The 56614-nt window shown below is 73.0% G+C and carries 52 protein-coding genes (1 of these 52 only partly in view); 31 read left to right on the top strand and 21 right to left on the bottom strand.

What is annotated here, in order from left to right:
- The first annotated feature begins 110 nt into the window (after nucleotides 1-110).
- Nucleotides 111-1652 carry a CdaR family transcriptional regulator gene (locus HS048_RS17640; protein ID WP_196467526.1) on the top strand — a complete coding sequence of 514 codons (1542 nt, stop codon included), beginning with the start codon at nucleotides 111-113 and terminating at the stop codon, nucleotides 1650-1652.
- A gap of 130 nt (nucleotides 1653-1782) precedes the next feature.
- Here HS048_RS17640 and HS048_RS17635 read toward each other — a convergent pair whose 3' ends face one another.
- On the bottom strand, nucleotides 1783-2655 hold the full coding sequence (locus HS048_RS17635) for a trans-aconitate 2-methyltransferase (protein ID WP_196467525.1): 873 nt from the start codon (nucleotides 2653-2655) through the stop codon (nucleotides 1783-1785).
- A 108-nt stretch (nucleotides 2656-2763) separates the two neighbouring features.
- Entirely contained in the window at nucleotides 2764-3357 is a 594-nt protein-coding gene (locus HS048_RS17630) for a helix-turn-helix domain-containing protein (RefSeq protein ID WP_196467524.1), read from the bottom strand.
- A gap of 299 nt (nucleotides 3358-3656) precedes the next feature.
- Here HS048_RS17630 and HS048_RS17625 point away from each other — a divergent pair, with 299 nt between their 5' ends.
- Nucleotides 3657-4916, top strand: a complete 1260-nt coding sequence (locus HS048_RS17625) for an FAD-binding oxidoreductase (RefSeq protein WP_196467523.1) — start codon at nucleotides 3657-3659, stop codon at nucleotides 4914-4916.
- Between the two features lie 52 nt (nucleotides 4917-4968).
- Here HS048_RS17625 and HS048_RS17620 read toward each other — a convergent pair whose 3' ends face one another.
- Entirely contained in the window at nucleotides 4969-5394 is a 426-nt protein-coding gene (locus HS048_RS17620; RefSeq protein WP_068901799.1) for a YchJ family protein, read from the bottom strand.
- 135 nt (nucleotides 5395-5529) lie between these two features.
- Here HS048_RS17620 and HS048_RS17615 point away from each other — a divergent pair, with 135 nt between their 5' ends.
- Nucleotides 5530-6252, top strand: coding sequence for a TetR/AcrR family transcriptional regulator (locus HS048_RS17615; protein ID WP_196467522.1), 723 nt, complete (start codon nucleotides 5530-5532; stop codon nucleotides 6250-6252).
- Nucleotides 6249-8747 (top strand): PEP/pyruvate-binding domain-containing protein, encoded by a 2499-nt coding sequence (locus tag HS048_RS17610; RefSeq protein ID WP_196467521.1) that lies wholly within the window; start codon nucleotides 6249-6251, stop codon nucleotides 8745-8747. The genes HS048_RS17615 and HS048_RS17610 overlap by 4 nt, the downstream gene beginning before the upstream one ends.
- On the opposite strand, the gene HS048_RS17600 is transcribed toward HS048_RS17610, so the two are convergent.
- Nucleotides 8737-10074, bottom strand: coding sequence for a methyltransferase (locus HS048_RS17600; protein ID WP_230880863.1), 1338 nt, complete (start codon nucleotides 10072-10074; stop codon nucleotides 8737-8739). The genes HS048_RS17610 and HS048_RS17600 overlap by 11 nt on opposite strands.
- A 37-nt stretch (nucleotides 10075-10111) precedes the next feature.
- Nucleotides 10112-10648 (bottom strand): NUDIX hydrolase family protein, encoded by a 537-nt coding sequence (locus HS048_RS17595; RefSeq protein WP_191896850.1) that lies wholly within the window; start codon nucleotides 10646-10648, stop codon nucleotides 10112-10114.
- Nucleotides 10649-10837: 189 nt separating this feature from the next.
- Here HS048_RS17595 and HS048_RS17590 point away from each other — a divergent pair, with 189 nt between their 5' ends.
- Both HS048_RS17590 and HS048_RS17585 read left to right on the top strand, forming a co-directional pair.
- Complete coding sequence (locus HS048_RS17590; RefSeq protein ID WP_068901975.1) at nucleotides 10838-11650, top strand: NAD-dependent protein deacetylase; 813 nt, start codon at nucleotides 10838-10840, stop codon at nucleotides 11648-11650.
- Between the two features lie 285 nt (nucleotides 11651-11935).
- Entirely contained in the window at nucleotides 11936-12565 is a 630-nt protein-coding gene (locus tag HS048_RS17585) for a DUF305 domain-containing protein (protein ID WP_196467520.1), read from the top strand.
- A gap of 145 nt (nucleotides 12566-12710) precedes the next feature.
- Here HS048_RS17585 and HS048_RS17580 read toward each other — a convergent pair whose 3' ends face one another.
- Complete coding sequence (locus HS048_RS17580) at nucleotides 12711-13499, bottom strand: hypothetical protein (RefSeq protein WP_196467519.1); 789 nt, start codon at nucleotides 13497-13499, stop codon at nucleotides 12711-12713.
- 143 nt (nucleotides 13500-13642) lie between these two features.
- On the opposite strand from HS048_RS17580, the gene HS048_RS17575 reads away from it, so the two are divergent.
- Both HS048_RS17575 and HS048_RS17570 read left to right on the top strand, forming a co-directional pair.
- Nucleotides 13643-14227: an RNA polymerase sigma factor gene (locus HS048_RS17575; RefSeq protein WP_196467518.1), complete on the top strand. Its 585-nt coding sequence runs from the start codon at nucleotides 13643-13645 to the stop codon at nucleotides 14225-14227.
- 74 nt (nucleotides 14228-14301) lie between these two features.
- Nucleotides 14302-15921 (top strand): MASE4 domain-containing protein, encoded by a 1620-nt coding sequence (locus tag HS048_RS17570; protein WP_153054537.1) that lies wholly within the window; start codon nucleotides 14302-14304, stop codon nucleotides 15919-15921.
- Here the strand turns inward: HS048_RS17570 and HS048_RS17565 are convergent.
- Nucleotides 15911-16657 carry a class I SAM-dependent methyltransferase gene (locus tag HS048_RS17565; RefSeq protein WP_196467517.1) on the bottom strand — a complete coding sequence of 249 codons (747 nt, stop codon included), beginning with the start codon at nucleotides 16655-16657 and terminating at the stop codon, nucleotides 15911-15913. The genes HS048_RS17570 and HS048_RS17565 overlap by 11 nt on opposite strands.
- A 70-nt stretch (nucleotides 16658-16727) precedes the next feature.
- Nucleotides 16728-17597 carry an ATP-grasp domain-containing protein gene (locus tag HS048_RS17560; protein WP_196467516.1) on the bottom strand — a complete coding sequence of 290 codons (870 nt, stop codon included), beginning with the start codon at nucleotides 17595-17597 and terminating at the stop codon, nucleotides 16728-16730.
- Between the two features lie 428 nt (nucleotides 17598-18025).
- Here HS048_RS17560 and HS048_RS17555 point away from each other — a divergent pair, with 428 nt between their 5' ends.
- Entirely contained in the window at nucleotides 18026-19339 is a 1314-nt protein-coding gene (locus tag HS048_RS17555) for a pectate lyase (protein ID WP_196467515.1), read from the top strand.
- 104 nt (nucleotides 19340-19443) lie between these two features.
- On the opposite strand, the gene HS048_RS17550 is transcribed toward HS048_RS17555, so the two are convergent.
- Nucleotides 19444-20472, bottom strand: a complete 1029-nt coding sequence (locus HS048_RS17550; protein ID WP_068901814.1) for a YafY family protein — start codon at nucleotides 20470-20472, stop codon at nucleotides 19444-19446.
- A gap of 44 nt (nucleotides 20473-20516) precedes the next feature.
- On the opposite strand from HS048_RS17550, the gene HS048_RS17545 reads away from it, so the two are divergent.
- The 3 genes from HS048_RS17545 to HS048_RS17535 all read left to right on the top strand — a co-directional run bounded on the left by HS048_RS17545 (nucleotide 20517) and on the right by HS048_RS17535 (nucleotide 24508).
- A complete protein-coding gene (locus HS048_RS17545) occupies nucleotides 20517-20990 on the top strand; it encodes a hypothetical protein (RefSeq protein WP_068901815.1) in 474 nt (157 codons plus the stop codon).
- Nucleotides 20991-21217: 227 nt separating this feature from the next.
- Nucleotides 21218-22123 (top strand): helix-turn-helix transcriptional regulator, encoded by a 906-nt coding sequence (locus tag HS048_RS17540; RefSeq protein ID WP_196467514.1) that lies wholly within the window; start codon nucleotides 21218-21220, stop codon nucleotides 22121-22123.
- 159 nt (nucleotides 22124-22282) lie between these two features.
- Nucleotides 22283-24508: a glycosyl hydrolase family 18 protein gene (locus HS048_RS17535; RefSeq protein ID WP_196467513.1), complete on the top strand. Its 2226-nt coding sequence runs from the start codon at nucleotides 22283-22285 to the stop codon at nucleotides 24506-24508.
- Nucleotides 24509-24658: 150 nt separating this feature from the next.
- Here HS048_RS17535 and HS048_RS17530 read toward each other — a convergent pair whose 3' ends face one another.
- Entirely contained in the window at nucleotides 24659-26074 is a 1416-nt protein-coding gene (locus tag HS048_RS17530; RefSeq protein WP_196467512.1) for a hypothetical protein, read from the bottom strand.
- A 248-nt stretch (nucleotides 26075-26322) separates the two neighbouring features.
- On the opposite strand from HS048_RS17530, the gene HS048_RS17525 reads away from it, so the two are divergent.
- Nucleotides 26323-26826: a hypothetical protein gene (locus HS048_RS17525; protein ID WP_196467511.1), complete on the top strand. Its 504-nt coding sequence runs from the start codon at nucleotides 26323-26325 to the stop codon at nucleotides 26824-26826.
- A gap of 235 nt (nucleotides 26827-27061) precedes the next feature.
- On the opposite strand, the gene HS048_RS17520 is transcribed toward HS048_RS17525, so the two are convergent.
- The 3 genes from HS048_RS17520 to HS048_RS17510 all read right to left on the bottom strand — a co-directional run bounded on the left by HS048_RS17520 (nucleotide 27062) and on the right by HS048_RS17510 (nucleotide 30187).
- Entirely contained in the window at nucleotides 27062-27394 is a 333-nt protein-coding gene (locus HS048_RS17520; RefSeq protein WP_307832521.1) for a DUF5713 family protein, read from the bottom strand.
- 93 nt (nucleotides 27395-27487) lie between these two features.
- A complete protein-coding gene (locus tag HS048_RS17515) occupies nucleotides 27488-28906 on the bottom strand; it encodes an MFS transporter (protein ID WP_196467510.1) in 1419 nt (472 codons plus the stop codon).
- Nucleotides 28907-29116: 210 nt separating this feature from the next.
- Nucleotides 29117-30187, bottom strand: coding sequence for a sigma-70 family RNA polymerase sigma factor (locus HS048_RS17510; protein ID WP_196467509.1), 1071 nt, complete (start codon nucleotides 30185-30187; stop codon nucleotides 29117-29119).
- Between the two features lie 180 nt (nucleotides 30188-30367).
- On the opposite strand from HS048_RS17510, the gene HS048_RS17505 reads away from it, so the two are divergent.
- From HS048_RS17505 to HS048_RS17490, 4 genes are all read left to right on the top strand, one after another.
- Nucleotides 30368-31027, top strand: coding sequence for a class I SAM-dependent methyltransferase (locus HS048_RS17505; RefSeq protein WP_191896834.1), 660 nt, complete (start codon nucleotides 30368-30370; stop codon nucleotides 31025-31027).
- A gap of 64 nt (nucleotides 31028-31091) precedes the next feature.
- The gene (locus tag HS048_RS17500; RefSeq protein WP_196467508.1) at nucleotides 31092-32171 is read left to right on the top strand and encodes a dihydrodipicolinate reductase; all 1080 of its coding nucleotides are present in this window, start codon (nucleotides 31092-31094) and stop codon (nucleotides 32169-32171) included.
- Nucleotides 32168-32668 carry a carboxymuconolactone decarboxylase family protein gene (locus HS048_RS17495; RefSeq protein WP_068901833.1) on the top strand — a complete coding sequence of 167 codons (501 nt, stop codon included), beginning with the start codon at nucleotides 32168-32170 and terminating at the stop codon, nucleotides 32666-32668. The genes HS048_RS17500 and HS048_RS17495 overlap by 4 nt, the downstream gene beginning before the upstream one ends.
- Nucleotides 32669-32869: 201 nt before the next feature.
- Nucleotides 32870-34510, top strand: a complete 1641-nt coding sequence (locus HS048_RS17490; protein ID WP_068901983.1) for a GMC oxidoreductase — start codon at nucleotides 32870-32872, stop codon at nucleotides 34508-34510.
- A 22-nt stretch (nucleotides 34511-34532) separates the two neighbouring features.
- On the opposite strand, the gene HS048_RS17485 is transcribed toward HS048_RS17490, so the two are convergent.
- Together HS048_RS17485 and HS048_RS17480 are read right to left on the bottom strand one after the other, a co-directional pair.
- The gene (locus HS048_RS17485) at nucleotides 34533-34979 is read right to left on the bottom strand and encodes a nuclear transport factor 2 family protein (protein WP_153054541.1); all 447 of its coding nucleotides are present in this window, start codon (nucleotides 34977-34979) and stop codon (nucleotides 34533-34535) included.
- A gap of 31 nt (nucleotides 34980-35010) precedes the next feature.
- On the bottom strand, nucleotides 35011-35889 hold the full coding sequence (locus HS048_RS17480; RefSeq protein ID WP_196467507.1) for a TIGR03619 family F420-dependent LLM class oxidoreductase: 879 nt from the start codon (nucleotides 35887-35889) through the stop codon (nucleotides 35011-35013).
- A gap of 185 nt (nucleotides 35890-36074) precedes the next feature.
- On the opposite strand from HS048_RS17480, the gene HS048_RS17475 reads away from it, so the two are divergent.
- Nucleotides 36075-37064 (top strand): LLM class flavin-dependent oxidoreductase, encoded by a 990-nt coding sequence (locus tag HS048_RS17475; RefSeq protein ID WP_196467506.1) that lies wholly within the window; start codon nucleotides 36075-36077, stop codon nucleotides 37062-37064.
- A gap of 185 nt (nucleotides 37065-37249) precedes the next feature.
- Nucleotides 37250-38242: a polysaccharide deacetylase family protein gene (locus HS048_RS38185; protein WP_255529580.1), complete on the top strand. Its 993-nt coding sequence runs from the start codon at nucleotides 37250-37252 to the stop codon at nucleotides 38240-38242.
- A gap of 114 nt (nucleotides 38243-38356) precedes the next feature.
- On the opposite strand, the gene HS048_RS17465 is transcribed toward HS048_RS38185, so the two are convergent.
- The 3 genes from HS048_RS17465 to HS048_RS17460 form a co-directional block, all read right to left on the bottom strand.
- Entirely contained in the window at nucleotides 38357-39307 is a 951-nt protein-coding gene (locus HS048_RS17465) for a tetratricopeptide repeat protein (protein ID WP_196467505.1), read from the bottom strand.
- Nucleotides 39294-39425, bottom strand: coding sequence for a hypothetical protein (locus HS048_RS38180; RefSeq protein ID WP_255529579.1), 132 nt, complete (start codon nucleotides 39423-39425; stop codon nucleotides 39294-39296). Before HS048_RS38180 ends, HS048_RS17465 begins: the two co-directional genes overlap by 14 nt.
- A gap of 161 nt (nucleotides 39426-39586) precedes the next feature.
- Nucleotides 39587-41083, bottom strand: coding sequence for an MFS transporter (locus HS048_RS17460; protein ID WP_196467504.1), 1497 nt, complete (start codon nucleotides 41081-41083; stop codon nucleotides 39587-39589).
- Nucleotides 41084-41250: 167 nt separating this feature from the next.
- Here HS048_RS17460 and HS048_RS17455 point away from each other — a divergent pair, with 167 nt between their 5' ends.
- Both HS048_RS17455 and HS048_RS17450 read left to right on the top strand, forming a co-directional pair.
- Nucleotides 41251-42186: a helix-turn-helix domain-containing protein gene (locus HS048_RS17455; protein ID WP_230881706.1), complete on the top strand. Its 936-nt coding sequence runs from the start codon at nucleotides 41251-41253 to the stop codon at nucleotides 42184-42186.
- Nucleotides 42183-43217 (top strand): LacI family DNA-binding transcriptional regulator, encoded by a 1035-nt coding sequence (locus HS048_RS17450; protein WP_191896822.1) that lies wholly within the window; start codon nucleotides 42183-42185, stop codon nucleotides 43215-43217. Before HS048_RS17455 ends, HS048_RS17450 begins: the two co-directional genes overlap by 4 nt.
- Here the strand turns inward: HS048_RS17450 and HS048_RS17445 are convergent.
- On the bottom strand, nucleotides 43214-44197 hold the full coding sequence (locus HS048_RS17445) for a GlxA family transcriptional regulator (protein ID WP_196467502.1): 984 nt from the start codon (nucleotides 44195-44197) through the stop codon (nucleotides 43214-43216). The two genes, HS048_RS17450 and HS048_RS17445, sit on opposite strands and share 4 nt — an antisense overlap.
- 52 nt (nucleotides 44198-44249) lie before the next feature.
- Here HS048_RS17445 and HS048_RS17440 point away from each other — a divergent pair, with 52 nt between their 5' ends.
- Together HS048_RS17440 and HS048_RS17435 are read left to right on the top strand one after the other, a co-directional pair.
- Nucleotides 44250-44645, top strand: coding sequence for a cupin domain-containing protein (locus HS048_RS17440; protein ID WP_196467501.1), 396 nt, complete (start codon nucleotides 44250-44252; stop codon nucleotides 44643-44645).
- 280 nt (nucleotides 44646-44925) lie between these two features.
- Nucleotides 44926-45444, top strand: a complete 519-nt coding sequence (locus HS048_RS17435) for a hypothetical protein (protein ID WP_196467500.1) — start codon at nucleotides 44926-44928, stop codon at nucleotides 45442-45444.
- Between the two features lie 118 nt (nucleotides 45445-45562).
- On the opposite strand, the gene HS048_RS17430 is transcribed toward HS048_RS17435, so the two are convergent.
- Both HS048_RS17430 and HS048_RS17425 read right to left on the bottom strand, forming a co-directional pair.
- Nucleotides 45563-45796: a LapA family protein gene (locus tag HS048_RS17430; protein ID WP_307832519.1), complete on the bottom strand. Its 234-nt coding sequence runs from the start codon at nucleotides 45794-45796 to the stop codon at nucleotides 45563-45565.
- Between the two features lie 240 nt (nucleotides 45797-46036).
- Nucleotides 46037-47689 (bottom strand): ATP-binding protein, encoded by a 1653-nt coding sequence (locus HS048_RS17425; protein WP_196467499.1) that lies wholly within the window; start codon nucleotides 47687-47689, stop codon nucleotides 46037-46039.
- 284 nt (nucleotides 47690-47973) lie between these two features.
- Here HS048_RS17425 and HS048_RS17420 point away from each other — a divergent pair, with 284 nt between their 5' ends.
- From HS048_RS17420 to HS048_RS17385, 8 genes are all read left to right on the top strand, one after another.
- Complete coding sequence (locus HS048_RS17420; protein WP_196467498.1) at nucleotides 47974-49077, top strand: cation diffusion facilitator family transporter; 1104 nt, start codon at nucleotides 47974-47976, stop codon at nucleotides 49075-49077.
- A 270-nt stretch (nucleotides 49078-49347) separates the two neighbouring features.
- Nucleotides 49348-51021, top strand: coding sequence for an ABC transporter substrate-binding protein (locus tag HS048_RS17415; protein WP_196467497.1), 1674 nt, complete (start codon nucleotides 49348-49350; stop codon nucleotides 51019-51021).
- The gene (locus HS048_RS17410) at nucleotides 51003-52022 is read left to right on the top strand and encodes an ABC transporter permease (RefSeq protein WP_196467496.1); all 1020 of its coding nucleotides are present in this window, start codon (nucleotides 51003-51005) and stop codon (nucleotides 52020-52022) included. The genes HS048_RS17415 and HS048_RS17410 overlap by 19 nt, the downstream gene beginning before the upstream one ends.
- Nucleotides 52019-52864 carry an ABC transporter permease gene (locus tag HS048_RS17405; protein WP_196467495.1) on the top strand — a complete coding sequence of 282 codons (846 nt, stop codon included), beginning with the start codon at nucleotides 52019-52021 and terminating at the stop codon, nucleotides 52862-52864. Before HS048_RS17410 ends, HS048_RS17405 begins: the two co-directional genes overlap by 4 nt.
- An 8-nt stretch (nucleotides 52865-52872) precedes the next feature.
- Nucleotides 52873-53676 (top strand): ATP-binding cassette domain-containing protein, encoded by an 804-nt coding sequence (locus HS048_RS17400; RefSeq protein WP_196467494.1) that lies wholly within the window; start codon nucleotides 52873-52875, stop codon nucleotides 53674-53676.
- Nucleotides 53664-54335, top strand: a complete 672-nt coding sequence (locus HS048_RS17395) for an ABC transporter ATP-binding protein (protein WP_196467493.1) — start codon at nucleotides 53664-53666, stop codon at nucleotides 54333-54335. Before HS048_RS17400 ends, HS048_RS17395 begins: the two co-directional genes overlap by 13 nt.
- 90 nt (nucleotides 54336-54425) lie before the next feature.
- Complete coding sequence (locus HS048_RS17390; RefSeq protein WP_230880862.1) at nucleotides 54426-55580, top strand: serine/threonine protein phosphatase; 1155 nt, start codon at nucleotides 54426-54428, stop codon at nucleotides 55578-55580.
- Nucleotides 55577-56614 carry the start of a glycoside hydrolase family 3 C-terminal domain-containing protein gene (locus HS048_RS17385; protein ID WP_196467492.1) on the top strand. 1137 nt of this gene lie beyond the right edge of the window, so 1038 of the gene's 2175 nt are visible here — the first part of the coding sequence; it begins with the start codon at nucleotides 55577-55579; its stop codon lies off the right edge, out of view. Before HS048_RS17390 ends, HS048_RS17385 begins: the two co-directional genes overlap by 4 nt.

The following is a 56614-nucleotide window of genomic DNA, read 5'->3' as shown; positions in this document are numbered from 1 at the left end:
GCCCGGGGTGAGACCGATCAGCCGGAGGAGCCCCCCTCACGCGGCTGACGGGCGCGCGCGCCCGGAGCCGGTGGTTACCGTGATGCGTCGGCACCGGGCAGGAGGCGCTCATGATCAGACTGGACCGCTTGATCAACGTGCTGGGCGGATACGGCGTACGGCTGTGCGGCCGTCCGCAGGCGCGCTCGGTGCAGCTGCGCAGCGTGGCGATGCCCGATCCCACCGACGACCGGGTCGCGGGCGACGTGCTGCTGGCGGTGGGAGCCGCGTCGGTGGCCGAGGCGGTGCGCTGGGCGGTGTCGGCCCGGTCCGCGGCGGTCCTGGTGCGCGCCGAGGCCGACGCCGCGCACGAGGCCTTCTCCGCCGGTGAGAGCGAGGACGTGGCGGTGATGGTGGTCGATCCCGCGGTGTCGTGGAGCCAGCTCACCGGTGTCGTCTACGGGCTGGTGCTGGAGGGGCGGGAGACCGAGTCGGGCCGCGGGCCGACGGACCTGTTCGCGCTGGCCGACAACCTGGCGGATGTGATCGGCGGGGCGGTGACCATCGAGGACCGGCTGTCGCGGGTGCTGGCGTACTCGCGCTCCCAGCAGGCGGGCGACCCGGCCCGGCTGGAGACGATCCTGGTGCGGCAGGTGCCGGACCGGTTGCGCGAGACGCTCCGGGCCCGGGGGGTCTTCGACCACCTGGCCTCGACGGACGAGCCGGTGTTCGTGGCGCAGGACCCGCAGAACGGCCTGACCGGGCGCATGGCGGTGGCGGTGCGGGCGGGCCGCGAGCTGCTGGGGTCGGTCTGGGTCACCTGCGGCAGCCCGCTGACCGGGGCGCGGCTCGGCGCCCTGACCGACGGCGCGCGCACGGTGGCCCTGCACCTGCTGCGCTCACGGGCGAGCGCGGACCTGGAGCGGCAGGTGGAGTCGGATCTGACCGTCCGGCTGCTGGAGGGCGGTGCCGACGCCGCGACGGTGCTGAGCCAGCTGGGACTGGCCCCGGGGGCGATGCGGGTCATCGCGGTCCGCGCGCACGCCGACACCGAGCGGCACGCCGCACCCCTGCTGGCCTTCGAGCGGGCCACCACCGGTTTCGGCTGGTCCCGGCCGGGGCGCAGCACGCTGCTGGACAACACGCTCTACACGATCCTGCCCGGCGAGCCGGCGGCCGCGGCACGCGAGTGGGTGGCCGCACTGCAGGCCGCGCTTCCGGCGCGGGTGCGCGTCCTGGCCGGGATCGGCGCCCCGGCCCAGGCCGAGGAGCTTCCGGCCGGCCGGCAGGAGGCCGACGAGTGCCTGGCGCTGCACGAGGCGGGCGCGCCCCGGACCGCGCCGCCGGCCTACGACGAGTCCTGGGGCGACATCCTGCTCCAGCGGTTGCGCGCCGCGGCGCGCACGGGCCGGCCTCCCGCCCGGGGGCCGGTCAGCGCGCTGCGCGGGCACGACGCCGCGCACGCCACCCACTACGCGGCGACGCTGCGGGCGTGGCTGGAGGCCCAGGGCGATCTCGCCGCCGCGGCCGAGCGGCTCGGCGTCCACCCCAACACCGTCCGCAACCGGCTGCGCAGAATCGGCGAGATCACTCCGCTGAACCTGGACGACGCCCGCCAGCGTCTCGCCATGATCATCAGCTTGGCCGCCCTCGGAGACGACCAGGCGTGTTGACCCGTGGGGTCGTCGACGCGGCCGATGGGCGGCTGCCCGTCGCGCGCGGTACGGCCCCGGTGGTGGTCGCAGGGTCCGCGCTTCGGGGCGAGCCGCCTGCCGGGCAGACGGCCGCGGGCCGCGCCGGATGTCAGGCGCGGCGGGCGGCCCAGACGGTGCGCTCGGTGCGTACGGCGAGATCCGCGCGGCGCAGGAGGCTGTTCGGGCTGTCGGTGTCCAGGAGCTCGTCGAGTGCGGCGAGGTCCTCGGGGCTGAGAGCGGGTGCGGCGACTCCGCGGATGCGCTGCAGGCTGCCGTGGGCGTAGCGGCCGACCGCTTCGCTGCGCCCACCCTCGATGTCGACGGTGATGGTGCGCTCGGCCTCGACGGTGAAACCGGCGGCCGTCAGCATCGGGCCCCAGTCGGCGCCGCGGTGCGGAACGTGCTCGGCGTGGAAGGCGTCGGTCGCCGCATGGGCGCGTTCTTCGAGGCCGGGCCGGTTCTCCGGGGCGTGGGCGGGGAGGAAGCGGGGGAAACCCGCGAGCTCCACGACGGCGAACAGGCCGCCGGGGGCGAGCAGTTCGCGGACGCTCCGGAGGGCGCGGCCGGGGTCGGCCATGTGGTGCATCGAGGCCGAGGCCCACACCAGGTCCGGCGTGCCGAGGTCGGGCCAGCGGTCGGCGTCGAGGTCGGCCTGCACGGTCTGCACGCGCCCCTCGGCACCGCGGGCGCGCGCCTTCTCGCGCAGGAGCCGGAGGTGCCCGGCCGAGGTGTCGACGGCGGTGACGTGCGCGCCGGGGAAGCGTTCGAGGAGCGCGAAGGTTCCCGCGCCGGTACCGCAGCCCAGGTCCACGATCCGGCGCGGCTCGCTCTCCAGCGGCAGCCAGGCGATGATCGACGCCGTGTGCTCGGCGAGGACCTCGGCGTCCAGGTCGAGGATCTCCGCTTGGCCGTCGGCATCGTGCTCCCGGTGGTGATCGTGCTGGGCGCCGTGGTGCGGGGTGTGCGGGTGTGCTCGGTTCATGTCTTCAAGGTAGGACGGCCATGCGCCTGGAGCACAACCGCTTTCGGTTTTGGCAAGACAATGACCGGATGCGCTGCCGGATGCGCAAGCCATCGCCGTCACGCGTGGTCATCCATCGGCGCCCTGAGCGTCGCGGTCGCCGTTCTCGCGCTGGTGGCCGCGGCGGGCGTCGCGGTCGAAGATGCCCAGGATCTCGCAGGGGCCGCCCTCGGCGCCGATCGCGTGGGGCATCATCGTGGGAAACTCGGCGGCCTGGTTGGTCTCGATGCGGAAGCGGCGGTGGCCGAGCATGAGGACCGCGGTGCCGGACAGGACGACGAGCCATTCGCGTCCCGCGTGGGCGCGCATGCGCGCCGGATTGTCGGGCGGCGGTTCGGTCATGCGCTGGCGCACCACGCTCATGCCGGGATCGCCCTTGATGGACCACCGCATCAGGCCGTGGGCGCCGTCGATCATCGGACTGGTGACGACGTCGTCGGCGGCGGTCTCCACGAGCTGATCCAGTGTGGTGTCCAGTGCGCGGGCCAGGACGACCAGCTGGTCCAGCGCAAGGCGGCGCCGGCCGTTCTCGATGCGGCTCAGTGAGGACTGGCTGAGGTTGGCGCGGGTGGCCAGCTCTTCCAGGGACCAGCCCTGCGCCACCCGCAGGGCCCGGACGCGTTTGCGCACGAGGCCGTCCAGCTCCTCATCTTTTTGCGTCACAAGCAATATTCTATGCCTTTTATGCAATATGGAGATGGCTTCGGAGGCGAGGGTCCGGAACGTCTGCAGCCCTGCGCGAGCAACCGGACCGCGCCCTGCGCGCTCGAACACATGCATCACGCGCCGCGGAGTCTCGCATTTTGTGTCGACAACGCTTGCGGTCGATACGGCCGGGACGCTCCGTTGTGGCGAACCTCCAAGATCAGGCCTTCGATTGTCGACATCCCACAACCTCATCCGGAGCCGTGCGGGTCATGCTGATCCCGGCAACAGCATTCGTCCTGGTATGGAGGCGGGTCATGAGCGGCGTCGAGCACATCGGCGACGGGCCCCGATCGGTGATCGTGGTGGGCGCGGGCATCGTGGGGCTGTCCACCGCGTGGTTCCTGCAAGAACACGGTGTGCAGGTCGACGTGGTCGACCGCGGCGGCATAGCGGCCGGCGCGTCCTGGGGCAACGCCGGATGGATCGCCCCGGGGCTGACGATCCCGCTGAACGAGCCCTCGGTGCTCCGCTACGGCCTGCGGTCACTGGTGAACCCGGCCGCACCGCTGCACATCCCCGCGGGCGTCGATCCCGGACTGTGGGCGTTCCTGGCCCGCTTCGCCGCCAACTGCCGTTGGTCGTCGTGGACCCGGGCGGTGCGGGCCAACCTGCCCCTGAACGACGAGTGCATCGAGGCGTTCGAGGCGCTCACGGCCGGCGGCGTGGACGCGCCCCTCGTCCGGGCGCCCATCACCGCGGCGTTCCGGACCCCGCGGCAGGCCGAGGGGCTGCTGCGCGAGCTGCGCAGGCTGGGCGAGGCCGGGCAGCGGGTCGAGCACGGCACCCTGTCGGGCGCGCGACTGGCCGAGCACGTGCCGCTCGCGTCCGGAGCCCTGCAGGCGGGCGTGCGCATCGACGGGCAGCGGTACGTCGACCCGGGCCGCTTCGTCCACGCACTGGGCGAGGCCGTCATGGCCCGCGGCGCCACCGTCCACGCCTTCGAGGTGTCCGGGGTGCGCGGCGACGGCGGAAGGGTCACCGTGCGTTCCCCGCACGGCACGACCCTGTCCGCCGACGCGGTGGTGCTGGCCACCGGCGCGTGGCTGCCGCGGCTGGCCTCCCGGTGGGGGGTGCGCGTCCCGCTGCGGGCCGGGCGCGGCTACTCCTTCACCGTGCCGGTGGACCGCCCGGTGCCCGGACCGATCTACCTGCCGGACGTGCGGGTGGCGTGCACGCCGTACCAGGGCGCGCTGCGCGTGGCGGGCACCATGGAGTTCCGCGACCCGGACGCGCCGCTCGTCCCGGCCCGGCTGGAGGCGATCATCGCCTCCGTCCGCCCGCTGCTGGAAGGCGTGCGCTGGGCGGAGCGCACCGACGAGTGGGTCGGCCCGCGGCCGGTCACCTCCGACGGGCGTCCGCTGATCGGCGCGGTACGCGAGCCGGGGATCTACGTGGCCGGCGGACACGGCATGTGGGGCCTGGCCCACGGCCCGGTCACGGGGCGGCTGCTGGCCGAGCAAATCGTCACCGGCAAGCAGCCCGACGCCCTGCGCGAGTTCGATCCGCTGCGCTGAGAACCGGCGGTCCGCGACGGACCGCCTCCGGTCCCGGGACGGAGGCGATCCGTCAGAGCGCGCCCACGTACACCCACGCGCCCGCGTGCCGGGTGAAACGGCTGTGCTCCTCCATCTCCCCCGCCCGGCCGCGCTCGGTGTAGCGGGCGCGGAAGCGGACGGTGCCCTCGGTGTGGAAGGCGCTCCCACCCGTGACCTCCAGGATCTCCAGGCCCGTCCAGCGCAGCGCCCGGTCGAGGTCCACCGCGGGCGGGCGTGTCGACGGGTGCCAGGTGCGCAGGAGATAGCCCGCGTCACCGACGCTGAAGGCGCTGAACCGCGAGCGCATGAGCAGCTCCGCGGTGGGCGCGGCGGCCTCCCCCCGGTGCAGCCGCCCGCAGCAGTCCCGGTAGGGCGCGGGCAGCCCGCAGGGGCAGGGGGCGGCGGATCCGGAAGCGGCCCGGCGGGGCTGCGTGCTGCGTCGGGACATGCCTCCCATTGTGCCGTCCCCGGATCCGCCTTCCGCCCCCGGTCCGCAGCGGGCCGGGTTCACGGCGGCCGGGGTTCACGGCGATGCCTTGTCGGATGTATGACTAGATACGTATATTCAGTCATATATCCGAGAGGTGGCCCCATGACAGCCGAGTCCTCCGATCGCAGGCGGCGGACGCCGGAGCAGCGCCGGGCGCGGGCGGACCGGATCCTGGACGCGGCGGCGGAGCTGGTCGTCCGCTGGGGCTACGACAAGACGACCCTCGACGACGTCTCCCGGCACGCCCACGTCGCCAAGGGCACGATCTACCTGCACTGGAAGAGCCGGGAAGCCCTGTTCACCGCCCTGCTCCGCAGGGAGCGGGTGCTGATGCTGGAGGCCGTACGGCTGTGCACCGCCGGCCGGGCGGAACCGGTGGGCGACCTGGTCCGGCGGCTGGCGCTGGAGATGCTCCGGCGCCCGCTGCTCAAGGCTCTTCTGCTCGGCGACGGGGAGATGCTCGGCGCCCTGCTGCGGCACAAGCGCACCAGTCCGGAGGCCGCCGAGGCGATGTCCACCGCATTTGCCGCCTACCTCGGCGTCCTGAGGGAGCACGGGCTCGTCAGATCCGACCTGACCTCCGCCGAGCAGCAGAACGTGATGGCCACCGCCTTCTACGGGTTCTTCCACGCCCCCGCGCTGCCCGACCCGTTCCACCTGGACATCGAGCGGCGCGCCGACCTGCTCGCCGAGACGGTGCAGCGGACCCTGGGGTCCGGGCGCCCCGTCACCCCCGAGAGCGCCGCGCAGGTGGCCGAGGCCACCGCACGCTACCTGGACCGGGCGCTGGAGATCGCCCGGAGGAAACTGGAGGAGAGCCTTTGAACACGCTCCCGCTCGACGGCCCCGGGGCCGACCTGGCGACGGTGGGCGGCAAGGGCGAGTCCCTGGCCCGCCTGGCCCGGGCCGGGCTGCCGGTGCCGCCCGGATTCCACATCACCACCGCGGCCTACCGCGGCTTCGTGGCCCGCCACGGCCTGCGGGACGCGATCCTGGCGGGCGGGGCGGGCGAGATCGCCGAGCTCTTCGCCTCCCACGGGGTCCCGGACGACATCGCCGGTGACGTCCGGGACGCCTACCGGAGGCTGTGCGGGGACCGCGGGGACGTCCCGGTCGCGGTCCGGTCGTCGGCGACCGCCGAGGACCTGCCCGGCATGTCCTTCGCCGGCCAGCAGGAGAGCCACCTCAACATCCGCGGCGCCGAGGAGCTGCTGGACGCGGTCAGGCGCTGCTGGGCGTCGCTCTGGACCGATCGGGCCGTCGCCTACCGCGAGCGCCACGGCATCCCCCGCGACCAGGTGGCCCTCGCCGTCGTCGTCCAGGAGCTCGTGCCCGCCGACGCGGCGGGTGTGCTGTTCACCGAGGACCGCGGCCGCCTGACCGTCAACGCGGCCTGGGGCCTGGGCGAGGCGGTCGTCGGCGGCCTGGTCACGCCCGACACGTTCACCGTCGACCGCGACCGCCGTACGGTCGTCGCGGAGACGGTCGCGTCCAAGACCGTCATGACCGTGCGCACGCCCGGCGGCACCCGCGAGGAGCCGGTCCCGCCCGGCCTGCGCGACCGGCCCGCCCTGTCGGCGGCCCAGGCCCTGGAACTGGCCGGTCTCGGATTGCGCATCGAGGAGCTGTACGGCCATCCGGTGGACGTCGAGTGGGCGCTGCACGACGGGCGGCCGTACATCCTCCAGGCCAGGCCGATCACCGGGCGGCGCGAGGAGTGGAACGACTCCCTCAGGGGCGACTACCTGTGGACCAACGGCAACCTGGGCGAGGCGATCCCGAGCGTCATGACGCCGTGCACCTGGTCGGCCGTGCGGGCGTTCATGGCCGACGCGATGATCTTCTCCGAGCTCGGCGGCCATCCCCTGTGCGGGAACATCGGCGGCAAGTTCTACATGAACCTGAGCGTGACGGCCTCGCTCGCGGCGGCCCTGGGCATGGGCGGGCGCCTCCGGGCCGCCCAGGAGCCGGTCTTCGGCCGCATACCGGAAGGGCTCACTCCCCCGCCGCTGCCGATGCCGCGCCGGCGGATCCTCAGGGAGGCGCTGCCGATCGTCCGCGGCCGCCTCGCCCTGCGGGGGTACGCCCGCAGGCTCCCGGAGTTCCTCGCGACCGCGGCCGCGCGCGCCGAGTCCCTGCGCGCCGAGATCGCCGCCGCCGAGGACCTGCCCGCGCTCTGGCGGGACCGGGTGGAGCCGTACTTCCGCGAGTGCAGCCGCATGCTGGCCGCCGCGGGCCGCCAGGACGCCGGTGCGCTCATCTTCCTCCGGAACAGGCTGGTGCGGCTGGTCGGGGAGGAGGACGCCAACGCACTGACGTCCGGGATCCGGGTCGGCGGAGGGCGCCTGGAGAGTCTCGGGCCGCTGCTCGGCCTGGCCCGGCTCGGGCGCGGAGAGATCGACCGGGAGACCTTCGCCCGACGGTACGGTCACCGCTGCCCGGACGAGTTCGAGCTCTCGGCACCCCGGCCCGGAGAGGACCCGGAGTGGATCGGCAGGCTGCTCGCCGCCTCCGCGACCGACCCGGCGGAGCTCCTGGAACGCCAGGACGAGGTGGGCCGCGCCGCCTGGCGGAGGTTCCGGGAGCGCGCTCCGCGGCGGGCCGCGCGGCTGCGCCGGAAGGTCGACCGGTGGGGGGCGATCGTCCAGGCCCGGGAGGAGGCCCGTTCGGAGACGATCCGCTCCTTCTGGGTGCTGCGCGACTTCGTCCTGCGGGCCGGGGAGCTGACCGGGCACGGCGACGATCTCTTCTTCCTGACGATCGACGAGATCCTGGACGTGCTGCGCGGCGGCCGGCGGCCGCTCTCCTCGGTCGCGGAGCGGCGGGCGGCCTACGAGCACTACCGGTCACTGCCGCCCTACCCCGGAGTCATCCGCGGGCGGTTCGACCCGGAGCGGTGGGCCGCCGATCCGGACCGCCGGGGCGACGTCTTCGACTCCCACGCGCCGCCGGCTCCCGCGCCGGAGACCGTCACCGGCTTCCCCGGCGCGGCCGGGGTGGTCGAGGGGACCGCCCGGGTGATCACCTCGATGGAGGAGGGCCACCGGCTCGGGCGGGGCGAGATCCTGGTGACGACCGTGACCAACGTGGGCTGGACACCGCTGTTCCCCCGGGCGGCGGCGGTCGTCACCGACGTCGGCGCGCCGCTCTCGCACGCCTCGATAGTCGCGCGCGAGCTGGGCATCCCCGCCGTCGTCGGCACCGGGGACGCCACCATGCGGGTACGCGACGGCGACCGGATCCGCGTCGACGGAGGACGCGGCAGCGTCGAGGTGATCGCCCCGGCCGAGGCCCCCGGCCCGTACGGGGTCAGCGCTTGACGGCCCGCAGGACGACGAACTTCGGGTCGCTCGCGACGACCTCGCAGTTGCCGAAGAGCCGACGCAGCTTCGCGTGGTATCCCAGGTGCCGGTTGCCGACGACCCACAGCTCGCCCCCGCGGCGCAGGGCGGCGCGCGACCCGGTGAACATGCGCCACGCCGTGGCGTCGGTCGTCGCCCGGTGGCTGTGGAACGGCGGGTTGTTCAGGACCAGGTCGACCGTCCGGGCCGGCACGCCGGACAACCCGTCGCCCACCCGGAACTCCGCCCTGCGCCCCGGCCCGGCCTCCGCGCCGATGCGCCGCGCCCCGATCCTCGTCCCGGGCCCCGTCCCGGCCTCCGCACCGGCGCCCGGAGCGGTGTCCGCGCCGGCGCCCGGCGTGGTGTCCGCACCGGGGCCCGGAGCGGTGTCCGCACCGGGGCCCGGAGCGGTGTTCGCCAGGAACGTGGCCTCCGCCGAGGCCACCGCCTGGTAGGACTCGTCGACGAACAGCACCTCGGCCTCGGGGTTGTCCAGCGCCGCGGCCGTGCCGACCACCCCGTTGCCGCAGCCCAGGTCCACGACGCGCTCGGGGCCCCGGCGCCGGGGAAGGTGCCGGAGCAGGAACCGGGTGCCGATGTCGAGGCGGTCGGCGCAGAAGACGCCCGCGTGGTTGACGGCGGTCAGGCCCGAGGCCGGTCCGACCCCGCCGGGCAGCTCGTAACTCTTCGGCCAGGGGCTGGCGGTCCGGGGCAGGGCGGGGTCGGGCGCGCAGAGGATGAGCCGCGCCTTGCGCACCGCCAGCGACGTCCTGGTCGGGCCGAGGATCCGCTCGAACAGCCGCAGCGTCGAGGTGTGGATCTCGGTGACCATCCCCGTGCCGACCACGACGGTGCCGGCGTGCACGCGGGGCGCGAGCCGGTGCAGCTGGTCCTCCAGGAGCGCCAGGCTCCTGGGCACCCGGACCAGCAGCACGTCGATCCGGTCCGGCGGGGCGTCCCTGGTCGACAGCAGCCGTACCCGGTCCGGGCCGATCCCGTTGCGCTCCAGGTTGGCCCGGGTCGCCTCCTGGGCGAGGAACGAGTCGGTGATCTGCACGGGGCGGTGGCCGGCGAGCGCGGTGGTCAGCGCGCCCCACCGGTCGCCCGCCACGACCACGGTGCCCGACAGGTCCACCGGCCCTCCACCGGTCACGCCGCCGGCTCCCCCGGCGGCCTCACCGGCGGTGCCGTCGAGGTGCCGCAGGAGGTACTCGTCGGCGGCGTCCCAGGCGCGGAGCAGGTCGCGGGGGTCTTCGGGGAAGCGGGCGAGGGCGAGCTCGCCCCGCGGAGTCGTCAGGCGGTTCATCGCGCCCCAGGCTAGCCGTACCGGCGCGGCGGGGACGTCAGGGGAGGCGGCCGACGTGGGCCAGGGCCTGCTTCAGCAGGACGTCCTGCCCGCCGGACATCTCCTGCAGCACCGACGGCGACGAGGCCTCCTGCGGCGTGAACCAGGCGAAGTCGAGGGCGTCCTGCCGGGGGCTGCAGTCCCCGGCGACCGGGACGACGTAGGCCAGGGAGACCGCGTGCTGCCGGGGATCGTGGTACGGCGTGACGCCCGGCGTCGGGAAGTACTCGGCGATGGTGAACGGCTGCGGGGAGGCCGGGACGCGGGGCAGCGCCACCGGGCCGAGGTCCTTCTCCAGGTGGCGCAGGAGCGCGTCGCGGACGCGCTCGTGGTGGAGCACGCGTCCGGACACCAGGGCGCGGCTGACCGTCCCGTCCGATCCGATGCGCAGCAGCAGCCCGACGTGCGTGACCGTCCCCGTATCGTCGACCCGCACCGGTACGGCGTCGACGTAGAGGATCGGCATCCGCGCGCGTGCCGCCTCCAGCTCGTCGGGAGAGAGCCAACCGGACGCGGTTTCGGTCATTTCGGTCATTGGTCGATCGTACTTCGCGACGGGCCCCGCGGGCACGGCCAGTCCCGAAGTGCGGCTCGACCGGATGCGGACATCGGGCATCATGGACAGGTGGCTCGGGTGGCAGGCGAGGGTTCCGGCAGCGTGCTCGGCGGTGTGCCCGGTGCGCCGCCCGACCGGCCGGGCGCGGACCCCGGCCGCCGGTTCCGGATGCTGGCCGATCTCGTCTCGGACGGCGAGGTCGTGGTCCTGAGCGGGGCCGGGCTGTCGACCGAGTCCGGCATCCCGGACTACCGGGGGGAGACCGGCCGCGTGCGGCGGGCCGAACCGATGACCTACCAGGCGTTCACCGGCAGCGCGGCGGCCCGCAGGCGCTACTGGGCGCGCAGCCACCTGGGCTGGCGGCACATCGCCCGCGCCGCCCCCAACGCCGGTCACCGCGCGGTCGCCGAGCTGCAGCGCCGCGGGCTGGTCGCCGGGGTCATCACCCAGAACGTCGACGGCCTGCACCAGGCCGCCGGCGCCCGGGACGTGATCGAGCTGCACGGCGGCCTCGACCGCGTCCGCTGCCTGTCCTGCGGTGAGCGCACCCCTCGCGAGCTGCTCGACCGGCGCCTGCGCGCGGCCAATCCGGGCTGGGACGCCCGGGCCGAGGCGGTCAACCCCGACGGCGACGCCGTCCTCGCCGACGACCGGGTCGACTCCTTCCGGGTCGTGGACTGCCTCGGTTGCGGCGGCCTGCTCAAGCCCGATGTGATCTTCTTCGGGGAGAACGTGCCGCGCGCCCGGGTCCAGGAGTGCTACGCGCTGACCGAGCGGGCCGGCGTCCTGCTGGTCCTCGGGTCCTCGCTGACGGTGATGTCCGGCTACCGGTTCGTCCGCCGCGCCGCCGAGCACGCCGTACCCGTCGTGATCGTCAACCGGGGGCCGACCCGGGGCGACGCCGACGCGCTCCTGCGCTTCGACGCCCCGCTCGGTCCGGCCCTCACCGCGCTCCTGTCGGAGCTCGACCCCGCACCCTGACGCCCGGCCCGATCCGGTGACATCGGCGGGCCCGAACCGTGGCACCCGGCCCGATCCGGTGGCGTCCGCGGGCCCGTGCCGCGGCCCCGGGCCGGTGACGCCCGCACGCCGTGTCCGGCCCGGCGGCTCTCCGGGCGCCCGGCCGCGCCGGGATCCGTCCGACCGCCGATCGTAGAATGGCAGGGCAGGCCATGGACCGGGCGGATACCGGCTCCACCCCCCGCCGGGACCGTCCGCGAACGGCCGGCCGCCATGCGCGACGAACCGGGGAGGAGGCCGACCGACATGTTCACCGGCCGATCCACCGCCCGCGGGCTTCCGCCGGCCTCCCTGTCCGCGGCGGCGGGAGTCTGCGCCCTGGCCCTGCTCACCGCCTGCGGCGGCGGCGACGCCCCGGAGGCGACCCCCGGCGCCGGGACGAGTGCTCCCGCGCCCGCCTCGAGCGCTCAGCCGACGACCGACTTCAACGACGCCGACGTGGCATTCGTCCGGATGATGATCCCGCTAGACGAGCAGGCCGTGGAGATGGCCCGGCTCGCCGCGGCCCGTGCCTCCGACCCGGGGCTCGCAGAGCTCGCGGCGGAGGCCGCCCGCGTCCGGAGCTCGGAGATCGCCGCCATGACCGGCTGGCTGGCGGCCTGGGGCAAGGCCGCCGCCTCCGGGGAGGGTCTCGGGCAGGACGTACCCGGCCTGGCGACCGGGGCCGAGATGGCCGGACTGCGGCGGGCCGAGGGGGCGGAGTTCGACCGGAGGTTCGCCGAGCTGATGATCGGCCAGCACCGGGGCACGGCCGAGATGGCCGCCGCCGAACGGGCGGAGGGCCTCAATCCCGCGGCCCGCCGGCTCGCCGAGACCGTCGGAACCTCCCGGCAGGCCGAGAGCGAGCGGCTGGAGAAGATCCTCGGCGGCGGCTGAGCCGCGCCCCCGCGGCGCCCCTGCCCGAGACGCCGGCCACTCCCCCGGCGGGGCCCGGCCGGCGGGGCCCGGGCCACTCCGCCTCCGGGCGAGGTGCGGGCCGCGCCCCCTCCGCCGGACCCGATGCCTGCGCACGGGGCACGGATCAGAGCTTCTGGACGATCTCGCAGCCGGCCGGGGCGGGGTCGATCTCGTCCATGACGACCTCGTCGCCGCCGCCCGCGCCGCAGTCCAGCGCGGTCTCCCTGTCCAGATCCTTGGCGAGGAGCCGGTCGGGACCGCCCTCGCCGTACAGCTGGTCGCCGGGACCCGAGACGCCGTCGATCGTGTTCCTGCCCGAGTTGCCGACCAGGATGTCACCGCCGTGCGGGGTGCCCACGATGTTCTCCACGTCGCTGCGGATGTCGTCGGAGTCGATGTTGCGGCCGTCGCCGGCGTTGTCGTCCAGGCTGACCCGCACCGACAGGTCGCTGCCCCGGTAGGAGACGGTGTCCGTCCCGGTGCCGCCGATGAAGGTGATCGACCGGGGCCTCGCCGACTTCGTGCCGGCCAGGAAGCCGTCCTGGCCGTCCCCTCCGTCGACGGTGCCGTTGATCGGGGCGCCGACGCTGAGGCTGTCGTTCAGGTCCCCCATCGTCGCGGTGAACTCCGTGACGGCGGTCCCGCAGGCCACCGCCCTGGGGGTGAGCTGACGGCAGCCGGGCCCGCTCGCGAGCGGCGCGGTGTCGAAGACGGCGATCTCACCGTTGAAGAGGTTGATGCCGGCGCTGCTGCTCGCGCCCGGGGCCGCGACGTAGACGAGCTTCGTCCCCTGCAGCGAGACGGTCCCCCCGGCGGCGGCCTGGGCCTGGCCGGTGTTCGGCAGGCCCGCGATCGCGAGGGCCGACAGCCCCGTCAGCGCGGCGGCTCGCAGGGAGGTCTTCCTGAGTCCCATGGTCTCTTCCTTCTCTTGCTCTCTTGTTCGTGCCGTTGACGCCCTGCAGTACCGCGCCGGACCGGCGGGCGGTTCCGCACTGTGCAGAAGGACGCGGAAGCGAGAAGGACTCATGTCTCACCATGGGCGAAGCCGATGGAGGGATGGCGTCGACCATGGACGAGACCGGCCGGGCGCTCGCCCGGCGTTTCCGCGCGGGGGACGAGACCGCGCTGGCGGAGCTGTACACCGTGCACTCGGCACGGCTGCACGCCACCGCCCTGCGCCTGCTCGGCGACCCGGACCTGGCCGCCGAGGCGGTCCAGCGCGCGCTCGTCCGGGCCTGGCGGGCGGCTCCGGGGTTCGACGAGGAGCGGGAGCCGCTGCCCTGGCTGTACGCGATCGTCCGCCGTACCGCCCGCGACGTCCACCGGGACGCGCGCCGGGCCGCCGGCGGGCAGGTGGCCCTCGACGAGGCCGCGCACCTGGCCGCCGAGCCGCCCTGCCTGGAGCGGGAGTGGCTCGGCCTCCAGGTACGGCGGGCCCTCGCCCTGCTCCACCCGGACGAGCGCGGAGTCCTGCGCATGGCCTACTACGACGGCATGACACAGGCGGAGATCGCCCTGGAACTGGGCCTGCCGCTGGGCACGGTCAAGAGCCGCACCGCCCGCGCGCTGCGCCGGATCGCCGGTCTCCTGCACCACGTCGGCGGACCCCGGGCCGCCGCCCGGCCGCTCGGCACGGAATGAGGCGTCCCGCCCGGGCCCGGTGCCGTGTCCTCCGTCACCCTCAGGTTCCGCCGTAGACCGCCGATGCGGACACGGTGACCCTCAGTTCCGTGATGGACGACGCCCCGACCGCGCGGGTGGGCCGCGCGCCCCTGCTCGCGGCCGTGATCGTCCCGGTGATCACAGCATTGATCTTCCTGGGCGCCGACCGCATGCTCGGCCAGGTTCCGGCGTTCCTTCCGGCCTTCCTGGCACTGGTGTGGGGAAGCGACCTGCTCACCGCGTTCCTGCTGATCACCCAGTTCCTGGCGGGCGGCGACCGCCGGCTGCTGGCCCTGTCGTGCGCCTACCTGTGGTCGGCCGCCGTCATCGTGCCGCACGCACTGGTGTTCTCCGGCCTGTTCGCGCCCCAGGGACTGCTGGGCGCGACGCCGAGCAGCGCGCCGTGGCTGTGGACCGCCTGGCACACCGGCTTCCCCCTGCTGATCGGACTGGCGCTGGGGCCGTGGCCGCGACGGCTGGAGGCCGCCCCGGCCCCTGCCGGGCGCCGGTGGCCGCTGGTCGCGCTCGCGTCCGGATCCATGGCGGCCGGGGCCGCCGTGGTCGCCTGGCTGGTGACGGCCCAGGCCGAGCACGTTCCCGTGATCATGGTCAACGGGGACTACCGCGTGCTGACCGAGCGGTTCGGAGCGGCCATCATCGCGGCGAACGCGGTCGGCCTGCTGCTGGCGGTCAGCCGTTTCCGGAGCGCCGTACGCGGCCTGGAGGCCTGGGCGGTGATCGCGGTGATCGCCTCCTGCGGGGACGTGCTGCTGACCCTGTTCGCCGGAGCGCGCTTCACCTTCGGCTGGTACGGCGCCCGGCTGCTGGCCCTGATCGCCGCCCTGGTGGTGTTCACCGCGCTGATGCACCAGGTCACCGCCCTGTACCGGCGGGTGCGGCGGCACGCCGACGAGCTGGCCGCGCGCAACGCGCAGCTGCGGCAGGCCAACGCGCTGCGCGACCACCTCGTCGCGGTGGTCTCCCACGAGCTGCGCTCCCCGCTGACCGCGGTGCGCGGCTTCCTGGAGATCATCGAGGACCATCCCGGGCTGGGCCCCGAACGCACCGGCCAGATGATCGCGCGCTCGCAGACCCTGCTGACCCGGCTGACCATGCTCACCGAGGACCTGCTGACCGTGCCGAGCCTCGAGGCGGGCGGGCTGCGGGTCGAGCCGCAACCGGTCGACCTGCGCCAGGCCATGGCCGAGTGCGCCGCCCTGTTCCCGGAGGCGTCGATCACCGTCGACTGCCCGGCCGGACCGCCGGTGCTCGCCGACCCGCTCCGCCTGCAGCAGATCATCGGCAACTACGTGCGCAACGCGCTCAAGTACGGCGCGCCGCCGGTGCTCCTGCAGGCGCGCTTCGGCTCCGGAACGGTGGACATCCGTGTCCGCGACCACGGCACAGGCGTGCCGGAGAGGTTCGTCCCCCGGCTGTTCGAACGCTTCAGCCGGGCCGACGACCAGCGCACCCGCGGCATCGCCGGCACGGGCCTGGGGCTGTCGATCGTGGCCTCCCTCGCCGAGGCGCACGGCGGCCGGGCCTGGTACGACCCCGGCAGCGGCCCCGGTGCCTGCTTCGTGGTCACCCTGCCCCTGGCCGTCCAGGACCCCGCGCCGGCGGCGGCTTCACGCCATGAGCAGCCGGAGGCCGAGACCCGCTTCACGCCATGAGCAGCCGGAGGCCGAGATCCGCCGCGTCGAGGTCGGCGAGGTCGCCGTTGCGCTCGGCCCACCGGCCGGAGCCGAGGTCGTCGCCGAGGTTCCGCACCGCCCGCCGTTCGGCCTCCGGCCCGACCTTTGCCCACACCGACATCGCACGGCGCACGTGATCCTCCAGATACGCCGCCGGTCGGCGCCAGTACGCCTCGAACAGGCCGTCGGCGCAGTCCCACGGGACGGGCACCGGTTCGACGCGGGCGCCGATCGCGCCGGCCATCGCGGCGAGCGAGGGAAATCCCGCGAGGACGGTGGCGAACTCGGGCAGGTAGTCGCGGGTGAGCCAGAAGCGGTCCTGCCAGCCGGGCTCGTCGGTGTCGAACGTGAGCACCACCACGCGGCGGGCCACGCGCCGCATCTCACGCAGCCCCGCCATCGGGTCCCTCCAGTGGTGGACGGTGGAGACCGCCATCGCCGCGTCGAAGCACCGGTCCCCAAACGGCAGGCTCTCCGCTGCGGCGGCCACGCACGGCGCCGAGCCGGCGGGCCGCTGCCCCCGCATGACCGCCGACGGCTCCACCGCGGTCACGTCGCGATCGGCAGGCTCGTAGGAGCCGGTACCGGCCCCGACGTTCAGCACCGTCCGCGCGTCCCCGAGCGCGTCCCAGATCTGCGCGGCGATCCGCGGCTCGGTACGCCGTGTCGCGGTGTAGGCGCCGCCGATCGCGTCGTACAGCCGTGCGCCGGGCACCTCCGGTTGCTCCTCCGGTGTCACCTTCAGTCCCTTCGCCCGCGTCTCGAGTTCTCTCCTCGGCGTCGCCTCAGGGCCTTCCGCCCCCGAGCAGCGCCGCGACCAGCACGGCCGGATCGGCGCCCGCGGGCCAGTCGCTGACCTGCCCGTCACCCACCTCGATCACCCGCCAGGCGCCGTCGGCCCGCCGTACCAGATCGGTCGTGACGAACCGGACCCCCAGTTCCCGGACCGCCGCCCGCACCGCACCCAGGTCGCCGGGCCCGGCCGCCGCACCGTCCGGCTCGTCCGGATGGGGGCCGACGAACACCGGCTCCCCGTCGAGCCACCACACGCGCACCTGGGGGCCCTGGAACTCCTCGAACCGGCGCACGACCAGCCCGCCCGCCAGGTCGTCGCCCTGCAGCTCCAGGAACCTGGCCGCCACCCGCTCCAGCGCGGCCGGGTCGGGGGCGTAGCACGCCTCCAGCCACTCGTGCTTGCGCGACTTGACGTAGTCCTTCACCACGAATCCGCCCGGTCCGAGGCCCGCCGCCAACCGGGTCAGGAGCTCGCCCGGCGGCGGCGCCCCGCCCGGCTCCAGCGGCAGCACGACCGTCTCCGGCGTCAGCCCCCCGAAGCAGCCGATCCATCCGGGCAGCTCGTGGCCCGACCGGTAGGCGCGGGCGCCGGTGAGCAGCCGGCAGCCCCGCGCGAGCAGCGCCTCCTCCAGTTCGGCGTACCGCTCGGCCCGCAGCATCCAGCCCCGGTACCAGACCGGTCCGAACCCGACGGGCACCCGCGACACGGCCTCCCCGGCCCGGCCCGCCGCCACCGCGTCGTGGTCCACCAGCGCCAGCGGAGCGTCCGCCTCCCGCACGGCCCGTGCCTCCCGCTCGAAGTGCGGGTCGGCCCGCCGGGGCCGGAGCGGATCGGAGCAGAGCAGGAATCCCACGGTCATGACATGCAGGGTAAAGGCATTCCGTATAGGACGCATAGCAGACTAAATGTGTCAGATAGTACACATCATATAAAAAGCCATTAATATGACAAAGAGGGCTCAACGCGATAGAAACGACACCCGTCACCCCGCGGGCGGAGTCTCCGGACAGCGCCACCGGGGTCCGTCGCATCCTTCACGTCGAGATCCGCCCGAGCCCTCGATGCCGCGATCCACAGTCCGCGGCGGGTTCACCCGAGCCGGAGAGGCCGCACATGGACGCTCGTCGCATCTCTGCGGGCGCACCCCGCGCCTTCCGTTTTGTTAGCGCTCACAATGGCGTGGGCGCGCGTCCCGCCGCCGACCCGGAGAGCCTCCCGAGCCGCGGCGGTGATTCCCGACGTGACGGAGAGATCCCACGACCCACACCGAAAGGCTGGATAGTGACCTTGTCCACCGCTGCACGCCGAGCGTGCATCGCCGCATTCGCCCTGACGGCCCTCGCCGGCGGCACGCTCGCCGGAGTCCCCGCCTCGGCGGCGGCGGCCCCGGCCTCCGGGTCCTACGCCCTGGTCAACGCCGCCAGCGGCCTGTGCCTCGACGTCAAGGCCAAGAGCACCGCCGACGGCGCCCAGCTCGTCCAGTACGCCTGCAACGGCGGCGCCGACCAGACCTGGGCCCTGACCGACGTCACCGGCGGTCGGCGCCTGACCGCCGCCCACAGCGGCAAATGCGCCACCATCACCGGCGACAGCACCTCCGCCGGCAAAGCCGCCATTCAGCAGACCTGCAAGGCAAGCGCTTTCCACAACTGGCGGCTCGACCAGGTCGCCGGTAGCACCTACCGCGTCGTCAACCTCGGCAGCGCCAAGTGCCTCAACGTCAAGGACGCCTCCACCGCCGGCGGCGCCGCCGTCCAGCAGAACTCCTGCGACGGCTCCGCCGGCAAGCGCTGGACGCTGAAGCCCGTCGGCGGCGCCCCCGCGCCGGCCCCCACCGCGACCGCCAAGCCGACGGCCGTCCCCACCGCCAAGCCGACCGCGACGCCCACGACCGCCCCGGCCGCGACGCCGCTGCCCGGCTGGCCCACCGCCAAGGGGCAGCAGCCGGTCACCGCCACCATCCCCGTCAGCGGTCCCTACGACGGCGGCATGAAGCGCTTCTACGGCTCCGGCAAGCTCGGCGGTGACGGCCAGAACGAGGGCCAGGACCCGATCTTCAAACTCGCCGACGGCGCCGTCCTGCAGAACGTGATCATCGGTTCGCCCGGCGCCGACGGCATCCACTGCACCGGCACCTGCACGCTCAGGAACGTCTGGTGGGAGGACATCGGCGAGGACGCCGCCACCTTCAAGGGCACCAGCGCCTCCCAGACGATGACCATCGACGGCGGCGGCGCCAGGGCCGGCTCCGACAAGGTCTTCCAGCACAACGGTCCCGGCACCATGGTGCTGAAGAACCTGCGGGTGGAGAACTTCGGCAAGCTCTACCGCTCCTGCGGCAACTGCTCCAAGCAGTACGCCCGGCACGTGGTGGTCTCCAACGTGCAGGTGACCGCCCCGGCCAAGTCGCTCGTCGGGATCAACCCCAACTACGGCGACACCGCGAAGCTGTCGGCGATCACCATCGTCGGCGACTCCGACAGGAAGATCGCGGTCTGCGACCGGTACAAGGGCGTCACCAGCGGTGAGCCCGGCAGGACCGGCACCGGCCCCGACGGTGTGAGCTGCCTGTACTCCGCCTCCGACATCACCTACAAGTAGGCCCTTCCGCGGTGCCGCCGGGCGGCGGACCCGCCCGGCGGCACCGCCCCGCACGCCCCGGCCGACCGGTCGCTGACCTGCCCGGCGGCGCGCCGCCCCGCCGGTCAGTCCGCCCCGCGAGCGGCCCGCCCCGCCGCGGGATCCGTCGTGGCACGATCCGCTCGGGGGTAGAGCGCGGCGAGGGTGTGCGCGGTCTCGGCCATCCGGTGGCGGAGGTCGGCCGGCTCCAGGACCTCGACCTCGGCGCCGAGTTTGAGGAACTCGGTCCGCGCGTGCGTCAGCGACTCGATGGGCACGGTGGCGGTGATCCAGCCGAGGCCGTCGGGTTCGCCGGCCGTCTCGGCCACGGCGCCGACCACGGCCGAACTCATCAGGTCGGGGAGGCGTTCCCGCCCTTCCGGCGAGATCCGGACCACCGCATGGCCCTGGAACAGCCGGGACCGGAAGTCCGCCAGGTGCGCGCTCCAGTGGCCGGCCAGGTCGAAGTCCTCGGGGCGTTCGAACGTCTCGTCCGTCACCTCCAGCTCGAGCACCTGGTTGACCCGGTAGGTCCGCAGCGCGCCGTCGCACCGGGCCACGAGGTACCACCTCCCGGCCTTGAGGACCAGCCCGTACGGTTCCAGCACCCTGGTGACCTCGCACGGCTCGGCCCATCGCCGGTAGAGCACGCGGATGACCCGCCTGTCCCAGACGGCGCCCGCCACCTCGGGCAGATGCGGTACCCGGTCGCCGTCGTGGTACCAGCCGGGCGCGTCCAGGTGGAAGTGCTCCCGGATGCGCCGGGCCGCCTCCCGCAGGCCGGGCGGGAGCGCGGCCTCGATCTTGAGTTCGGCCGCGGCGGCCAGCGCGCCGAGGCCGAGTTCGGCGGCCGGTCCGGGCATCCCGGCCAGGAACACCGCCTGGGCCTCCTGCGTGGTCAGCCCGGTCAGGCGGGTCCGGAACCCGTCGAGGAGCCGGTAGCCGCCCTGGTGCCCGGCCTCGCCGTACAGGGGGATCCCCGCGCCGTGCAGCGACTCGACGTCGCGGTAGATCGTGCGGACGCTGACCTCCAGTTCGTCGGCGAGCTGCCGGGCGGTCAGCAGGCCGCGCGACTGGAGCAGCAGGAGGATGGAGAGAAGACGGGAGGCGCGCACACCACTGACATTACGTGTCAGGGGAGAGGCCGTACGGTCCGGCCATGGTGTTCATCGAGAAGAACATGCGGCCGCTGGACCCGATCTCCGTCGGCGGCCGCCCCTACAAGCGCTACCACGTCGACACGCCCGACAGGCCGATCGAGCCGGAGGTCGAGAAGGCGGCCTACGAATATCTGCCGGCGCTCGTCCCCGCCCCCGCCGACGACTCCCCGGCCGGCTGGACCGTCCTCCACCGGGGCGGGGACACCGGCGCCTACCTGCTCGTCTACACCTGGGCCTGGGACAACGTGGTGGAGGTGCACACCGCCGCGGCCGGCCAGCCCGCCGTCGGGTGCCCCGACGAGGACCCCTCGAACTTCGTGCCCGAGACGCGGCGCTGGGCCGGGTGCGTGTGGGAACTGCCCGCGCTGGAGTACGAGCGGGCCGCATGGGTCCGGCACATGTTCGCCGGAGACGCCCCGGACCTCGGCGGCTACCTCGCCGACACGCGCCCGGAAGGCCCGGTGGGGCGGTGAACGACTTCGACTTCTTCGGGGCGTTCGGGGAGCCGCGGTGGGCCGGGGCTCCGGCCGGTTCCGGCAGGGCACCCGCCGGACCTGATGCGGCCGGCACTGGATCGCGGGCGGTGCGACGATCTACGCTCACTCCCGCACAGAGCGCGGCCGGCGCGCGTTCCCGGGCGAGGGGCGGGATCGCGGTGGTCCGGACGCCGCGCGACAGCCGCGATCCCAGGAGCGCCCTCATGCCGCGCCGAATCCCCGAGCCCGTCGGTGACCGCGACGCCCTGCTCCGCTCCGGCCCGTTCCACCTCGCCCTGCTGGCCTGCATCCGGGAGAGCGGGCTCTCGCTCGACCGGATCCGGGCCCGTCTCGCCCAGCACGGGCCGACCGTCGCGCTGTCCACGTTGAGCGACTGGCAGCGGGGGCACCGGCGTCCCGGCGGCGAGCGGTCCCTGGAGGTGATCGCGGCCCTGGAGCACGTGCTCGGCGTCCCCGAACGGGCGCTGGCCGAACTGCTGCGGCCCGGCCCCGAACCGGACCGGCGGCCCGGGACGCCCGGTGAGCCGCCCGGTCCGCTCCCCGGCCCGCGCGAGCAGGACCTGACCGTCCTCAGCCGGCACCAGACGGTGACCATCGACGCCGCGGGGCGTCGCACCTCGGTGTGGACGCGCACCCTGATCAGGGCCCGCCGGCGCGGGGTGGACCGCTACGTGGACCGCTACGTGGACCGCTCCCCCGCCGCTCCGGACGCGGATCCCCGGACCTGCGAGATCCTCGCGCTGGAGAACTGCCGCCTGGGCGAGGTCCGGCGGCAGGGACCGGCACCGGCCGCGGAGCTCCTGTTCGACCAGGTGCTCCGCCGCGGGGAGAGCTGGGCCTTCGCGTGGGAGGCCCGCGATCGCCCGCCCGCCCCCTGCACCGGTCACGAGTACGGCGTGCACCGGCCGGTGGGGCAGCTCCTGGTCGAGGTGCGGTTCGATCCGCTGGCGCCGCCCGAGCAGTGCCACTCCTACACCCGCCGCCTCCCGGGCGGCGAGCCGTGCCACGCCGGAGCGCTGGTGCCGAACGCGCATGGCACCGTGCACCTGACGGCCGTCGACCTGTCCTCGGGGGCGGTGGGCATCTCCTGGCGGTGGCCGTCCCGCTGAAAATCCTTACCTGACCCGAAATTTCGCACCTTGACCGGTCATGGTCACGGGGATACGTTCACCTCGAATTAATAGGAAAGCTTCTTATTAATTCATTCCCCCCATGCAGGCAGGAGAGGTGAAGCCGTGCGCAACAGACTCACTTTGAAACTCTTAGCCATGATCGCGGCCATGGCGCTCCCCCTCGGCGCCGCCGTCACCATGGCCCCCGGCGCGTACGGCGCCGCCGCCGTGCCGATTCGGGTCAACTCGGGCGGCGCGGCCGTCACCGACGGCTCGGGCGTGCAATGGTCCGCCGACAAGGCCTACACCAGCGGCGACTGGGGCCACCAGACGAGCTACGGGACCAACACGACCGGCAGCCCGATCGCCGGCACCGCCGACGACTCCCTCTACCAGAGCTACAACACCTTCAACGGCTGGAGCGGCTACCGTTTCGACGTGCCCGACGGCACCTACCAGGTGACGTTGAAGATGGTCGAGGACTGGGCCAACGGCGCGGGACAGCGCAGGTTCGACGTCCGCGCCGAGGGCGCCGGCGTGCTGACCGCCTTCGACATCTTCGCCGCCTGCGGCCGGCTGACCGCCTGCGACAAGTCCTTCCCGGTGACGGTCACCGACGGCGCCCTCGACGTGCAGTTCAACATGAACGGCGGGGCCAACTACGCGACCGTCTCGGCGATCTCGGTGACCGCCGGATCCGGCGGCGACACCCCGCCGACCGCCCCCGGTGACCTGCGCTCCACCGCTGCCTCCGCGACCAGCGTCTCCCTGGCGTGGGAGGCTTCCACCGACGATGCCGGCGTCACCGGTTACGAGGTCTACCGCGGCGGCACCCTCGTGGCCACCGTCACCGGCACCGGCCACACCGACACCGGCCTGACCCCCAAGACCGAGTACGCCTACACGGTCAAGGCCCGCGACACCGCCGGCCAGCGCTCCGCCGCCAGCAACGAGATCAAGGTCACCACCGCGGACGACGGCGGTGACACCGAGAAGCCGAGCGTCCCGGGCAACCTGCGAGCCGGCACCGTCACCGCCGACACCGTCGCGCTGGCCTGGAACGCCTCCACCGACAACGTCAAGGTCACCGGTTACGAGGTCTACCGCGGCGGCACCCTCGTGGCCACCGTCACCGGCACCGGCCACACCGACACCGGCCTGACCCCCAAGACCGAGTACGCCTACACGGTCAAGGCCCGCGACGCCGCCGGCAACCGCTCCGACTCCAGCAACGAGATCAAGGTCACCACCGCGGAGCGCGGCACCGGCGGGAACAAGCTGCTGGGCTACTTCACGAACTGGGGCGCCTACGGCCGCAACTACCACGTGAAGAACATCGTGACCAGCGGCTCGGCATCCAAACTGACCCACATCAACTACGCCTTCGGCAACGTCCAGGGCGGCCGGTGCACCATCGGCGACGGCTTCGCCGACTACGAGAAGGCCTACACCGCCGACCAGAGCGTCGACGGCGTCGCCGACACCTGGGACCAGCCGCTGCGCGGCAACTTCAACCAGCTCCGCAAGCTCAAGAAGGCCCACCCGAACATCAAGATCCTGTACTCCTTCGGCGGCTGGACCTGGTCCGGCGGGTTCGGGCAGGCCGCGGCCAACCCGGCCGCGTTCGCCAAGTCCTGCCACGACCTGGTCGAGGACCCGCGCTGGGCCGACGTGTTCGACGGCATCGACATCGACTGGGAGTATCCCAACGCCTGCGGCCTGACCTGCGACACCAGCGGCCCGGCCGCGCTCAGGAACCTGATGGCGGCGCTGCGCGCCGAATTCGGCTCCGGCAGCCTGGTCACCGCCGCCATCACCGCCGACGGCACCTCCGGCGGCAAGATCGATGCGGCCGACTACGCCGGCGCCGCCCAGTACGTCGACTGGTACAACGTCATGACCTACGACTTCTTCGGCGCCTGGGCCGCTCAGGGCCCGACCGCGCCGCACTCCCCGCTGACCACCTACAACGGCATCCCGATCACCGGCTTCGACAGCGACACCGCCATACAGAAGCTGAAGAGCAAGGGCGTCCCGGCGAGCAAGCTCCTGCTGGGCATCGGCTTCTACGGCCGCGGCTGGACCGGCGTGACCCAGGCCGCCCCCGGCGGCACCGCGACCGGTCCCGCCCCCGGCACCTACGAGCAGGGCATCGAGGACTACAAGGTCCTCAAGACCAGGTGCCCGGCCACCGGCACGGTCGCCGGCACCGCTTACGCCCACTGCGGCAACCAGTGGTGGAGCTACGACACCCCGGCCACCATCGGGGGGAAGATGGGCTACTCCAAGAACCAGGGCCTGGGCGGCGCGTTCTTCTGGGAGCTGAGCGGTGACACCACCGGCGGCGAGCTGATCAACGCGATGAAGACCGGTCTCGGATAGGCAGGACATCGTCCGTCACGCCGGTCACCGTTCCCGCCGATGGGGACGGTGACCGGCCCGTTCTCCCCGAACGTGCCGGCTCCACGAACCCCGCCCGCGCCGTACCGGTCCGGCGCGGTCGCCGTCAGCGGCGCGGGACCCTCCCGCCCCCTACCGCCGGGCGCACAGGTGGGGTCGGGCCAGGGTGAGGGCGAGCGCGGTGAGGCCGATTCCCAGATACACCGGAGCCAGGTGCACGAAGTCCGTGTAGCCGATGATCATGTGCACGACGACCGCGGGCAGGAACCCGGCGGCCGCGGCCGCCGCCAGCGACCACCAGACCCACGACTCGCCGCGGCGCCAGCCCCACAGGCCGAGCAGGGTGACCGCCAGCGCGGCGGCCATGAGGGCGCCGCCGAAACCGGCGCGGTCGTGGGCGACGAACGGCACCAGCCGGGGGTTGACCGCGTGCAGGTGGCCGGCGTCGGTGCCCAGGAACGTCAGGTCGGCGGGGACGAACACCTCGGTGAGGCCCACGACGGAGACGACGGCTCCCCCGGCGAGCAGCCCGAGACCGACAACGATCATCAGGAGCTGCCCGATGAGGGCGCGCCGCCGCAGCCGTTCCGGGCCTTCCGGACGGACCCTCCACCGGGGCGGCATCGGCCTGCGCCAGGTGGCCAGCAGGAACATCGGGAACAGCACCACCGTGACCGCGGTGTGCAGAGGCTCCACGAAGCCGGTGCCCAGGAAGTAGAACAGGGTGGAGAAGCCGACCAGGCCGGAGACGAGATACGCCTTGCGGGCCCACACCCACCCCTGCCGCAGGCCGCCCCATGCCAGCCCGGCGTACAGCACGCCGATCGCGACCATGGTGCCGGCCATCGTGATCCGGTCGTGCTGCAGGAAGGGCGCCAGGTTCTGGTTGACGGCGTCGAGGTGGCGGCGGTCCATGCCGAGGTAGCCCTTGTCGTACCAGAGCAGCAGCGGCCCGATCGTGATCAGGGCGGCGCCGAGCCCGGCACCGATCATGCCGAGCCCGACGAGCAGGCCCCACCACCACTGCGGCCAGCGCCGCGGATCTGCGGTGATCTCCCGTAGCCCGCCCGGCGGCTCGGTCGGGGTCACCGCCTCGATGACCCGCTGGAACCAGCCGGGTCCCGCGGCCACCAGCACCGCGGGTGCGGCCAGCACCGTCACGTCCGGGTCTGCCAGCGCCGCCGCGGCAGGCGCGATGGCGGGATCGACCAGGTGGATCAGATCCGGCTCGTCCCCGGTGACCACCCGGTCGGCGTACGGGGCGAGCTGCGCCGCCACCTCGGGTGTGGACGCCCGGACGATCACCTGGCAGCGGCGGCCGGCGACGACCCGCCGTACCTGCGGCACGTCGGCCGGGGTGACCGGCCCGATCTCGATGACCCCGGCGCCCTGGACGGGCAGCGCCCGGATCGCGTCGCGGGCGACCTCGACCGGGACGGCCGCGCCGAGCCGCCGCGCCGTCTCCGCAGGCGGGCGGGGATGGTCGAACAGTCCCGCGACGAGCCTCGCCCCTCCGGGCAGGGAGGTCAGCGCGGCCAAGGCCCGCAACGCCGCCCGCTGCGACCGTCGCCGCCCCAGGACGGCCGCCGCCAGAGGGCGTAGAGAGTGATATGTCCAGTCCGGCACATTTTCAGCGTCGCATACCGGCACGCCGGACGGCGCCCTCGCCCCGGGTCGGCCTGCCACCCGGGCAAGCCGCCTGCAACCCTGACTCCAACGCTTGCAGTCCCGCCTTCAAGCCGGGTGAAAGCGGTCCGTCGCACGCTGTGCCCAGTAGCAGACGGAAAGGATTCACCATGAACACCGCTCGCGCCCTGGCCGGATTCTCCATCGCCGGCGCCATGGTCCTGGCTCCCGCCGCCGCCCACGCCACCGCCGGTCCCGCCACGGGCACGTCGGACGCGCGCGCCGCGCAGGCTGCCGCCCAGTGGGGCCCCCATCACGCCGCCGGCCGCAGAGCCAAGGCGGCCGGCTCGCTGACGGCCACCGCGAAGGACGATCCCGGCAAGCCCGCCGACCGCGTCACGGTCACCGGCAGCGTCACCGACCTCACCGTCGGCTCCTCGACCTGCGGCTGGGCCGTCTTCCGCGTCTCCACCGCGGACGCGACCGGCGGGGTGACCCTCAAGCAGCGCAGCTACCGCACCTGCACCCACGGCAAGCCGCTGAAGTTCGCGTTCTCCCACAAGAAGGTCTACCACGTCGAGCTCAAGGTGTGCGCCGGGGCCAAGGCGGCCAAGCCGTCCCTCACCTGCCTGTACGCCGGAACCTGGAAGCCGCTCTACACCTACTACGCATGATCCTTCCATCGGGCGGACAGACCGCGCGAAGCCGACCCGCCGGTTCGGGCAGCCCACCGGATCACCCCTATGGGACAGCGTTCCCGCAGGTCACGCTCGTTCACCGTTCATGATCGGGGGCATCCGCCGGAGGGTCGGCTTGCGTACAGCCGGCTTCCGTACACCCCTTCTCCGGATACGTTTCCGTCGCCCTGTTCGCGACCTGACGCCGAGGCTCCACCGGAGCCGGAGCGATTCACCAGTCGCGAGCGGCGATCAGTTCTTCCACGTCCGCCTCCGCGAACCCGTATGCGGCGGCCACGAAACAGAAGTCTTCGGCGATCACCTCTCGCGCGACGGTCTCGATCTCGCTGCCGACCGCCTCGAACTCCGCCTCCAGCGCGTTGAACTCTTGCGTGGCGACCTCCGTGAGCGCGTACAGGGCCGCCAGGTCCGGCGGCTGCTCGGCCTCGATCCGCTCACACAGCCCCAGCAGGACCGCTCTGCCCCGGTCCACGACGTGATCGGGGAAGTACGCGTCGTCGTACATCCCCTTGAGAAACGCGTGGCCGAGCACCTGCTGATTCACCGGCGGCACTGTGGTCTCCCCTTCGCTGCGTGGACCGATACGGCGACTCCCGAAGTCGAGATCTTGAGAGATACCAGGGTACGACAGACCGGGTCAGCGGCTGGGCGCGTCCACCCCGGGCACGGCGCTCACCGCCTGCGGCGGTGCGGTCGCCGGCCGCCTGCCCGGCATGCCCAGCGCGACGAGCATGCCGATGAACGCGAGGGCGGCGACGGTGCCCATCCCCGCCGAGAACCCGTCGCTGAACTCCTCGGCCGACGCGTAGCCTCCGGCACCCGCGAAGACGGCGACCGTGACGGAGGTGCCGAACACCCCGCCGAACATCCGCAGCGTCATGAACACGCCGGACGCCTGGCCGATCTCCTCGGGCCGCACCGCGCCGACCACCGCCTTCTGCGCCGCGGGCATGGCCATGGTCAGTCCGGCACCGCCGATCACCAGCGCGGGCAGGATTTCGAGGTAGCCCGTGCCGGTGCCGGCGACCACGGCGATCCAGCCCATGCCCAGCGTCTGCAGCAGCAGCCCTCCGGCCACGAACGCCCGCTCGCCGGCCTTGTCGGCCAGCCGGCCGGCGAGCGGCGCGCACACCATCAGCGTCCCGGTCCACGGCATCAGCCGCAGGCCGGCACCGAGCGGCCCTTCACCGTGCACGGTCTGGAAATACTGCGCGAGGAAGAACATCGTGCCGTACAGCGAGGCGAACACGCAGAAGTTCGCCGGGTTGGCCGTGGCGAACGCCCTCGACCTGAAGAACCGCATCGGCAGCATCGGAGTCTTCGCACGTCGTTCCCAGAGCACGAAGACGATCACCAGCGCGACACCGAGCAGCAGCGCGCCCAGTACCTCCGCGCTGCCCCAGCCCGCCGCGTTGCCGCGGACCAGCGCCCAGACGACGCCGAAAGCACCCAGGGTCACGAGCGCGGCCCCGACCAGGTCGAGCCGGCCGTTCGGGCCGAGGCTCTCGCCGATGCGCCGAGCCGCGAGCAGGGCCGCGACCACCCCGACCGGCAGGTTCAGCCAGAAGATCCACTGCCAGGCCAGGCCTTCGGAGACGACCCCGCCGACGAACGGGCCGCTGAACGTCGCCAGACCGGTGACGCCCAGGTACAGCCCCATCGCCCGGCCCCGCTGCCGCGGGGGGAACATCGCACTGATCAGGGTGAGCGACAGCGGCAGTACCAGCGCGGCACCGGCGCCCTGCAACGCCCGGGCCGCGACCAGGGCGGCGATGTTCGGGGACAGCGCACAGGCCGCCGACGCGGCGGTGAACGCCGCCAGTCCGGCGACGAACATCCTGCGGCGGCCGAACCGGTCACCCAGTGCCGCTCCGGTCGGCAGCAGCACCGCGAACGTCAGGTTGTACGCGTTGACGGTCCATTCGAGTGATTCGAGCGACGCCGTCAGATCCTGCCGGATCGTGCCGAGAGCCGTCGTCACGACCAGGCTGTCCAGGGCCATCATGAACGACGCCAGTGAGGCGATGCCCAGCACCCATGCCTGCTCGGACGTCATCCGTCCGCTGTCACCTCTCACCGCTTCTTCTTTCTGCTCGGGTCTTCTCCGGACACGCGGCCGGACGCCGTTCGCCGGAATCCTGCGGGTCCGCCGTCTGCTTCTGCGCATGGCTTTCCAGGCACGGCTTTCCGCGCACGGCTTTCTGGGCGTGCTCCGCGGGCGGGCCGCCGGATACGCGCGCCGGACCTCCGGTCTCCGCGCGACCGATCATGCGCGGAGCGATCGCGGGAGTCCGAAGACCTCCAGTAACGAGTTGTCGTGGAACCGCGTCAGCGCGGTGATCCGGTCGCGGGTGAGGGTCAGCACGAGCACTCCGTGCGCGTGCAGGATCGGCGTCCGCGGGTCGCGCAGGTAGCAGCCGAACGCCGGTTGGCCGTTCGCCCGCGTCGCGATCAGCGCGTATCGCAGGCCGTCGCGCAACGCGACCGTGGCCAGGAAGTTCCGGATGGCGTCCGGGCCCCGGTATTCCAGCGGCAGCGGCGGCATGGTCAGCCACGCGTCGTCCGTCAGCAGGGCCACGATGGCGTCGACGTCTCCGGCCTCGAACGCCCGGACGAAGCCGGCCACGATGCGGCGCTCCCGCGGTGAGTCCGGCAGCGGGGCGCTCTCCGGTCCAGGACCCGGTAGTTCGTCGTCCAGTCCGCGTCGTGCCCGTTTCAGTGCACCGGTCACCGCGTTCTCGGTCGTACGGAGAATGCCGGCCACCTCGGCGGCCCGGAATCCCAGCACGTCCCGTAGCACCAGTACGGCTCTCTGCTTCGGCGGCAACCGCTGCAGCGCCGCCAGGAACGCCAGTGACACCGACTCCCTGATCTCGTATCGCGCTTCCGGCCCGGGCATGCGATCGGCGATCCCGTCGAGCAGCACATCGGGGTACGGCTCCAGCCAGCTCGGTTCCGCCCGGTGGTGCGACGGCTCGGGCAACGGGATCTCCGGTCGGCGGGCCGCGTGTTCGTGCGGACGGCGGGTGCCGGTCCGCAGGGCGTTGAGACAGCGGTTGGTCGCGATCCGGTAGAGCCACGTCCTCACCGACGCGCGTTCCTCGTAGCCGCCGATCCCGCGCCACGCCGCCAGCAGCGTCTCCTGCAGCAGATCCTCGGCGTCCTGCACCGAGCCGAGGATGCGGTAGCAGTGCACCTGGAGCTCACGCCGGTACGGCTCGACGAGCTCGCGGAACGCCTCACCGTCTCCTCCCCGCGCCAGCGCCAGCAGATCCTCGGCCGGGCGCCGGTCATGGGCCGAGGCACCGGTCTTCCCGGCCGGCGGGGTTCCTGGCATGTCGACTCCTTCTCTTCTGCGGTTCCTTCTCGGATGGATAGGACACCACCGGGGCCGGAAAGTGGTCGGTGCGCGTCGATGGCGCTGCGACCGGCTCCCGGGAGACGCTCGCGGCGCTCCGGGGCGTCTCGGGCGGGGACCGCGTCCGGTGAACCGGCGGTGAGCGGGAATGAGGACGGCATGACCACCGCAGAAGTGCACCATCCGCTCTTCGCCCGCTGCTACGCCCGGCTCAGCCGGGTCGTGGAGGACAGAGGACTGGCCGCACACCGCCGGGCGCTGCTGGCGGGCCTGTCCGGACGGGTCATCGAGGTGGGGGCCGGGAACGGGCTGAACTTCGCCCACTATCCTCCGGCCGTCACCGGGGTGCTCGCGGTCGAGCCGGAACCGCGGCTGCGCCGCCTGGCCCGTGCCGCCGCCGCGGTGGCGCCGGTCCCGGTCGAGGTGACCGACGGCCTCGCCGAACACCTGCCCGCCGCCGACGGGGCCTTCGACGCGGCGGTGGCGGCGCTGGTGCTGTGCTCGCTGCCCGACCCGCACGCGGGACTGGCCGAGATGCGCCGGGTACTGGCCGGCGGCGGGCGACTGCGCTTCCTGGAACACGTGCGCGCCGGCTCGGCCGGGATGGCCCGGGTGCAGCGGCTGCTGGACGCCACCGTCTGGCCCCGCCTGGCCGGCGGCTGCCACACCGGGCGCGACGCCGCCGGGCTGATCGAGCAGGCCGGATTCACCATCACCGACCTGGAGCGCTTCGTGTTCCCCCGGGTGCGGACGCCGATGTCCTTCTTCGTCCGGGGAAGCGCCCGCCCCGCCACCCTCACCTGTTCGCCAGAGTCCTGAAGCGACCGGCCGGAATCCCCGCGGTGCCGTACACATCAAACCAAGCGCTTGCTACGCTCCGTCCATGACGTCCACGATCGTCTGGGGAACCGGGAACGTCGGCCGCGCGGCCATCCGCGCCGTCGAGGCCCATCCCGCGCTGGAGCTCACGGCCGTGATCGTCCACGACCCCGGCAAGGTCGGCCGGGACGCGGGCGAGCTCGGCGGACTCGGCCACGACCTCGGGGTCGTGGCGACCGACGACGCCGGCGCGGTGCTCGCGACCCGCCCCCGGGCCGTGGTGTACGCGGCGTCCGGCGACATCCGCCCCGACGGGGCGCTCGCCGACATCACCCGGGCGATCCGGGCCGGGGCCGTGGTCGTCACCCCCTCGGTGTACGCGCTCTACGACCAGCGCAACGCCCCGCCGGAGCTGCGGGAACCGGTGCTGTCCGCCATCGCGGACGGCGGCGGCTCGCTGTTCGTCTCCGGCGTCGACCCCGGCTGGGGCAACGACGTGCTGCCCCTGCTGATCAGCGGGCTCGGCACCGTCGTGGACGCGGTCCGCTGCCAGGAGATCTTCGACTACTCCACCTACGACCAGCCGGACTCGGTCCGCTACCTGGTCGGCATGGGCCAGCCGATGGACTACGAGCCGCCGATGATCGCGCCGACGGTCCCGGCCATGGTCTGGGGCGGGCAGGTACGGCTGATGGCCCGGGGACTCGGCGTCGAGCTCGACGAGATCCGTGAGACCGTGGAGCGGCGCCCGCTCGACGCCACGGTGCGCACCGCGTCGATGGGCGCGTTCGAGGCCGGCACCCAGGGCGCGGTCCGGTTCGAGGTGCAGGGCGTCGTCGGGGGCGAGCCCCTCATCGTCGTCGAGCACGTCACCCGCATCCACCCGTCCTGCGCGCCGGACTGGCCGACACCGCCCGACGGGGCCGGGGCGCACCGGGTGATCATCGAGGGCCGCCCCCGCATCGAGGTCACGGTCGAGGCCGTCGACGAGGGCGGGAACCGGTCCGCGGGCGGGAACGCCACCGCGGTCGGCCGGCTGGTGGGCGCGGTCGACTGGCTCCTGGAGGCGGAACCCGGGCTCTACGACGCGCTCGACGTCCCGCTGCGCCCCGCGACCGGCAGGCTCGGAAGGAAACGGCCGTGAACATCGACGTCCCCGAGGGCAAGGACCCGATCGCGTACGTGTGGGGCGAGATGGTCCCCGGCATCGGAGCCGCCGCCTCGCACTTCTCGCTGTCGGTGTACGCTCACACGACCCTGGGGCTCCGCGAGTTCGAGGCCGCGCGGCTGCGGATCGCACAGATCAACGGGTGCGCCTTCTGCCTCGACTGGCGGACGGAGCGGGACGGGCACAAGGTCGAGGAGGGGTTCGCCGACGCGGTGGCCGCCTGGCGCACCACCGGCGCCTTCGACGACCGCACCCGGCTGGCCGCCGAGTACGCCGAACGGTACGCCCTGGACCACCACGGCCTCGACGACGCGTTCTGGACCCGGATGACCGCGCACTACAGCCAGACCGAGATCGTGGAACTGAGCATGAGCATCGGCGCCTGGCTGGCGTTCGGCAGGCTCAACCACGTGCTGGGCCTGGACACCGTGTGCGTGCTGCCCGGCGGCTCCGCGCCGTCTCCCCGGCGGTAGACGCCCCGGATCCCCCGAGCGGCGGACACCCCGGCTCCCCCGCCCCCGGCCCAGGCCCCGAACGACCGACACCCGAGCGACACACGCCCTGACCCGGCGCTCACGTATAGGCGAACGCGCCCGAGCCGCCTCCGCGCGCGGAGCGGCCCGCCGCGCGACATGCACGACCGGTCTCGTTTCGTCGAGGGTGAGGAACCGAACATGAGCAGCACCGCCCCGGACGGCCCCGTCTCCAGCGGCATCTCCCGCCGCGGCTTCATCGCCGGAACCGGCTCCGTCCTGGGAATCGCGGCCCTTCCGGGGCGCGCCACCGCGGCCCGGGCGGAGACCGCCCGCGCCGCCGCCCCGATCGCCTCCGGGGCCCACGTCCCGGCGCTGGTGATCGGCACCGGATACGGCGGCTCCGTCGCCGCCCTGCGTCTCGCCCAGGCGGGCGTCGACGTGCACATGATCGAGATGGGCATGGCCTGGGACACCCCCGGCTCCGACGGCAAGATCTTCTGCAACACGCGCGAACCGGACTACCGGTCCTACTGGCTGCGCACCCGGACCAAGGCCCCCCTCAACTACTTCCTCGGCCTCCCGATCGACCGGGACATCCCCCGCCACACCGGCATCCTGGACGCCGAGGAGTTCGGCGGCATCACGGTCTACCAGGGCCGCGGAGTCGGCGGGGGGTCGCTGGTCAACGGCGGCATGGCGGTCACCCCCAAGCGGGAGAACTTCGGCGCCGTCCTGCCGTCGGTGGACGCCGACGAGATGTACGACGTCTACTACCCGCGCGCCAACGCCGGGCTCGGGGTCGGCACCGTCGACCCGGCCTGGTTCGACTCCACCGCCTGCTACCAGTACTCCCGGGTCGGCCGCAAGCACGCCCAGCGCTCCGGCTTCCCGTTCGTCTTCGTGCCGGACGTGTACGACTGGGACTACATGGAGCAGGAGGCGGCCGGGACCGTTCCCAGGTCGGCGCTGGCGGGCGAGATCCTCTACGGCAACAACCACGGCAAGAAGTCGCTGCAGCAGACCTACCTGGCCCGGGCGAGGGCCACCGGCAGGGTGACCGTCTCACCGCTGCACCGGGTCACCTCGGTCGCTCCCGCGGCCGGCCGCTACACCGTCGTCATCGACCAGCTGAACACCACCGGGGACACCACGGCCGTCAAGACCGTGACCGCGGACAGGGTGTTCTTCGCCGCCGGCAGCGTCGGCACCAGCAAGCTGCTGGTCAGGCTGAAGGCCACCGGCGTGCTGCCCGGCCTGAACGGCGAGATCGGCAGGGGCTGGGGCGACAACGGCAACGTCATGTGCGGCCGCGCCAACCACCTGTGGGACCCGACCGGCGCCCTCCAGTCGGCCATCCCCTGCTCCGGTATCGACAACTGGGCCGCCGGCGGCGCGTTCGCCGAGGTCGCGCCGCTGCCCACCGGGATCGAGACCTTCGCCTCGTTCTACCTGTCCATCACCAGGAACCCGCACCGCGCCGAGTTCTCCTGGAACGCCGCGGCGGGCAGGGTCGACCTGAACTGGCAGGCCTCCTGGAAGCGGCCGTCCATCGACATGGCCAGGACCATCTTCGACAGGATCAACTCCAGGGAGGGGACCATCTACCGGACCGACCTCTTCGGCGTCTACAAGATCTGGGGCGACCACCTCACCTACCACCCGCTCGGCGGCGCGGTGCTGAACAGGGCCACCGACAACTACGGCAGGCTCACCGCCTACCCGGGCCTGTACGTCGTCGACGGCGCGCTGATCCCCGGCAACACCACCGTCAACCCGTTCGTCACCATCACGGCGCTCGCCGAACGGAACATCGAGAGGATCATCGCCACGGACCTGTGACGGCGGTCCGGCACGTACGGGACTACGGCGCGGTCAGGGTGGCCAGCGCGCGCTCCGGCTCCCAGTGGGCGCGGAGCGAGGTGATCAGCCCCGACTCGTCGACGGTGTAGACGATCACGCAGTCGACCGTCATGACCGCGCCGCCGTCCAGCGTCATGGTGATGGAGACGACGTTGGCGCAGCACGGCCCGTTGGCGAAGGAGTCCGCGACCCGGAAGCGGAACCCGCGCACCGAGCCGATGTTCCCGTCCCAGAACCGCCCGATCCCGTCGCGGCCGCGGTGCCCCTCCCCCCCGGGGTCCAGCATCGAGGGCCCGACGGGGTCCTCCACCAGGGCGTCCGGCGCGAACAGCCCGAGCCAGTCCTCCCTGCGCCCGGCGGCGACGGCCGCCATGGACGAGCGCGCGGCCCGGCGCGCGGGGTGGTCACCGTACGGCGCGTCCCAGATGACGGCGGCGGAATCACTCACACGAAAAACTGTAACCTGTTATCGGAAATCATCAAGGGACGCTCTTCGCGATGACCGACTCGGCGAAGCGCTCCAGGTGCTCGATCTTCCTGCTCAGCGGTTCGGTGTCCGGGCCCTTGACGTACGGGTTCCGGAAGCCGACGACCAGGTCGGTGACGCCCTTGTCGGCCAGCCGCCTGACCCCGTCCGCCGTGTACGCGTCGGCGGAGATCGCGTGGATCTCGAAGGGCCGGTCGGCGGTGCCGTACTCCGCGCGCAGGGCGGCCAGCCTGGCCAGCAGCGCGTCCAGCTCGGCGGCGTCGCCCCCGCCGTGCATCCAGCCGTCGCCGAGGCGGGCGGCCCGGCGCAGCGCCCCCTCGCTGTGCCCGCCGACCAGGATCGGGATCGGCTCGGCGGGGACCGGGGACATCTTCACCGGAGGCAGGTCGTAGAACTCGCCGTGGTACTCGAAGTAGCCGCCGCCCGTCAGGCCGCGGACGACCTCGATGGCCTCGTCCATCCGCCGGCCGCGCCGCGCCCACGGGACCCCCATCGCCGCGAAGTCCTCGGGCCACGGGCTGAGCCCGACGCCGAGACTCAGCCGGCCGCCGGTCAGGAAGGCGATCGAGCCCGCCTGCTTGGCCACCAGCACCGGCGGGCGGACCGGCAGCTTGAGCACGAACGGCGTGAACCGGATCGTCGAGGTCACCGCCCCCATGGCCGCGATCAGGACGAACGTCTCGACGAAGCTCTTGTCCTCCAGGAACGCCCGGTCGCCGTCCGCGGTGTACGGATAGCCCGCCTCGGACTCCTCCGGGTAGACCAGGGAGTCGGCCACGCTGACGCTCGCGTATCCCGCGGCCTCGGCGGCCCGGGCCAGCGGCAGGTGGTACGACGGGTCGGTCATGGCCTCGGCATAGGTGAACCGCATGAGCCCAGATAACAATAGAACACGTTATAGTTCAATGCCCGCTCCGGAAGGGGGCGCCCGTGCGGCCTTCCGGCGCTCCGGAAATAACCGCTCCGCCGCCGCTGTTGCAGACCGTGTCCCGAGGCGGCGGGGGTCCCCGGGACCGGATCGGCCCCTCCTCCCCGCCCGGTGAAAGGCGCCCCTTCATGACCGTCCCGCTCTCCATCCTCGACCTGGCCCACATCGGTGAGGGGGAGACCGCCGGGGACAGCTTCCGCGCCAGCGTGACGCTGGCGCAGCGCGCCGAGGCGTGGGGTTACCGGCGGATCTGGTACGCCGAGCACCACAACATGCCGTCCATCGCGTCCTCGGCGACCAGCGTGCTCATCGCGCACGTGGCCGCGCACACGCGGACGATCCGCCTCGGCGCCGGCGGCGTCATGCTGCCCAACCACTCCCCGCTGACCATCGCCGAGCAGTTCGGCACCCTCGAGACCCTGCACCCCGGTCGCATCGACCTCGGTCTCGGCCGGGCGCCGGGCAGCGACCAGCAGACCATGCGGGCCCTGCGCCGCACCCCGGCGGCGGCCGACGGGTTCCCGCAGGACGTCCTGGAGCTGCAGGGATATCTGACGGGCGAGTCCCGGATCCCCGGTGTCGACGCGACCCCGGGCAAGGGCACCGACGTGCCGCTCTACATCCTCGGCTCCTCGCTGTTCGGGGCCAAACTCGCCGCCGCGCTCGGGCTGCCGTACGCCTTCGCCTCCCACTTCGCCCCGGACGCCCTGGAGGAGGCCGTCGAGGTTTACCGGCGCGAGTTCACCCCGTCCGCGCAGCTGCGGGAGCCGTACGTCATCGCCGGGGTGAACGTCATCGCGGCGGACACCTCGGAGGAGGCGCAGGAGCAGTTCCTGGAGGCCAAGCGCAGGCGGGTGAACCTGTTCCTCGGGCGGGGCCGGGCGTTCACGCCGGAGGAGGCCGACCTGGTCCTCGCCTCCCCGGCCGGGCGGCAGATCCTGCAGATGGCCAGGTACTCGGCCGTCGGGACCCCGGTCGAGGTGACCGAGTACCTCGGACGGTTCGCCGAGCACGCCCGGGCCGACGAGCTGATCGTCGTCTCCGCGGCCCCCGGCAGGGAGGCCTGGCTGCGCTCCCTCGAACTGCTGGCCAAGGAGTACGGCCTGGCCCCCGCCTGACGCCGGGGCGCTCCGCGGGACGGCGTTCCGGCTCCCGCGCCACCGCCCGGAGAACACCGCCAGGAGAGCACCGCACGGCGGCGAATTCGTTCCGAACCATATGCGCGCAGCGGTTGTCGAACCCGTTGGAACGGTCCGGCTCCACCGGGGCGCCGATGCCGTTCCGGAGAGCTGGAGCGTGCGGGATGCGGTTCACCGGGGAGTCGACGAAGAGCACGGCGCGGCGGCGCCGGCCGGTGCGGGCGGGAACGCGGTGGGATTCCGCGAGACTCCTCGTCGCGGCCGTCCTGACGGCGGTGTGCGCCGCCGGCCAGGGAACCGGTTCCGCCGCGGCCGGGACGGCCGGCGCCGCCCCGACCGCGCCCCCCGTTCCCACCGCACGGCCGTCGTCCCCGGGCAGCGCCTCTCCCGTACCGGGGACTCCGCCCCCGCCCGCCGCCCCCGCGCAGGAACCCGCCGTCCCCACGCAGGAACCCGCCGTCCCCGCACAGGAACCCGCCGCGCCCGCCGTACCCGCACAGAAGCCCGCCGTCCAGACGTCCGCCGCCCAGGCGCCCGCCGACTGCCGACGGATCAAGTGCGTGGCGCTCACCTTCGACGACGGTCCGGGCCGGTACACCGGCACGCTGCTGCGCCACCTCGCGGCGTACCGCGCCCGCGCCACCTTCTACGTGGTCGGCCGGAACGTCGCGGAGAACCCCGGCGTGGTACGGCGGGCGGTCGAGGCCGGGCACGAGATCGGCAACCACACCTGGTCCCACCACGACCTCACCAGGCTGCCGGCCGCCGCGATCCGCGCCGACCTGGCCCGCACCGACCGGGCCGTCGAGAGGGCGGCGGGCGTCACGCCGGAGACCGTCCGGCCGCCGTACGGCGCCCACAACACCGCCGTCCGCAGGCAGACGAAGCGTCCCGTGGTCCTGTGGAGCGTGGACACCGAGGACTGGAGGCACCGAGACAGCTCCGCGGTGGCACGCAGGGCGATCAAGGGGACGGCTCCCGGGGCCGTCATCCTGTTCCACGACATCCACCCCACGACGGTGAAGGCGATCCCGAAGGTGCTGAAGAGCCTCTCCGCACGTGGCTACCGGTTCGTCACCGTCAGCGAGCTGTTCGGCGGGAAACCGCCGAGACTCGCCTACGGCGGCCGGCGGGACGCGCCCGGCTCCCGGCGCTGACCGTCACCGACCGTCACCGACCGGCACTGACCGGCGCTGACCAGCACCGGGGGCCGCGTCGCACCGGCCGGGCCCGGTCACCGGCCGCACCCGGCCCTCCCCTGACGGCGCGGCTCAGGACGGCGGCCGGCCCCTCACCGCCGCCGCCAGGCGCGCCACCTCCGGATGGTCGTCGCCGAGCGCAAGGCGTTTGATGCGCAGGGCCTCCCGGTACCGCCGCCCGGCCTCCCGGGCACGGCCCCGAAGTGCGTCCAGGTACGCCAGGTTCACCAGGCACACCGCCACCTCGTAGTGGTCGGCTCCCAGACTCCGGCGGAAGACGGCCTCGGCCCGGAGCAGCGTCTCCTCGGCCTCGTCGTGCCTGCCCTCGGCCGCGAGCACCGCGCCGAGCACCGCCAGGTCTCCGGCCACCTGCGGGTGGGCGGGGCCGAGCACTCCGCTCCGGAGCCCGATCGCGGCTCTGGCGTGCCCCTCGCCGCCGGGGACGCCCCGGGCGTGCGCCAGCCCCGCCAGGTTGTGCCGGGCGTCGGCCTCCATCAGGGGGTCCCCGCCGTGCCGTTCCAGCAGGAGCAGCGCCTCCCGGTACCGGGCGCCGGCCTCGTCGTGACGGCCGGTCTCCTTGCACAGCACCCCGAGAGCCAGCCGGACGGCCGCCCCCCGCGCGTGGTCGGCCCCGTCCACCAGGGCCAGCGCGCGGCGCAGGTGTCCTTCGGCCTCGCCGTACCGGGCCTGCCTGCGGCCGACGTCGCCCATCCGGACCAGTGCGTCGGCGAGCGGCCCGTCGCGCCCCGGACCTGGAGGCAGCCCGGGCAGCAGTTCCGCCGCTTCGCGGGCGCACCCGTACGCGTCCGCGTACCGGGTGAGCCCGTGCCAGAGCGTCGCCAGTTCCACCAGGAGCGGGGCCCGGCCGGCGGGGTCCGTCCGGCGGAGCACCCGGCCCGCCCGCCGGGCCCATCGCTCGCCCTCGGCGTACCAGCCGCGTTCGCAGCAGTAGCCCCCGCGGAGCAGGCACCGCCGGATCACCCGGATCCGGCGGCGCCGTACGAACCGCTCAGTCGGCGTCAAGGGGCGGTTCGCAGTGGTTGGCGATGCGGATGGCCTCCGCCGTACCGCTCATCAGCACGACGAAGAGCGGTACGGCCAGCGCGACCGCCAGCATCCCCATCCTTCTGATCATCCGCATGTCTGCTCCTTCCGTCGGGGAACTCCGCGGACATCGTGATCCGCCGGACTTGCGGCCCACTTGGAGACGGCTGCCGCGCCGCCGCGGGCATCGACAGCCGCGTGAGGCCCGGGTCGCGAATCGTCCCGGAGAAATCCGTCGCCGCGTCACGACGTCAGCGATTATCGGCGCTCACATCCACCGGCCCGCTCGCGCAGGAGGAGCAGGCTGGTGAGGACTCCCAGCAGCACGAGGGCGGCGTTCACCGCGATGGCCGCCTTCAGTCCACCGAGCACGGCCGACGCGGAGGTACCGGCGATCGCCGACGTGGCGATCGCGCTCATGATCGGAGTGCCCATGGTGATGCCGACCTGCTGGGTCATGGTGGCCAGACCGGTCGCCAGGCCCTGCTCGTGGTCGGGCAGGCCGGAGGTAGCGGTGATCATGAATCCGACGATGACCAGCATGTTGCCGACGCCGCCGGCGAAGGTGGCGGCCAGCAGCAGCCACATCCAGGAGCGGTCGTCCCCCAGGCCGAGCAGGGCGACGGTGAAGACCGCCTGCACCAGCCCTCCGGTGACGAGCGCCGAGCGGGCGCCGATCCTGCCGATGATCCGCGGCGCGATCGAGCCGCCGACGACGGTGCCAGCTCCGAGCACCCCGAAGGAGAGCCCCGCCGCCAGCGGCGAGAAGCCCAGCACGTTCTGCAGGTAGAGCGTCAGCAGGAAGACCAGCGACGTCTCGGTCAGGAACGCGATGAGTCCGGCGACGTTCCCCCAGGCGACCGTCCGCCTGCCCAGTACCGCGGGGGGCACCAGGGGCGCGTCCGACCGGAGTTCGACGAGGTGGAACACGACCAGCAGCAGTCCGCCCGCGGCCAGCGGGACGAGGGCCCCGGCCGTGCCCCAGCCGTGCTCCCCGGCCTGGGTGAGGCCGAAGATGACGGCGAGCAGACCGAGGGTGACGCTGACCGCGCCGGGCACGTCCAGCCGGGGCCTGCTCGCCGGCCTGGACTCCTTGATCACGATGGGGGCGGCGGCGAGCACGAGCACGGCCACCGGCACGTTGACGAAGAACGCCCACCGCCAGGAGAGCAGGTCGGTCAGCACCCCGCCCAGGACGGCCCCGGTGGTGAAACCGGCCGACATCAGCGCGCCGTTGAGGCCGAGCGCCCGCTCCCGCAGCGGGCCTTCCGGGAAGGACGTGGTCAGCAGGGAGAGCCCGGCCGGGGTGACCGCCGCGGTGGCCAGCCCCTGGAGGACGCGGGCGACGATCAGTACTTCCGGGCTCTGTGCCAGGCCTCCGATCAGCGAGGCGGCGCCCAGTACGGCGAGCCCGCCCAGGAAGATCCTGCGGCGGCCGAAGAGATCCGCCAGCCGGCCGAACAGCAGGGTGAACCCGGCGGCGCAGAGCGCGAAGGCGGTAGCGACCCACTGCAGGTGAGCCAGCGGGAATCCCAGTCCTTCACCGATGACCGGCAGGGCCACGTTGAGGATGGAGAAGTCCACCGCCAGCATGAACTGGGCGGCCAGCAGGAGGACCAGCACCAGCAGCAGCCGCGGAGTGAGTCTCCGGGGCGCACCCGGCGGTGCGTCCCCGGCGCCGGGGGCGCGCGCGGTCCCGGCGGCGTCGGCGGTGTCGGTGAGTTCGGCGGTGTCGGTGGTGTCGGCGATCGACATGATCGGTGAGGCCCTTCTCTCGGTTGCCGTGACGGGAGAAGACTCATCGGTCCCCCCGCGGCCGGCCAGGACCGGGCGCAGGCCGGTGTCCGCGAGGGTGGTCATTCCATGACCAGGCTTCCGCCGCCTCTCCGCGGTTCCCGGCGCGCATCATGGAACCCGTGGACATGAAGAGCGAACTGGGTGATTTCCTCAAGAACCGGCGGGCCCGGCTGAGCCCGGAGGAACTGGGACTCAAGGCGTACGGCACGCGCCGTCGCGTGTCAGGGCTGCGCCGCGAGGAACTCGCGATGCTCGCGGGGGTGAGCGTGACCCACTACACCCGCCTGGAGCAGGGGCGGGCGGCGGGCGCCTCCGACTCCGTGCTCGACGCGCTGGCCCGCGCCCTGCGGCTGACCGAGGACGAGACGGTCCATCTCAAACGCCTGGCCCGGCCGCCGGCGTCCGCGCGGCCCGCCTCACCCCGGCCCGAGCACGCCACCCGCTCGGCCCGGCGGCTGCTGGACGCGATGACCGAGGTGCCCGCCCTGGTGCTGGACCGCAGGAACGACATCCTGGCCTGGAACCGGCTCGGCCACGCGCTGCTCGCCGGTCACCTCGACCCCGCCGCTCCCGGCGGCCCGGCCGCGCGGCCCAACCTGACCCGGATGCTCTTCCTCGACGAGCACTTCCGCGAGCTCTACCCGGACTGGTCCGAGGAGGCCACGCTCGCCGTCGCCTCCCTGCGCCTGGCGGCGGGACGCCATCCGGACGACCGCGGGCTGGCCGAGCTCGTCGGCGGGCTCGTCATCCGGAGCGAGGAGTTCGCCGCGCGCTGGGCCCGGCACCCGGTGCGCACGTGCACCTCGGGGGTCAAGCACTTCCACCACCCGGTCGTCGGCCCGATGGAGCTGCATTTCGAGAACCTTCTCATCCCCGGAGACCTCGGGCAGCGGATCATCGCCTACAGCGCCGAACCGGGTTCGCCCTCCGAGTCCGCGTTGCGCCTTCTCAGCCTCTCCGCGCCCGGCTTCGAGCCGGTGCGGGAACCGGACGCGTCACCCGGCCGCGGCCGGAGCGAGGCCGGGGCCGCCGGCGCCCCGCCGACTAGACTGCCATCATGACCGTTGTCGACGAGCCGGCCGCATCCGGCCCCGCACCGTTGACCCTGGCCCAGCTGGCCGAGCTCGCGGGAGTGTCCACCGCGACGGTCTCGAAAGTGGTGAACGGCCGCTCCGCGGTGGCGCCGCAGACCCGCGCGCTGATCGAAGACCTCATCCGCGAGCACGGTTACCGCAGGCAACGGCGGCGCGTCAGTCCGGCCGCCGTCGTGGAGCTGGTCTTCCACGAGCTCGCGGGCGACTACCCGACGGAGATCATCAAGGGGGTCGGCCAGGTCGCGCACGAGCACCGCCTGGCCGTGGCGGTCTCCGAGCTGCAAGGCCGGCACACCCCGGGGAACGACTGGATCGAGGACGTGCTCAACCGCCGCCCGACCGGCGTCATCGCGGTCTTCTCCAGCCTGACCGAGGCTCAGCGCGACAGACTCACCACCCGGGAGATCCCCCTCGTCCTGCTGGACCCGCTCGGCGACCACGGCCAGCGGGTCCCTTCGGTCGGGGCGGGCAACTGGAACGGCGGGCTCTCGGCCACCCGCCACCTGCTGGAGCTCGGGCACCGGCGGATCGCGATCATCACGGGCCCCGCCCACGCGCTGTCCAGCCGCGCACGGCTCGACGGCTACCGCGCCGCGCTGGACACGGCCGGCGTGCCCGTCGACCAGGACCTCATCTGCCAGGGCGACTACCAGATCCAGGACGGCCTGACGCACACCGGCCGGCTGCTGCGCCTGCCCGATCCGCCCACCGCCGTCTTCACCTGCAACGACGGCCAGGCCATCGGCGTCTACCACGCGGCGCACGAGCTGGGCCTCCGCGTCCCCGACGACCTGAGCGTCATCGGTTTCGACGACATGCCGTCGATGCGATGGGCCATCCCGCCGCTGACCACGATCCGCCAGCCGCTCACCGAGATGGCGGCGGCGGCCACCGCCATGCTGGTGACGCTCGCCGAAGGCGATCCCCTGCAGCGGAACCGCCTCGAGTTCGCCACGGAGCTCGTCGTCCGCAGCAGCACCGCTCCCCCGAAGCGCTAGAGACCGAATCTGCGCCTGTACTCCAGGGGAGTGAGCCCGATCTCGCGGCGCATCAGCGCACGCAGATTGGCGGCGGTGCCCAGCCCGCTGCGCCGGGCGACCATCTCGAAGCGCGGCTCGCCCCGCTCGATCAGCCGGCAGGCCAGGGCGAGCCGTTCCCCGGTGAGCCACGCCAGCGGCGTGGTGCCCAGCTGCGCCCGGAAGCGGCGGTGCAGTGTCGCCGGGCTGACCGCGGCGTGCGCCGCGAGATCGGCCACCGTGAGCGGGGCGTCCAGCCGCTCCTGCGCCCAGGCCAGGACGGACCCCAGGGACTCGTCCGGCGGGTCGGGCACGGGGCGCTCCACGAACTGCCGCTGCCCGCCGTCGCGGTGCGCGGCGAAGACGAGCCGCCTGCTCACCGAACTGGCGATCTCCGCGCCGTGGTCACGGCGGACGATGTACAGGCCGAGATCGAGCGCGGCCGCGCTCCCCGCGGCCGTGAGGACGTCGCCGTCGTCCACGAACAACACGTCGGTCTCGAGCCGGACGGAAGGGAAGCGGGCCTGGAAGGAGTGCGCCCACTGCCAATGGGCGGTGGCCCGGCGTCCGTCGAGCACCCCGGCCTCGGCCAGGGTGAAGGCACCGCTGCAGAAGCCGACCAGGCGGGCGCCGCGCGCGTGTGCCCGCCGGACGGCGTCGAGTACAGCGGGGCGACGGGGCACCTCGACGTCGGGACGGTTGGGGACGATCAGCGTGTCCGCCGAGTCGGCCGCCTCCAGGCCGGCGACTCCGGTGAGCGTGAAGAACCCGTCCCTCATCAGGGTGCGCGGTTCAGGGGAGCAGAGGCGGAAGTCGTAGAGATCGCGCCCGATCTCGGGCCTGCGCAGGCCGAAGATCTCGGTCGCGCAGCCGAGTTCGAAGGGGTTGGAGTTCTCGTCCACGATCACGACGACCCGGTGCGCGCCCGCCGTGCGGGCGGCGTGCGAGGATCCTTGCGCCATGTGCTATTCCTAGCACTCACCCCGGTCGGGACCGATGGGCCAGGCTTCTCCCATGAGCAACGAACCCATCGCCCTCGGCACGGCACTGGCCTCCTTCGACGCCCTGTGGAGCCCCCGCATCGTCACGCGCGTCAACGACTACGACGTACGCATCGCCAAGGTCCAGGGCGAGCACATGTGGCACGTCCACGCCGACACCGATGAGTTCTTCCTGGTGCTCGACGGGGAACTGCACATCCGGCTGCGCGAGGCCGGCGGAGAGCGCACGGTCCGCCTCCCCCGGGGCGCGGTGTTCACCGTCCCCCGGGGCACGGAGCACAAGCCGCACGCTCCCGGCGGCGCCGCGATCCTCATGTTCGAGCCCACCGGGACATCGACGGTCGGCGACCGCCCCGCCGGAATCCCCGGCCACATCGACGCCACCACAGGACACGCACTCGGCTCGTGAGGACGGGCTGGTGCACCGCTTCGAGGTCCGGGAGGCCGTCGAGGAAGCCGAGGCCATGGGGCGGCAGGGACCGACATCGCGCCCAATTTATACATATTTAGTGGGGTATGCGGAGAATATGGCGTTTTACGGGTAGGGGAAGGAGGCAAGGAGCGGGGGTGAGCGTGCGGCAGAGCCGCTCGAACCGCTGAATCCCCGAACAGCGCACGACAGCCGCCGGGCATGCGCGAACGCTTACGCAGGTGCTCCCGGAAGCCCTGCCGTGCGGAGGGAGCCGAACATGGAGTATCCGCGTTACGGGCAGACGCAGGAGGCGGTGCGCGATCAGGTGACGCCGTCCCAGGCACGTCAGGACGCCCAGAGGGCGCAGGCACGGCCGATGGCGGACGGGCCCCAGCCCACCGGCTGGGTGGGCTGGGTGGTCTTCGCCGGGATCACGATGATGGTCCTGGGATGCTTCCAGGCCTTCATGGGCCTGGTCGGCGTCTTCAACACCGACTTCTACCTCGTCACCGCGGGCGATCTGGCGATCCCCGTCAACTACACGGCCTGGGGCTGGTTCCACCTGATCATGGGGGTGGTCGTCGCCCTCGCCGGCGCCGCCGTCATGGCGGGCAAGACGTGGGGACGCGCGGTCGGGATCTTCCTCGCCGGGCTCCAGGCGCTCGTCAACTTCGCCTGGTTCCCCGCCTACCCGTTCTGGTCGGCGATCGTCATCGCCGTCGACGTCCTGGTCATCTACGCACTGGCCGTCCACGGCAGGGAGATGAAGGCGTTCAGCAGAAACGGCCTCCTGTAGGACGTCGCGTTCGCCCGGCGAGCACGGGGAAGAGCCGACCGGCTCTCCCCCGTGCTCACCCGTCCCCTCGCGCCCGGCGGCTACCGGCGGGCACGCATGGTGACCTTGGCGGGAGAGGTCATCGGCTCTTCCTGCCTCCGCGGCCGATCAGCACACCGATCAGCAGGCCGATGGCCGTGCACGCCACCAGCGTGATCCACAAAGGGGCGGTGATCACCATCGTGAACAGCCGGATGGCCGTATCCTGCCGATTCTGCAGGATGAAGACGAGTGCCAGTACCGAAAGAACAAGCGCCAGCCACATGCGTGGCGGCATCGCACTCAACCAGCCCGCTGGTCTCTGCTCTGTCACGGATCCCCCCGATGGGTACAGCGGCTTTGGTCTCTGCCCTACCCCGAAATCGCAGCAGGTGCCCGTTCGGCGGATCCGGACACGGAGACCACCGGCGCCGGATGCCGTCCCGCCGGGCGGTTCGTCCCGCACCTCCGGCGCCCTGTCGGATGTCGGCATGGTCTACTGCGGGTCCCGCTCCGCGGGACGGCCGGTCCCGGCTCCGCGACCGCTGCTCCTCAACCGGGCGGCGGCGCCTCGTCACGGCGGCCCGGAGCCGTGCGCGGCCAGGGCGGGCAGGACGAGCCGTACCCGGGTGCCGTGTCCGAGGCGGCTGTCGATGGCGACCTCGCCGCCGTGCATGGAGGCGATCTTCTTGACCAGGGGGAGGCCCATGCCGGTGCCGCCGGCCCGCTGCTCGGCGTCGGCTCCGCGGTAGAAGTCGTCGAAGACGTGCTCGAGGTCGTGCGGACCGATGCCGACGCCGGTGTCGGCCACCTCGATCACCGGAGCCGGGTCGGCGGTGACGGTGACGGTGATGCGGCCGCCGGACGGGGTGAAGGTGACGGCGTTGTCCAGCAGCTGGTTCAGGGCGTGGCGCAGATGGCCCGCATCGGCCCAGACCGTCACCGCGGCCGGAGCGTGAACCGCCACGGTCGGCGGGTCGGCGTGACGCCGGGCTGCCCGACACTGGGCGGTGACGGTGCGCACGGCCTCACGGGCCAGGGCCGCCAAGTCGACGCGGGCCGGGTTGAAGGCGGCACTGCCGGCGTGCAGGCTGGTCACCAGCAGAAGCTCGTTCAGCAGGTGCTCCAGCCGTACGCTGTTGCGGTCGATCACCTCCAGGAACCGCTGCTGATCGCGGGCGTCCACCTCGCCTTCGCACATCAGCTGCATCGAAGAGCGGATCGAGGCCAGCGGCGTGCGCAGCTCGTGGTTGATCGTGCGCAGGAACTGGCTTTTCATCTCGTCGATCTGGTGCAGGCGCTCGACCTGCTGCTTCTGCTGGAGCAGGAGGCGTTCGCGGTGCTCGGTCAGCTCGTGGTGGTCGGTGACGTCGGTGGCGATGCCGTCGACGAACAACCGCGTCCCCTCCCTGCGAGGGAAACCGCGTGCCCAGATCCACCGCATGACGTCGTCCAGGCCCAGGATGCGGAACTCGATTTCGGCCCGCTCCCCGGTGCGCAGGACATCGAGGAAGGCGGCGTACGCGGCCTGGTCGTCGGGGTGGATCCGGCGGGCGATCAGCTCGGGCACGTCGGCGCCCTTCGGCGCCGGATGGCCGAGCAGGGGGGCGGCCGCCCGGCTCTGGTAGATCGAGAAGAACGAGCCGTCGGCGGTCACCTCGACGCTCCACACGTTGTCGCTGATGCGGGAGATGACCCGGTCGAAGCGGCGGTGGCTCTCGGCCAGGGCCAGCCGTGAGGCGATCTCCGGCTCGATGAGGGCGGCCAGGTCCTCCAGCGTCCGCACCTGCTCGCGGCTCCAGGCCCGGGTCCGGGTGTCGATCGCGCACAGCGCGCCGATCACCTGCCCGCCGGGCGCGTTCAGCGGCACTCCGGCGTAGGCCGCCGGCTGCCCTCCGGCGCTCTCCAGGAGCTCGCACGCGCGCTCCTCCCCGCGGGTGTCGCCGATCACCAGCGGCGCGTCGTCGGCCACGACGTACCGGCACAGCGACTGCGACAGGGGAACGCTCCTGACGGCCCCCGAATCGACCGCTCCCGCCGCGCTGATCACGACCTGCCGGTCCTCGGTGATCAGCGTCACCGCCGCGGCCGGCACCTCCAGCAGCCGGACCACCAGCCGTGTCACCCGATCCAGCGCCGGTGGGGGCGGAGCGTCCAGCAGACCGGTCGCGTACAGCGTCCGCAGCCGTTCCCGGTCACCGACGCGGTCTCCGCCGTTCACCTCCACGACACACCACCTTTCATCCTCTTCATACCCATATGAGGACTTTCGCCTGATCACATCATCGAGAGGCCGCTGCCAGGACGATGGCCGGCGACGTCCAGGGGACGACCCGTCCCGGGGCGGTCAGGCCGGATCGCTGAGGGGCGCAGGGTGCGATCAGCGGTCCGGCGTCGAACCCGGCATGCCGAGGCCGATGGCGGCCGGTCGTGGCGCGACCGTCTCGCAACAGCGTGACCTGCGCTGATGTCGAGGTGCTGCAATCGGCGTCGTGGGTCATCGTGGGGAGTATGAGCGATCAGCGCGACACCGCCGGCCTTCCCTCGGACAGCCGCCGCCATGACCATCACGGCCACGGACACGGCCACGGACACGGACATGGGCGCGGACGCGGCCACGGACATGGGCGCGGTGCGGCCGGGATCCGGGCGAAGGTCACGCACCTGCTGCGGCCGCACTCCCACGAGGCCGCCGACAAGGTCGACGCGGCGATGGAGTCCAGTGCCGAGGGCATGCGGGCATTGTGGATCTCGCTGGGAGCGCTCGGTCTGACCGCGGCCGCCCAGGCCGTCATCGTGGTGCTGTCGGGGTCGGTGGCGCTGCTGGGCGACACCGTGCACAACGCCGCCGACGCGTTGACGGCGGTGCCGTTGGGCATCGCGTTCGTGCTGGGCCGCCGCAGGCCCAACCACCGCTACACCTACGGCTACGGCCGGGCCGAGGACCTGGCCGGGATCGTCATCGTGCTGACCATCGCGGCCTCGGCCGTGCTGGCCGGGTGGACGGCCGTCGACCGGCTGCTCCATCCCCAGACGGTCTCCCATCTGGGGGCGGTCGCGGCCGCGGGGCTGGCCGGATTCGCCGGCAACGAGCTGGTGGCCCGCTACCGCATCCGCGTCGGCCGCAGGATCGGTTCGGCTGCGCTGGTGGCCGACGGCCTGCACGCCCGCGCTGACGGTTTCACCTCCCTGGCGGTGCTCCTGAGCGCCGGCGGTGCCGCGCTCGGTTTCCCGTCGGCCGACCCGATCGTCGGCCTGGTCATCACGGGGGCGATCTGCGTGGTGCTGCGCGATGCCGCCCGCCAGATCTACTACCGGCTCATGGACGCCGTCGATCCCGCGCTGGTCGCCCGGGCCGAGCATGTCCTGGCCGGTGTGCCCGGCGTCCAGCGCGTCGGGGCGGTACGGCTGCGCTGGGTCGGGCACACGCTGCGCGCCGAGGTCGAGATCGCGGTGCGCCACGACGCGCTGCTGGCCGAGGCGCACGCCGTGGCGGTGCAGGCCGAGCACGCTCTGATGCACGAGCTGCCCCGGCTGCGGGCCGCCACGGTGCACGCCGATCCCGACGGACCGGCCGGCACCGATCACCACGCCCCGCTCCTGGCCCATCGGTAGCGGCCCGGAGCGTCGTCGACCCATTGGCCGCTCCCTCTTCGGCACCGCGCAGCAAGCACCGAACTGACCACGACCGGGCGCTCAACACGGGCGGAGACGCCGCCCCCCGTCCTTGATCAGCCGATACGACTGCGCCGGCGTCCGCGTCGGCGCCGACCCTCGAGCCTCGATTTGAGAAACGATAATGATTATCAGTACTGTTGTCCGCCGTCGCCCGTTCTGTGGCGACGATCCCCTTCGTGACAACGTCAGAAATCGAGGTCGTTCCCCTTGTCCCGAGATGAGGAACTTCAGACCGGCAATGCCAGGCGCGCGTGGATCGCCGCAGCACTGGCGCTCATCGTGGTCGTGGGGGTGACCGTCGGCGTCGCGACACGGTGGGGACGGGGAGGCGAGAACACGTCGTCCCCGGGCGGACCGCAGCACCGCGGCACCGAGCTCGTCGTCGCCGTCGGGGACGTCGCCGGCGGTGAGTTCGACCCGTTGAAGGGCTGGGGTTCCAGACCCGCGCAGATCCGGCCGATCCACAGCTCGCTGCTCACCATCGACGCCGACGTCGACTTCGTCGGCGACCTGGCCTCGGAATACTCTGTGAGCGACGACGCGCGGACCTGGAGCTTCACGCTCCGCGACAACGCCCGCTGGTCGAACGGCGAGCCGGTCACCGCCCGGGACGTCGTCTTCACCTACGAGATGCTGAAGAAGGACGGCGCACGGTTCGACCTGACGTTCGTCGACCGGATCACCGCCACCGGCGAGTCCCGTGTCGAGTTCCACCTGAAGGAACCGCGGTCGACCTTCGTCAGCCAGCTCTCGGAGATCCCGATCCTGCCCGCCGCCCACTACGGCCCGGACTACTCGAAGAACCCGATCGGGTCCGGCCCGTACACCGTCGCCGACTACCAGCAGGGGCAGCAGCTCATCCTCACCGTGAACCCGCACTGGTACGGGCAGCGGCCGCGGTTCACCAAGCTCACCTTCCTGTTCCTGGGCGAGGACGCGGCGCTCGCCGCCGCCCGGGCCGGGACCGTCGACATCGCGTACGTCCCACCGGCCTTCGCCGACCAGCGCGTCCCCGGCATGACACTGCAGCGCTTCGAGAGCATCGATTCCCGCGGACTGTCACTGCCGACGCGGCCGGCCGGCGGCAAGGGGAAGATCCAGGGCAAGGACGTAGCGGTCGGCAACGACGTGACCGCGGACCCGGCGATCCGCAAGGCGCTGAACATCGGCCTCGACCGCGACGAGATCACCGAGATCGTGCTGCAGGGTCACGGCCGCCCGGCCCACACCCTCGTCGACACCCTCCCGTGGTTCAACCGGGAGGCGGCCTTCGAGGACGGCCGGGCCGACGACGCCGAGCGCGTCCTGGCCGAGGCCGGCTGGGGCGACTCCGACGGCGACGGAATCGTGGAGAAGGCCGGGAAGAAGGCCGGGTTCACACTGATGTACCCCTCCGACGACAAGCTCCGCAGCGATCTGGCGCTGGTGGTGGCGGAGCAGGCGCGCACGCTCGGCATCGAGATCACCGCCAAGGGCAGCACCTGGGACGGCATCTACCTCGACGGCAAGGCCAACGCCGTGACCTGGGGCGGCGGGCGCCACCACGCGCACCAGCTGTATTCGATGTACTCGTCGAAGACCATCGACACCGGCTACAACAACATGCCGCAGTACGCCGACCCGACGGTCGACGGCCACCTCGACCGTGCCCTGTCGGCCGCCACGCAGGAGGAGGCGAACGAGCATTGGAAGCGGGCGCAGTGGGACGGTGAGAGCGGCTTCGCCGGCGAAGACGGTGACGCGCCGATCATCTGGCTCGTCCGGATCGACCACCTCTACCTCGTCCGCGATGGGCTGCACCTCGGTGACCAGCCGATCCACGGCCACGGGCACGAGTGGGCGCTGTTCAACACCATCGCCCAGTGGCGCTGGGAGAAGTGAACGCCCGCCGGACGGCCGGGGCGGTGCCCGTCATGCCGAGACTGATCCTGCTGCGCGTGCTGCGCCTGGCGAGTCTGCTGGCCGGCGTGTCGGTGCTCGCCTTCGTCCTCGTCCGCAACTCGCCGATCGACCCGATCCAGGCCTACATCGGCGCCGACGTGGACCTCACCGACGAGCAGCTGGCGAAGCTGCGCGAGCGGTGGGGGCTGGACCGCTCGCCGGTCGAGCAGTACCTCGCCTGGGCCGGTACCCTGCTCCAGGGCGACTTCGGCACCTCGACGCTGTACAAGGCTCCCGTGACCGACGTCATGGGAGCCCGCTTCGGCGCCTCGCTCGCGCTGATGGCGGTCGCCTGGACGCTGTCCGGGGTGCTCGGATACCTGCTCGGGGCCGTCGCGGCGATGCACCGCGGACGGCTCGCCGACCGGGTCGTCTCCTGGTACAGCTACACCCTGTCCGCGACGCCCGCCTTCTGGCTCGGCATCGTCTTCCTCGTCGTCTTCTCCGTGTGGCTCGGCTGGTTCCCCGTGGGGCTCGCGGGGCCGCAGGGCGTCCCGGCGGCGGACGTCACGTTCGCCCAGCGGCTCCACCACTTCGTGCTGCCGGCGATCACCCTGTCCGCCGTCGGGGTCGCGAACATCGCCATGCACACCCGGGAGAAGATGACGGACGTCCTGAACAGCGACTACGTGGCATTCGCCCGCGCCCGGGGCGAGACCGGCGCGCAGATCTTCAAAAACCACGGGTTCCGCAACTCCGTGGTCCCGGCGGTGACCCTTCAGTTCGCCTACTTCGCAGAACTCTTCGGAGGCTCGGTGCTCGCCGAGACGGTCTTCTCCTATCCGGGTCTCGGCTCCACCCTGACCGAGGCCGCGCTCGGCGGCGACGTCCCGCTGCTGCTGGGCATCGTGCTGGTCAGCGCGGTGTTCGTCTTCACCGGCAACCTGATCGCGGACGTCGTCAACGCCGCGATCGACCCGCGGATCCGGAGGAGGGCATGAAGACGCCCACCGGTCACCGCCCGCGCCTGCGCGGCCGTCGGGACCTCGTCGTCTCGCTCTCCGTCGTGGTGCTCCTGGTCGCCTGCGTCCTGGCGGGCCGCCTCCTGCTGGACGACGCCGCGCTGCGGCCGAACTCCGCGCCGCGGCTGCTGCCACCGGGCCCGGAGCACCCGCTCGGGACCGACCACCTCGGCCGGGACCTCTTCACGAGAGTGGTGAAGGGGCTCGCGCTCTCCCTGGGCATCGGCGTGCTCACCGCGGCGATCAGCACGGTGATCTCCGCGCTGCTCGGCATCTGCGCCGCGCTCCTCGGCCGGCGGGTCGACGCCTTCGTCTCCTGGCTCATCGACCTGTCCATCGGCATCCCGCACCTGATCTTCATGATCCTGCTCGCCTTCACCGTCGGAGGCGGGATCCCGGGCCTCGTCGCGGGCATCGCGTTCACCCACTGGATGTCGCTCGCGCTGCTGGTCAGAGCCGATGTGAAGCAGATCCGCGGCGCGGAGTTCATCCTCGTCTCCCGCGGGCTCGGCAGGTCACCGCTGTTCATCGCGCGCAGGCACGTCCTGCCGCTCGTGCTGCCCCAGCTCCTGGTCGGATTCGTCCTCATGTTCCCGCACGTGATCCTGCACGAGGCCGCACTCACCTTCCTCGGGTTCGGATTCCCACCGCAGACACCGGCCATCGGCATCCTCCTGTCGGAGGGGATGGCGCACATCTCCAGCGGGATGTGGTGGCTGGCGGTGTTCCCCGGCCTCGCGCTCCTGCTGCTCGTGCTCGGCTTCGCGCGACTCGGCGACCGGGTGCGCGCGGTGCTCGACCCGGCGACGTCGAACGCATGAGGAACCTGATGAACACACCGATCCTGACGGTCTCCGATCTCGGCGTCGGCTTCATCCGGTACGCGGGCGGGCTGCGCACCCGGACCGTCCCCGGCATCACCGGCCTGGACCTCGAGGTCCGCGAGGGGGAGATCCTGGCGGTCCTCGGCGCGAGCGGATCCGGCAAGACCCTGCTCGCGCAGGCGATCCTCGGCATCCTGCCGCACAACGCGCACGTCACCGGCGAGATCCGGTACCGGGGCGAGCGGCTGACCGCCGCCAGGCGGAGGCGCACGCTCGGCCGGGAGATCTCCTACATCCCGCAGTCGGTGACGAACCTCGACCCGCTGATGCCCGTCGGCGGGCAGGTGCGGATCGGCCTCGATCCGAAGACCGCGGAGCAGGAGCAGCGCCGCCTGTTCGCCCGCTACGGCCTGGCCGACGAGGCGGCGAGGCTGTACCCGTTCGAGCTGTCCGGGGGGATGCTCAGGCGGGTGCTCTTCGCCACGGGCGTCCGGGACACCGTACGGCTGGTCATCGCCGACGAGCCGACCCCGGGACTGCACTCCGAGGCCGTCGCGGAGGTGCTCCGGCATCTGCGCGAGCTCGCCGCGGACGGGGTCGCCGTGCTGCTCATCACCCACGACATCCTCTCGGCGGTGACCGTGGCCGAGCGGGTGGCGGTGATGAACGGCGGGCGCCTCGTCACCGTCGAGTCCGCCTCCGCCTTCACCGGGGAGGGCGACGGGCTCGGCCATCCCTTCGCGCGCGAGCTGTGGCGCGCGCTGCCGCAGAACCGATTCTCCGCCGGAGGTGTGGAATGGCGTTGGTAGTCAGCGGCCTCGATTACGGGCACCCGGGTGGGGAACCGCTCTACCGCGACGCCTCCTTCCGCGTGGAGGCCGGCACCGTGGTGGGTGTGACCGGGCCGAGCGGCAGCGGCAAGTCGACGCTCGGCGCGCTCCTGGCGGGAGACCTCCGGCCCCGGGCCGGCGAGATCACGGTCGACGGCGCCCCGCTGCCCGGACGCGGGTTCCGGCCGGTGCAGCTGATCCACCAGCATCCCGAGCGGGCGGTCAACCCCAAGTGGCGGATGCGCTCGGTGCTGCGGGAGTCCCATGCGGTGCCCCGCGAGACGCTCGACCTGCTCGGCATCAGGAGCGAGTGGCTCGACCGCCGGCCGGGCGAGCTGTCCGGAGGCGAGCTGCAGCGCTTCTGCATCGCCCGCGCGCTCCATCCCGCCACCAGGTACCTCGTCGCCGACGAGATGACCGCCATGTTCGACGCGATCACGCAGGCGCGGATCTGGCACGCGCTCAACGGGATCGTCCGCGAACGCGGCCTCGGCATGGTCGTCATCAGCCACGAGCCGGCGCTGCTCGACCGGCTCTGCGACGAGCGGATCCCCGTCGAACGCCTCCGCGGTCCGGCGGGGGGCGCGCGCCGTTCCAGGTGGTCGCCGGCGGCCCGCGATGCCGCGGGGAGCGCGTGACAGGTCGTCACCGCGGAGCGGACCCGGCAAGGCTCCTTCCCGGCGGGTGTAGCGTCCGATACGCGAAGTCGATCAGAAAGGTGCCCGCCGTTGGAACCGCGAGCCGCACGGCCCGACATGTCGCGGAGTGCGCGTGTCGGCAGATACAGCGACGTGGCGAGCGCGCTGGCGTTGCGCAGTGACCGGCGGCTCGCCGAGTCGCTGGAGCGGGCGCAGGTCCTGGGCTCGGGGGTCGGCGGCACCTCGGTGCTGCTGGACGTCGAGGGTGTGCCGGTCTTCGCCAAGCGCATCCCGCTGACCGACCTGGAGCACCGGCCGGGCAACGTGATGTCCACCGCGAACCTGTTCGGGGTGCCTCCGTTCTGCCAGTACGGGGTCGTCGAGTTCGCCGGGCCGGGCTTCGGCGCATGGCGGGAACTCGCGGCCGGCGTCATGACTACCGGCTGGGTCCTGGCCGGGCGCAGTGCGGCCTTTCCGCTGCTCTACCACTGGCGGGTGCTGCCGGGAGCCCCGCCGCCCACCGAGGAGCACGCCGACGTCGAGGCGGTCGTGAAGTACTGGGACGGGTCACCTGCGGTACGGGACCGCCTCCACGCCCTGGCCGGCGCCTCGGCGAGCATCGTGCTGTTCCAGGAGTTCATCCCGCACACCCTCGACGACTGGCTCGCCGCCCGGCTCGCCGCCGGCCGGGACGCCGCACTGGCGGCGACCGCCATGGTCGAGTCGTGCCTGCTCACCGACGTGGCCTTCATGAACGGCCAGGGGCTGATGCACTTCGACGGCCACTTCGGCAACATCCTCACCGACGGCGAACGCCTGTACCTCGCCGATCTCGGCCTGGCGGTCTCCTCCCGGTTCGACCTGTCCGAGCAGGAGGCCGGATTCCTGGAGCGCAACCGGACCCACGACATCGGGTACGCGCTGATGCGGCTGGTCAACTGGCTCGTCACCGGCGTCTGCGGGGTGGAGACGCCACCGGACGGCGTACCGGTACGGCGCAACGAATACATCCGCGCGTGCGCGGACGGCGCGGACCCCGCCGGTGCTCCGCCGGCCGCGGCCGCGGTGATCCGCCGGTACGCACCCGTGGCGGCGGCCATGAACGACTTCTACTGGGACCTGTACGGCGGCAGCAGGACGACGCCGTACCCGCGCGAGGAGATCGAACGCGCCCTGAGCGCGATGCGCCGCTCCCCCGGACCCGGCGGCACTCCCGAAGCCCCCTCCCGCCGGAGGTCCCGGTGAACCTCGAGCAGAAGGCCTCCCTGCTGTCCGGCCGGGACGCGTGGAGCACCGAGCCGGTGGGCGACACGCCCTCGGCCGTGCTCGGCGACGGCCCGCACGGCGTGCGCCGGCAGGCGGGCGGCACCGACCACCTGGGCATCCACGCGAGCCTGCCCGCCACCTGCTTCCCGCCCGCCGTCGCGGTGGGCTCCAGCTGGGACCCCGCCGTCGCGGGCCGCCTGGCCGCCGCGGTGGCCGCCGAGGCCCGCGCGCACGGCGTCCAGATCGTCCTGGGGCCCGGGGTGAACATCAAGCGCTCGCCGCTGTGCGGGCGCAACTTCGAGTACTACTCCGAGGACCCGCTGCTGTCCGGCGTGCTGGCCACCGCCTACGTGCGGGCCCTGCAGGCCCAGGGGGTGGGGGCCTCCGTCAAGCACTTCGCGGCCAACAACCAGGAGACCGACCGCATGCGCGTCAGCGCCGAGGTCGACGAGCGCACCCTGCGGGAGATCTACCTGCCCGCCTTCGAGCGCGTCGTCGAACAGGCCCGGCCGGCGACGGTGATGGCCGCCTACAACAAGCTCAACGGCGTCCACGCCGGTCAGCACCCCTGGCTGCTGACCACGCTGCTGCGCCGGGAGTGGGGCTTCGACGGCGTCGTGGTCTCCGACTGGGGAGCCGTCAACGACCGGGTGGCCGCACTGAGGGCCGGACTCGACCTGCAGATGCCCGGCAACCCCGCGGCCGACGCCGAGATCGTGCGGGCCGTCCGCGACGGCTCGCTGGACGAGGCGGTCGTCGACCGCTCCGCGGCCCGGGTGCGGGCCATGGCCGAACGGTGGCGGGCCGGGCGGGCGGACTTCGACGCCGACGCCCACCACGCCCTCGCCCGCGAGCTGGCCGCCGAGTGCGCCGTGCTGCTGAAGAACGACCGCGCCGTGCTCCCGATCGGACCCGGCGTCGGGACGATCGCGGTCGTCGGCCCGTTCGCCACCGAGCCGCGTTTCCAGGGCGGCGGCAGCTCCCGCGTCAACCCCACCCGGGTGGACGTCCCG

Source organism: Planomonospora sp. ID91781 (assembly GCF_015711595.1).
Taxonomy (GTDB): Bacteria; Actinomycetota; Actinomycetes; order Streptosporangiales; family Streptosporangiaceae; genus Planomonospora; species Planomonospora parontospora.
Note: the sequence above shows the minus strand (reverse complement) of the source record. Positions and strands in the feature narration are given on the sequence as shown.

Excerpts from the sequence above, each read along its gene's own strand:
- HS048_RS17640 (WP_196467526.1), top strand. The coding sequence starts at position 111 with ATGATCAGACTGGACCGCTTGATCAACGTGCTGGGCGGATACGGCGTA.
- HS048_RS17635 (WP_196467525.1), bottom strand. The coding sequence starts at position 2,655 with ATGAACCGAGCACACCCGCACACCCCGCACCACGGCGCCCAGCACGAT.
- HS048_RS17625 (WP_196467523.1), top strand. The coding sequence starts at position 3,657 with ATGAGCGGCGTCGAGCACATCGGCGACGGGCCCCGATCGGTGATCGTG.
- HS048_RS17620 (WP_068901799.1), bottom strand. The coding sequence starts at position 5,394 with ATGGGAGGCATGTCCCGACGCAGCACGCAGCCCCGCCGGGCCGCTTCC.
- HS048_RS17615 (WP_196467522.1), top strand. The coding sequence starts at position 5,530 with ATGACAGCCGAGTCCTCCGATCGCAGGCGGCGGACGCCGGAGCAGCGC.
- HS048_RS17600 (WP_230880863.1), bottom strand. The coding sequence starts at position 10,074 with ATGAACCGCCTGACGACTCCGCGGGGCGAGCTCGCCCTCGCCCGCTTC.
- HS048_RS17595 (WP_191896850.1), bottom strand. The coding sequence starts at position 10,648 with ATGACCGAAATGACCGAAACCGCGTCCGGTTGGCTCTCTCCCGACGAG.
- HS048_RS17590 (WP_068901975.1), top strand. The coding sequence starts at position 10,838 with ATGCTGGCCGATCTCGTCTCGGACGGCGAGGTCGTGGTCCTGAGCGGG.
- HS048_RS17585 (WP_196467520.1), top strand. The coding sequence starts at position 11,936 with ATGTTCACCGGCCGATCCACCGCCCGCGGGCTTCCGCCGGCCTCCCTG.
- HS048_RS17580 (WP_196467519.1), bottom strand. The coding sequence starts at position 13,499 with ATGGGACTCAGGAAGACCTCCCTGCGAGCCGCCGCGCTGACGGGGCTG.
- HS048_RS17575 (WP_196467518.1), top strand. The coding sequence starts at position 13,643 with ATGGCGTCGACCATGGACGAGACCGGCCGGGCGCTCGCCCGGCGTTTC.
- HS048_RS17560 (WP_196467516.1), bottom strand. The coding sequence starts at position 17,597 with ATGACCGTGGGATTCCTGCTCTGCTCCGATCCGCTCCGGCCCCGGCGG.
- HS048_RS17545 (WP_068901815.1), top strand. The coding sequence starts at position 20,517 with ATGGTGTTCATCGAGAAGAACATGCGGCCGCTGGACCCGATCTCCGTC.
- HS048_RS17540 (WP_196467514.1), top strand. The coding sequence starts at position 21,218 with ATGCCGCGCCGAATCCCCGAGCCCGTCGGTGACCGCGACGCCCTGCTC.
- HS048_RS17535 (WP_196467513.1), top strand. The coding sequence starts at position 22,283 with ATGATCGCGGCCATGGCGCTCCCCCTCGGCGCCGCCGTCACCATGGCC.
- HS048_RS17525 (WP_196467511.1), top strand. The coding sequence starts at position 26,323 with ATGAACACCGCTCGCGCCCTGGCCGGATTCTCCATCGCCGGCGCCATG.
- HS048_RS17515 (WP_196467510.1), bottom strand. The coding sequence starts at position 28,906 with ATGACGTCCGAGCAGGCATGGGTGCTGGGCATCGCCTCACTGGCGTCG.
- HS048_RS17510 (WP_196467509.1), bottom strand. The coding sequence starts at position 30,187 with ATGCCAGGAACCCCGCCGGCCGGGAAGACCGGTGCCTCGGCCCATGAC.
- HS048_RS17505 (WP_191896834.1), top strand. The coding sequence starts at position 30,368 with ATGACCACCGCAGAAGTGCACCATCCGCTCTTCGCCCGCTGCTACGCC.
- HS048_RS17500 (WP_196467508.1), top strand. The coding sequence starts at position 31,092 with ATGACGTCCACGATCGTCTGGGGAACCGGGAACGTCGGCCGCGCGGCC.
- HS048_RS17490 (WP_068901983.1), top strand. The coding sequence starts at position 32,870 with ATGAGCAGCACCGCCCCGGACGGCCCCGTCTCCAGCGGCATCTCCCGC.
- HS048_RS17480 (WP_196467507.1), bottom strand. The coding sequence starts at position 35,889 with ATGCGGTTCACCTATGCCGAGGCCATGACCGACCCGTCGTACCACCTG.
- HS048_RS17475 (WP_196467506.1), top strand. The coding sequence starts at position 36,075 with ATGACCGTCCCGCTCTCCATCCTCGACCTGGCCCACATCGGTGAGGGG.
- HS048_RS38185 (WP_255529580.1), top strand. The coding sequence starts at position 37,250 with ATGCGGTTCACCGGGGAGTCGACGAAGAGCACGGCGCGGCGGCGCCGG.
- HS048_RS38180 (WP_255529579.1), bottom strand. The coding sequence starts at position 39,425 with ATGCGGATGATCAGAAGGATGGGGATGCTGGCGGTCGCGCTGGCCGTA.
- HS048_RS17460 (WP_196467504.1), bottom strand. The coding sequence starts at position 41,083 with ATGTCGATCGCCGACACCACCGACACCGCCGAACTCACCGACACCGCC.
- HS048_RS17455 (WP_230881706.1), top strand. The coding sequence starts at position 41,251 with ATGAAGAGCGAACTGGGTGATTTCCTCAAGAACCGGCGGGCCCGGCTG.
- HS048_RS17450 (WP_191896822.1), top strand. The coding sequence starts at position 42,183 with ATGACCGTTGTCGACGAGCCGGCCGCATCCGGCCCCGCACCGTTGACC.
- HS048_RS17445 (WP_196467502.1), bottom strand. The coding sequence starts at position 44,197 with ATGGCGCAAGGATCCTCGCACGCCGCCCGCACGGCGGGCGCGCACCGG.
- HS048_RS17440 (WP_196467501.1), top strand. The coding sequence starts at position 44,250 with ATGAGCAACGAACCCATCGCCCTCGGCACGGCACTGGCCTCCTTCGAC.
- HS048_RS17435 (WP_196467500.1), top strand. The coding sequence starts at position 44,926 with ATGGAGTATCCGCGTTACGGGCAGACGCAGGAGGCGGTGCGCGATCAG.
- HS048_RS17420 (WP_196467498.1), top strand. The coding sequence starts at position 47,974 with ATGAGCGATCAGCGCGACACCGCCGGCCTTCCCTCGGACAGCCGCCGC.
- HS048_RS17405 (WP_196467495.1), top strand. The coding sequence starts at position 52,019 with ATGAAGACGCCCACCGGTCACCGCCCGCGCCTGCGCGGCCGTCGGGAC.
- HS048_RS17400 (WP_196467494.1), top strand. The coding sequence starts at position 52,873 with ATGAACACACCGATCCTGACGGTCTCCGATCTCGGCGTCGGCTTCATC.
- HS048_RS17395 (WP_196467493.1), top strand. The coding sequence starts at position 53,664 with ATGGCGTTGGTAGTCAGCGGCCTCGATTACGGGCACCCGGGTGGGGAA.